We start from the raw sequence: 57671 nt of genomic DNA on the forward strand, positions 1-57671 counted from the left end.
TCGCTGTGGCCACGGAGCGCCGGCCCAAAGAGGCCGCCGGCCTGCGGTTGGGTCTGGCAGGACTGCGGCCCGGGGTACCAGCCGACTGGTTCGCCCTCAAGGCCGAGTTGGCCGGTTTGGCGGCTCCGGGAAGGGGGAGTGATGGTGGGCGCCGGGCTTAGCGGCCGTCGCGTTGCGCAGGTCATCCTCAACATGACCTATGGTGGTGGCGAGCGGCTGGTCCAGGAACTGGCTGTGGACCTCGAGGACGCCGGAGCCAGGTCCTTGGTCGTCTGCCTGGACTCGATCCAGGCCAATACCGCGCCGCTTGAGGCGCGCGGTATTGAAATTACCCTGGTCAAACGCCGGCAGATGGCCCTCGACGCCGTGGCCCTGGCTCGACTGACCGTGTTGCTGCGAAAGCGCGGGACGCAACTGGTGCATGCCCATGATTTGGCCAGTCTGGCCTATGCCGTGCCGGCCGGGCTTGTGTTGGGCATCCCCGTGCTTTTCACCGAGCACAGCCGCCACTATCTCGATGCGCGGCTGCGTCGCCGGCTGGAGAAGCGCCTGCTGTGCCTGGGGGTGCGCCGGCTGGTCGAGGTCTCTCCGGAACTGGCCGGGGCGTCGGTTGCGCGCGACGGTGTTTCCCCCCGGCGGGTGGCGGTCATCGAAAACGGCGTGGACCTGACGGCGTTTGCCGGCGGCGGGGGAGAACTGTTTCGCCGGGAGTGCGGCCTCAATGAGGGGCAACTCCTGGTCGGCATGGTCGGACGGCTGGAGGACATAAAGGGGCCGCAGGTGCTCCTCGAGGCGTTTGTCCGGGTGGCCGGGAACATGCCCCAGGCCCGGCTGGTTTTCGTCGGCGACGGCAGCTTGCGCCGGGAACTCGAGGCCAAGGCCGTGGCTCGGGGTCTTGGCGGGAAAGTGCGCTTCACCGGCGCGCGGCCGGATATTCCGCAGGTGATGGGCGGTTTGGATGTCCTGGTCCTGCCCTCACTTTCGGAAGGCCTGCCCTTTGCCCTGCTTGAGGGTATGGCGGCCGGCCGGGCCGTGGCCGCCTCGGCCGTGGGCCGCATTCCGGGTATCGTGCAGGATGGAGAAAGCGGGATGCTTCTGCCGGCCGGAGACGCCGGGGCTTTGGCGGGGGCCCTGGCCGGGCTGCTTGCCGATGCCGACCTGCGGCAGCGCCTTGGGCGGGCAGCCCGGCTGGTTGTGGCGGCCCGCTATGATCGGCGGCACATGCTCGATGCGTATCGGGAAATGTATGCCTCCGTCTTGTCTCGGGAAGGTCAGGGGAGGGAGGCCACATGGAAGTAGTAACAGCCCGTTTTCCCGAGCCGGACATCGAGGCCCTGGCCGCCAAAGGGCTCGCCTGGCTGGCCCGATGCCAGGTGTCAGAGCCCGGCTACGACCAGGGCGGCATCCGCGATCCCCTGGATGGCAAGGTCATCGGCGACCACTACGCCGCAACGCATTTTGCCTGGGCCTGCTCCCTACGCCACGCGGAAACCGGCGACTCGGACATGCTGCGGGCCGCCCGGTCGGCCTTGTCCTTCCATCAGCGTACGAGCCTGGACGAATATCCGCCAGGAAATTGGGATTACCACTGGGATTTCAACAATCTGGCTTTTGCGGAAAGTTGCCTGCTGCTTGCCGGGAGCGTCGATGCAGCCGAAACCGAGGCTTGGCGGGGCACACTGGAGGCCTGGAAAACCAATCCCCACTGGGCCGTCAACTGGGTGGCCATGCGAGCTGCCGCCCATTTCTTGCGCCATGACCTCCTGGCCCGGCCGGACGACCTGCCCCAGGCTGAAAAGTGGCTGGATTTCGTCCTCGGCGCGCAACTGCCTGACGGCGGCATCGAGGACGTGCGTAGCGCCAGCCTGCCCAGCCAATACCATGCCTACACCGCCTGCCTGCTGCATCGCCTGCTCGGGCGACGTCCGGCCGTAGGCCGGGCCATTGTGGCGGCGGCGCGCTGGCTTCTGGCCATCACCGCCCCGGACGGCGAAATGAACGCCCTGGGGCGCGGCCAGGGCCAGATCTTCGGCTACGCCTGCGCCATTTATTTGTTCCGGGTGGCGGCGACGCTGGACCCGGAAATGGCGCGGCATCACCGGTGGGCGGCCCAAGCCGTACTTGGCCGATTGGCACGCTTCCAGACGACCGAAGGCTGGTGGCCCCTGGTGCTCAACGGGCTGCCTGTCGCCCGCCGGGCCGGCTGGTACGACTATCATCATCTGACGGTGTACAATGCCTTCGCCGTTCTGTGGCTGTCCCTGGCCGCGCGTGTGGCCATGCCCGAGGGCGATAGCGCTGCGCCGCCGCCCGGAGATGTCTGGCTGCGGCAAAGCGGTATCCTGGCTGTGCGGCGCAGGCACTATTTCGCTCTGTTCGCGGCCGGACGGCAGGGCGCGGGGTATCGCACCGAGGCAGGCATCACCCCTCACGATATAACCTTTGGCGACGAGCCGTTTTTTCGCGGCCCCCTCGGCCCTGGCCCGGGCAAATACGGGAGCCGCGCCGCCGGCTTTGGCCAGGAAGCCCACTGTTTCGCCCCGCTTTGGCGAAAGCCGGGCGAGGCGTGGCAGGCTCCGGCCGGAGCCGAGGGAAGCCTGACCCCGGGGCGCGGTCCTGGGCACTGGCGGCTGGCCCTGGAAACGGGCGGGGCGCGATGGGAACGGGAACTGGTCTTCGGCGATCGGTTCATCCATGGCCGCGACCGGCTTGCACTGCCGCCCGGCATCGGTGATGCAGCCATGGCCGAGGTCCGGGGGCACAACATTCCATTGGCCGCGACCGGCCGGCTGGAGACGGGGCGCGGCTTTGTCCGCGATTCTGCCAGCGGGACCACCCTGTGCGTCTGGGGTGGCGAATCCCTGGCCCCGGCCGGGACCGTGGAAGCCGCCAGAGGCGACACCGTGATCCTGGCCGGGGCCGGCAGGCCCGGTCAGACCTGGGGTTGGCGGCTGCGCCAGGGGCCGGCCACAACCGGCGGGGGCGCGTTGCCCGGCATCGTCTGCCTCAGCGCCGATCCCTGGTCCGGGCTATGGAAGCGCAAGCAGCGCCTGCTCTTTGAACTCTCCCGGCTCGGCCACAGCCCGCGCACTCTCTACATCGAGCCGGGCGTGGTCATGACTGAGATCGTGGAACATCCGGGCCGCTTGCTCGGCTGCGGCGGGGAAAGGCAACGTCGTGCCCTCAAAGGCCGCGCCGTGAACCAGGGCCATGGCTTCAGTCTGGCCACGCCATTGCTTCCCTGGCCCGGACAGCGCACCTTTCCGGCCCTTGGCTTGGCCAATCGGCGGTCCTGGCTGCGGCAGCTGTCCCATTTCGTGGCCCGGGCCGGATTGGCCGATGGCTACGTGTTGTGGCTGTACCATCCCTCCCATTTGGATGCCCTGGACGTCCTGGGAGACCGGGCAGAGCTTATCGTCTACGACTGGACGGATGACTGGGCGGCGGCTTTGCCGCCGGAACGCGCTCAAGCGGAGCGAGTCGCCTTGGACGCCCGCCAGGAGGCGCTCCTTGGCCGTTGCGACCTCGTGTTCACCGTGTCCCGGGCCCTCCAGGATCGGGCCAGGGGGGCGTGCCCGGAAGCGGTTTTGCTGCCCAATGCCACCGACCCGGACGTGTTCCGGCCGCCAGCCCCGGAGGCCACGCCCCATCCCCTGGCCGCCGGCCGCCCCATGTTGGTCTATCTGTCGCAAATCACCGAACGTCTGGATGTGCAGCTTGTGGCCGCGGTCGCCGGGGCCAGACCCGGCTGGACCTTGGTGCTGGTCGGACCGGTGGTCTGTGATCCGTCCTGCCTTGACCCCTTGCGCGGTCTCAACAACGTCGTCTTGACCGGTGCCATGCCCTACGACGAGGCCGCTTCTCTGACCGCCCAAGCCGACGTCTGCCTGCTGCCCCACAAAACAGGCGCCCTCACCGGCACCCTGGATCCGATCAAGCTCTACGATTATTTGGCCACCGGCCGGCCCATTGTGGCCACCCGGGTGGCCATGCACCCCGATCTGGAGGCCCACGTCCGGCTGGCCGACACCCCCGGGGGCTTTATCGAGGCCGTCGAGGATGCCCTGGCCGAGGCTGAGGAAGCTGCGCAGTGCCGACGTCGGGCCGCCATGGCCCATACCTGGACCGCGCGAGCCACTGAGGCGGCGGCCGTGCTGCAACGCTTTTTTCCCCAGGACTGACACCATGCGCATCGCAGTTGACGCCAGGGTGCTCGGATACCCGGAGCTGCGCGGCATAGGTTCCTATCTGTGCGAACTGTTGGCGGCCTGGCCGGAGCCCGAGGACTGCTTTGTTCTCGTCAGCCAAACGCCGATTCCGGCAGACAGGCTGCAAGGTTCCGTTCGTCTGGAAAACGTCGTGGTCCCGGCGGTCGCCGGGTATCGACTGCGCCTGTGGGATTGGCGGGTCCTGCCCCGTGTGGTCCGGGGACTTGAACCGGACCTTTTCTGGGGCCCGGCCAATCAGGCCTGTCCCCTGCCGGGGCTGCCTCAGGCGACCACGGTGCACGACACCCTGCTGCAGGAGCAGGTACGCCACGGCAGCCTGGCCGACCGGCTGTTCCATGGCTGGGTCTCTCCGTGGTGGGTGCGCCGCCATGCCCGGCGGGTGGTCACGGTGAGCCGGTTTTCCAAGTCCCGGATCGAGGCTGTGTTCGGCTGCCAACCCGATCTGGTCCGGGTCATTCCCAACGGGGCGACGCTGCCTGCGCGCATGTTTCCGGACAAGGCCTCGGCCTTTGGCCATGCGCGCGCCCGGGGGCTGGCCCGGAGGCCCTACGTGTTGGCTCTTGGTGCCGAGAGTCCCTGGAAAAACACCGAAGGCACGATTCGGGCCTTTGCCCTGCTGGCCAAAGAAACGACGGAAGTCGATTTTCTGGTGGCCGGGGTTCAAGATCGGGCCAGGGCCGGCTTCGAGGCCCTTGGCCGGCAGCTTGGACTGGGTGAGCGGTTGCGGCTGCTGCCCTTTGTGGAAAAAACCGATCGGGACGCCTTATACCAGGGCGCGCGGGTCTTCGTGTATCCCTCCCTGTTCGAGGGGTTTGGGCTGCCACCCCTGGAGGCGATGGCTTTGGACACGCCGGTGGTGGCTTCGGACAGGGCGTCCATTCCCGAAGTGGCGGGCCAGGCGGCAAGCCTTGTCGATGCGGCTGATCCCGCCGCCTTGGCCCGGGGGATTCTTGCGGTGTTGCGTTCGCCTGAACTGGCCGACAGGCTTGTTGCGGCCGGGCGCGACAACGTCCGGCGCTTTGGTTGGGCCCAGTCCGCCAGAGCGCATCATGACCTGTTCAAGGAGTGTCTGGCGTGAAGCGTCGAGTCCTTGTGGTGGAAAACGGGGCTGGTTTCGGAGGCGCGCTCACCAGTCTGGCCAGCCTGCTGGCCGGCCTGGACCCGGCCGGCTGGGAAGTGCATTGCCTGACGTCGTATCCCCAGCAATGCATCAAGGCTGAAGGGGCCGTGGCCCGTATTGGCGTGTTGCCGAGGCTGCGGCGCTATGGCCCGGCCTCGGGCCTGGAACGGGCGCTGCATCGGTTTGCCGGTCGGTGCGCCGGGCCCATCGCATTCGCGGTGGACCAGGCCACCACAGGGCGGGTCTTTGCCGCCAGTGTGGCGGCCTATGCCGGGCGTGAGGCCATCGACCTGATTGTCGGCAACAATGGGCTGCTCATCAACGACGCCGTGCTCCTTGGGGCGCAAAAAGCCGGCAGACCCTGCCTGATCCATGTCCGGTCCCCGGAATATCCGGGCCGTCTGACCGCCTGGCTGGCCCGGAAAGCGGCCGGGGCGGTGGCCGTTTCCGATTATGTCGCCGGCTCGGTCCGGGCTGTGGGAATGCCGGAAGATCGGATCGCCGTCATTCCGGAAGGGCTTGACGCCTGGGCCTTTGCCGCCGGGGCCGACCCGATGGCTTTCCGGATTCGTCATGGCCTGCCGCCGGATCTGCCGCTGGTCGGTCTCGTGGCCTGCTTGGCCGGCTGGAAGGGCCACGAGACGTTTATCAAGGCATGTTCCCGGTTCATTGGCCGGGTTGAAGCCGGGGCTGTTGTGGTCGGCGGCGATCCCGATGGCTCGGGGATCCGGTTGGCGGCCTTGCGGGAGAGGGTGAGAGCGCTTGGGCTCGGGCAGCGGGTCTGGTGCCTGGGGCACGAACCGGACGTGGCCTCGGCCATGGCCGCATGCACGGTCGTCGTCCATGCCTCCACCAGCCCGGAGCCGTTTGGCCGGGTGCTGCTCGAAGCCATGGCTCTGGAAAAGCCACTAGTGGCGACGGATGCCGGAGGCCCGCGCGAAGTGGTGGAGCCGGAGGTGGACGGATTGCTGGTTCCACCGGGGGACGCGACAGCCTTGGCCCAGGCCGTGGTCCGTCTGCTTGGGGACGCGGGTCTACGCGAGCGACTTGGCCGGGCCGGACGGGCAAAGCTTCTGGGGCGCTACAGCCTCGAGGGCCATGTCGCTGCGGTGGCCGCCGCGTGGGAGCGCAGGATCAGCCAGAGAGAGCCCTGACCAAGAGGACGCCAATACAACAATCCGAGTCCCCCAGACCCCGGTTTCTTTGTGAGGCGTGTCTCTCTCAACAGAGGCCGCACGAGGCTGTTTCTTGCACCAGCATGGCCACCCGCCGGGCGTTGCCAAGCCATGTCAGATCCTTTGCCACGATGGTGCGCCGGGCATTTTGCCCCAAACGACCGAGCAGAGCCCTGTCATGGACGAGAGCCCGTACACGTTTTGCCATGGACGCCCAGTCGCCGGGGGGGAAGAGCAGCCCGTTTTCGCCGTCCGAAACCAGTTCCCGAATATTTGCCTGGTCCGGGGCCACCACCGCTTTGCCCGCGGCCAGATATTCGATGAGCTTCATGGGACAGGCATAGGCCGTTGCTGCCGGCTGCAAGGCAATATCGAGTCCGGCCAACAGGTGGAAAACGGACCGACGGTCCATGGAACCGGTGATGCTGACGGCATTTCCCAAGCGCCTGGAGGTGATGAGGGATTCCAGTGCAGGCCTGGCCGGACCGTCTCCCACAAGGACAAGCCGGACGCCGGCCGCGAACAGGCCGTCGTCATCAAGGGCAGCGATGGATTCAGCCAAGCCGTGCCAGCGGCGAAACCAACCAACGAATCCCAGGGTTACCGGGCGACGTTGTTGCTCCACGGGGCCACTTGAAACGTATTCATCGGCATTGACCCCATTGGGCATGACCGTAATGGTTTCCGGCCGAGCGCCGTTGGCCACCAGCATCTCCTTGAGCACCTGGGTGACTGTGATGTTTCGGCTGGCCTGACGGGTAATCCACGTCTCCGTGGCCTGGGCCAGACGGCGCAGGGCCAAACCGCCGAATTCCCGGCGTTCCAGGGCCAGAGGCGAGTTGATTTCCAAAACAAGGGGGGTGCGGGTGAGAAATGAGACAACAACGCCGCAAACGTTGAACAATGCGTAGCGCTCATAGATAAAGGCTGGCCGATGCCGGTGCACAGCCCGCCACAAACGGGCACAACCCCAGAAATTGTAGCCGATTTCCAGGAGTTCATAAACCGAGCGCGGCATCCTGGCGATAATACGGCTGAGCAGCCCCGTCCGTTGGACGCTTCCCGGCCGTTCGTTGGCATGGATGGACACTTTGACCACTTGATAGCCGAGGGTTTCAAAAGCCCGACACATCTCCGTCACATGGATACCCTGGGCATCTACGCCCTGGGTGCGGTGATGGTAGACAACGGTTGGCATCCCCCGTTACTGGACATCTTTCCCCATCTCCTTCCAGGCCCCAAGGGTATAGGTCCTCTGGCTGTTCTGTTCCTGGCACACCGGGATGCCAGGGGCATAGTGTTGCCCGGTCGCGGTCAGGGAGGGGATGACGTCCGCGTTGAGTTGCAGGGGAATGACCTTGGAGTCGGCAAAGGTGTTGCCGGTGAGTTTCAGGTCCAGGGCCTTTGGCAGGCCGAGGATGCCGCTCCAGGTATAGGAAACGAAATTGTTCTCGATAATGGCGGCATTGGGGGCATTGACTGTGATGCCCTGGCCGTAGATGCCCGTGAAGGTATTGTGGCGCACGACGGGATCGGTCACGCCGCCGACCAGGGTGATAGCGGCCCCTCCTTCCTTGACGGGAAAAGTACCGGTACGCTCGAGGTGGTTGTTGCTGACGGTTGGATTGACGATGGTTCCATTGATGTGGATGCCGTTGATGTGAGTGTCACGGATGGTATTGTCGGCAATAGTTGGCGTATTTCCTGATGCACTCATGTATATGCCATGCTCACGATACGAGCGTTCTATGGTGTTGTTTGAAATTTTCGTGTTGTTGCTTTTGTAGGACATGATTCCATAGTTTCCAACATCATGTATTGTGCAATTCTTTACTTCTATGGCGTCACAGGCGCCGATGGTGATGCCACGCTCGAATCCGGAGATCATAAAATTTTCTATAATTACGTTTTGTGATTTTTCTATGTTGATGCCGGATCCGCTGCTGAATGTATTGTTGTCCTTGTTGTAAGCCCCCTCAATGATCGCGCCCGGGGCGGCGGTCACTTTGATGGGGAGTTGGGCATCTCCATGGAGTCCTGTGAGGCGGATTGTGGTCGTGTAGTGTCCCGGAGCGATCACTATCATGGTTCCGGACGATACGGATCGTATTTTGGCTTGAATTGTTGTGGCGGTATCTTCTGGAAGGATTTCGATGTTTGTCGCTGCGAGCAGGTTTGTGGAAAGAGCAAAAAGAATAAAAGTGAACGCTATACTGCTGAATTTTTTTTGGGGCGTCATGGTTCCTGTTCCTTGTGTTTTGTCGACTTGATAATGGAGTTTGTTTGAAATGATAGGTATGTGGACTATATTTTTATAGCGTTGAGTATTGTTTTGTGTGTTTTCCCTGTTATTATTGACAGAATGAAGATGACAAGCCATGTCAAGATAAGCGATATGACATTATATCCAAGAAATGAATATAATATGCTATTTTTTATGAAAACAACCTGAAGCAGGTACATTGGGAGGGAGTATTGACCCATGAGAATGAGAAGTCTTCTGTTGAGGTGAAACGTATAAAATAGCGAGCAGATTGCTAAAGATATGGGGATTGACAGTATATCCATGGCAATGGTGTACGGATAGTTCCCTGTCCCATTCTTGAGAAGGATAAGGAATGGTATGGAGCAAAGAATAAGAATGTGTAGAGTTCTTTTTTGGCAGTATAGAAGTATGTCCTCAATATAGTCCCCGAGGATAATGCCTATGGCAAATGAAAAAGGAAATCTAGCCCATAGCTTTGTCATGTTGTACTGGTCTGCAAGCCCGGATAGGATTGCCCAGACTGAGACCGTTGCAATAAGTGTGTAGAATAAAGTGTCAAAGTAACTGTGTTGTGCTTTCATTATGATAATAAAAATACTGTACCATGTGAGGATGGCAACAATATACCATTCATGAAATCCCATAAGGACAAGCGGCGAAATATCCAGGCTGAATTGACCGCCCCATAATGGCGAAACAATATTGCGCATGTATATACATACTGCAGAGCCAATAGTAATTGTCAGGAACCTTCTTTTGAAAAAAGCAAAAAAACTATATTTTTTGAGTTTATATGATTTTGACAGGCCTATTCCAGAAATAAAAAAAAAGAGTGAAACGCCAGAGTAAAGCTCTCCTCCCAAAAAAAGATACCAAAATTCTTTTGAATGGTATATTCTCGAGTGGTGATAAAGAATCATAAACATCGCGAAACCTTTTATTGTGTTCGTGAATTCCATATTTGAAGTGATATTGTCTTGCTGTTTTTTTAACGGCAAAAATGATATAAACAATAAAGACCAAAATAAAAAGAATGAAAAGCTGGATGGGATGTTCATTTCAACTATATAAATGAAATTTGGCTTTGAAGTTAATTATTGTAGTTTTAATAGTATTGATTCGTCAGTTTCGTTTGAGGATTGATGCATAAAGATCCCTGTATCTGCGGGCAACATGAGACCATTGATGGGCGGCGGCAGACTCCACCAGAGCAGCATGGTCCAGTTGCTTGTCCAGAACCAGCCGGATGCCTGCCCTAAGGTCTGTTGCCTGGCCGCTTGGTACAACCACCCCCAGGGCTGGATCAGCCAGAGCCTCGGGGATGCCGCCTACGGCCGGGGCGACCACAGGCGTGCCGCAAGCCAGGGCCTCATGAATAACCGTGGGCCAACCTTCGGAATGGCTTGAAATGACGAGACAATCCGCTGCCTGGAAATAGATGGCCAAGTCTTCGTGCCGGACAGGGCCGGCAAAATGGACACGTTTCTGGATGCGCAACTGAGCGGCCATATGCTCCAGGGGGCGTCGCAGGCTGCCGTGCCCGACAAGGACCAGATTGATATCCGGCATTGCGGCCACGGCCTCGAGAAGCCGGTCGTATCCCTTGACTGGTTCCAACCGGCCGACGGCGGCCAACAACGGACCGTCCGTCCCAATGCCGAGATGACGTCTGGCGTGGTTTTTATCCCCCGGTTGAAAACGCGACAAATCCACACCGTTGGGAATCGTGTGGATACGGTCCGGGTCTACGCCCAGGGAGGCGACCTTGTCGGACAGGTCTTTTGAGACGGTCACCACCGCAACCGCTTGGCGCAGTGACCGTGCAATGATTGTTTTTCTGGTCGCGTTCTGGGTCAGAACATTGATGTCGGAGCCATGGCAAGTCACGACAAGGGGCAATCCGGCCTCACAGGCAAGCAAAGCCGCTGCGGCAGCATCCGGGTAGGCGAAGTGGGCATGCACAAGATCAGGCCGGTCTTGGAGGGCCCGGCGGAAAGCTGTCTTGCTGGCCAGGGCCATGAGATGTGCATCCAGTCCTTTACAAAATTTGGGGATTGTCCAGAAGCGGCAACGAAATATTGGAGAGTCGGATGCAATTGGCCGTCCGTTGGCAGTCGAAGGCGCGAACAGTCTGCGCCATCCGTTCTCCGGAACAACCGTGGCGACCGGGAGCAGATCGGCCAGATGCCTGACAAGTTCCTTGACGAAAATGCCATGGGTCGGAGCCCAGGAAGCTGGAAACAGCGAGGTGTAGACCAGGGCGCGCATGGATTTACTGGGGGTTGCGGACCAGACAGTTCAGGGCGGGAGAAGTCGCCGGGGATGTGGTGGCTCCCAGCAAGGACTGTTCGGCTATGACGGCGGTCATGGCAATATAAAGGAACAACAGTTCTGAGTATTCACGGCTAATAAACGTGCCGCCCACGCAATAGGCCAGTAGGCCGGTCAAAAGTACGCGGGAATGCATCTCTCCCCAGGTGTCTCCAGTGCGACGGAAGCGTCGCCAAGCCATGAAGGAATAGCCTATGGCTCCGGCGATCATGGCTGAAAATGCCGCAAGTCCCGTCATGCCGGCCTCGGCTCCCACCTGGAACCAAGTGCTGTGGGCAACGATGCCTTCGCTCAAGCCTTCGCGCCGGGCGAATTCATCCGCGAAATTACCCCAGCCGATTCCGGTGAAGGGATGTTCCTCCATGATCTGTTTGGCCACCTTCCAGTAGTATACCCGTTCTGCTCCGGTATACTCCTGGTCTTCGTCGGTGCCATTGTTCCAACTTGTCGTCACCTTGTCGGACATGCCGGCCAGGCTTTCGATTTTCCGCAGAAAGGTCCCGGGCATGTAAAAAGCCACGACGCAGGCCAGGGCAAGCGAGGCAAGCGCTGCTTTCCCCGGCTTGCGGTCCATGGCCAAAAAAATGATCCCGGGTATGGCGGTCGCTAGAAATCCCCCTCGGGAGGAAGTCATGGTCAGCGTGAGCAGGGCCCCGGCCGTAGCGAGGCCGTACGACAGGCGTGCGAACCAGCCATTGTTCCACTTGACGATGAGGGCCCTGTAGAAAAGCGGCAAGGCCATGGCCAGGGCTAGCGCCCAGTCGTTGGAGTCTCCAAGCCAGCCCGCCGTACCTGTGACAACGACCCATTGGCCTTTGGTTTGTGTCTGAATAATATTTTTCAGGATATTGTAAAAAAACTACCGGTTATTCCCCAGAAAAGAAAATCATAATCTCTGCGGGTATTGACAGCCAACACGGTTATAAACATCATGATGAATGTCTTGTTAAATTCTTCAGTGCGTTTTTCTGACAACAGAGATGACAATGAGTATAGATCAGAAATATTGGCAGTGAATATAAATATAAGTACAAGGAACATAATGAAATGAAATCGAAAATGAAGTTTACTAAAGTTGAGAAGGGATATAATGATGCACCAGATCGCCATAGTTTTGGCCACTGGAAGATCCATGAAAACTGGATAGCTGTTTTGAGGATTCATGATGACAGTCCCGAAATACATGACGATGGCTGCCACGGGTCTGGTCAGAGATAATAATCCCAAAACAATGTAGAACAATGAAAACAGGATCGTCATAAACCATGGTTGCTCAAGAGTAACGGCTCCTAGCAGGCTAAGAAGTGTGTTAAAACCCATGGTAATCCGTTCCTGATTTGCTTTTCGCTTAGGATCGGTACGGTATTGCGTCTGGTTTGTCGCCCATAAGAACCAGGGGAAGATGCGGGCAATTTTCCAGAACTGTTTTCATTGGGGCAAATTGCAGAATCTCAAACAGGCCACGAAGCCGCCCCTCAGTCTTGTCCAGGTTGAGGTAATGCCGAAAACGCGATTTGAGGCCGCCCGGGATGCGAGGTTGACCGGGATCGAGTTCCCAGGGGTGGAAGTATAACACGCCCGGCTGTTTCTCCCGCGTATTGATCCGGGAGAGGGCAAAGGCGATGAAGCGGCCGGGAAAAAGCCTCAGGTAGCCGCCTCCGGCAACCGGCACGGCCAAGGTACGTCCGAACAAACGAAAACGCAGGGTAGACAGGGGGAACTCCAGGATGTTGCCGCTGTCGCGAGCGATCTGGTGGGGATGTGGACAGGTACCGGGGAAGCCATAAAGATCATGAATAATGGGGAACAAGCTGGAATCGTAGGTGAATCCCGATTCGATGAGAATGTCCAGGGCCCACACGGTGCGGCGGGTGATGGAATAGCTTGGAGCTCGGTAGCCCATGACGGGAACCCCGGCGATGTCTTCAAGCAGGGCCTTGGCTTCGGTCACATCCTGCCGGAACTGGTCCGGGGTCTGGGTGTGGATACGCTGGTGACCCATGCCGTGGCAGGCCACTTCATGGCCAGCCGCGCAAATTTCGCGCACAAGAGTTGGGTGGCGACGGGCCACCCAGCCCAGGACGAAAAAAGTACCTTTCAAGCCATAAGCAGCGAAGAGTTCGAGTATCCGCCGGGTATTGGCCTCGACCCGGGTCTCCCGTTCGTCCCAGGATGCAGGGGAAATGCTGTTCTCAAAGGCGCTGACGTGGAAATAGTCTTCCACATCGACGGTCAAGGCATTTTGAATGGCTGGTGCTGCCATGGTGCTCAAAATGTTTTTTGTAGTCCAATGCCTACCATATTGGCGTGGTAGGTATTGGCGTTGTTGGTGGTGGAATTGGATACCTTGTGGCGAAACCACAATGACAAACTGTAGTCGGATGGCAGTTCGTAGTGCAGCTCAGAGGCTCCATAAATGCGATCCAAAGTCTGGATGCTTGTCGTATTGGTAATATATGAGCCACTTAATACAAAATTTAACCGTGGTGTAAGCGAGTAAAGTTCCTTTAAGCCAACGGTCAATTGCTTGCTCTGAAGCGTATCATTTCCTGAATAATCGACATATCCGGCATTCAAGGTTAATATTGAACGTTCAAAGGTTCGTTGCAGATTGGCCGTGATCGTGGTGCGATAGGTGTCCTGGATAGTTGACGGATTGTCGATGTAGCCTGCCTGGCTGTCGATGGTCAGGCTCGTGCGGCCAAAAACGTGGGCTAAGCCGGCGCTCCAGATGGGCTGGATTTCGTGGCTCTCTCCCTGAATAACGGAACGCATCACTCCGACCCGGCTATAGAGGTAGCAGTCTTCTGCGTAGGTGAAGCGAACGACGCCTGTAGCTGAAATGCGGGTCAGGTTCGTGTCTGCAGCTTCCTGCCGATATACCTTGGCGTCTCCACCAATATCCAGGAGTTGTGTGGCCGAGTGGAGCACGTCGAGGACGATCTGCTGCCCGTTCTTGTCGATACCGGTGCCGTCCCAGTAGGTGGTCTTCATGTAGTCGACATCGAGAGAGACCGGGGTCCGCTCCCAGGAAGCCGGCTGCAGGCCCAGTCCGACTTTGAGATTGTTCTGGTTCACCTGGTTGCTGGTGGAATCAGCTTCGGTGGCCGCCCCCAGGGTCGCGTCAGTAAAGACCATTTTATTGCTGTCTGAAACCTTGGCCAGCAGCAGGTTTTCGATGGCCTCCAGGCTGGCCTTGGCTTCCAGGGTGTTGAGAAACTCGTTTTGCCGGTTGCCGAAGGCGTACTGGCGCAGGCTGCCTGCATAGGCCACGGAGGCGGTTGTGCGGTTTCCGGCATAATCCAGTTTCAGGGTCGGTTTGAGGCTGGTGATCAGATCACTTTTGGCGTTGGCTGTATCGTTGACGTTGTCATTAAATTCCTCGCTCAGGGATATGGAGGCGCTCGTCTCCCAATCGACCGCCAAGGCCGGCAAAGGGCGAAACAGGACCACGGCCAAGGCCAGGAATCCGACAAGGGGGAGGATGCACGACAGGATCCAGGATACCCGGTGCATGCTGTCTGATTGTTGGTGGCGATGATGGAGGGGGCGCAAAGCCATGGGTGCCTCAAGACTTTCCGAAAAACTGGCGACGGAACCAGGACCTGCCAGATGTGTCGGGTTTGGCGGCTGCAGAAGGCTGTAGCATCGGTATCGCGAGGGCTTTGACCTGCATATCCAGGCTCGACACGACTTGGCCGAGTTGTTCCAGTCGGTTGTTCATGGTTTGGATCGTGGCGCGTAATTCATCGTCAACCCCTTGTCGCTTTTCAGGTGTTCCAGACTCGATATGGCGCAGGCGTTTGTTGAAATTGATCAGAATTCCATGAAGCTTATTTGTTGGATCCTGGGGTGTATTTGAATCTATGTTGCCAATGTTGTGTATAGCTGTCAACTGACTTGTTTCCCAATACTGGGCGTTGAATGATATGTCGTTTGCAATTTCGTGGATTGCCTCATGAGAAACACTTTTTACTTCATTGGCATACGCATCGAGTAAAATGAAATCGCAAAGAATATTGATTAGTCTCGGAATCCCTTTCGTATAGCTGTGAATTGCAGGAAAACAGTCTTCACTAAAATCGAGGGCTTCCCTGTTTCCTGCTGATTCGAGCCGGTGAAGAATGTAGTTTTTTGTCTCGTCATTAGCTAAAGGTTCAATTTTACAATTTATTTGAATTCGCTGGCGAAGCTGCAGTAGTTCGGGTGCTGCCAATGTCTGACGCAATTCCGGTTGTCCAACCAGGATAATATGCAACAGTTTGTCGTCTTTTGTCTCCAGATTGGAGAGCATTCGTATATCTTCCAGAATGGACGGTGACAGATTTTGTGCTTCATCAATAATCAGAACTACGGGTTTTCGTCTGGAATATTGGTCTATCAGGAAGTCGTGTAGTTCGCGTAGAAGGGCCGGTTTGTTTTTCTTGTCCGAGGTCATGCCGAGTTCTTCGTTGATCATGGCCAGGAGTTGTCGGTTTTCCATGCGAGTGTGAAAAATGTGGGCCAGGAGAGCTCCCTGCATATATTTGTCGATGAGCTCGCGGACGATGGTTGTCTTCCCTGTGCCGACTTGTCCAGTAAGCAGGATAAATCCAAGGCGCTCACGTATGCCGTAATGAAGATAGGTCAAGGCTTTTTTGTGCGACTGGCTGAGGTACAAAAAGTCAGGATTTGGAAGCAATTCAAAAGGCTTCCGGGAAAAATTAAAGTATTTTCTGTACAAAACTGTCCCTTTGCGTCTCAGTTTTTGTCGTATTCGTAATTGTAACCGTTCTGGTGGTTGTACTGAACAGTAGATCCATTGTAGGCTATGCCGATAATTTTGTTTTGAAGCAGCTTGAGGCATTCCTGGATAGACTCCAGGGTGCAAAGCTTTTCTCTGACGACCAGGATGGTTGCGTCTGCTTGATCGGCAAGGATTCTTGTCTCCGCAAAGCTCAGAATAGGTGGGGAATCAATCAGAATGATTCGGTCCGGGTAGCGGTGTTTAATTTCTTGAATCATCTGGCGCATGGTATTTGAAGAAAATAACTCACAAGGGGTTGTGATCTGCTTGCCGGCAGGAAGTATTACCAGATTGCCGACACCGGATCTGACCATGACGCGACTTAAGGGAAGGTTGTCAGTCAGGTAGTCCGATAATCCCGGTGCGACCTCGATGCCGAACGGCCGATGGCACGACGGTTTGCGGAGATCCGCATCGATGACGAGCACGGTGTGGTCGTGTTCCTGGGCCAGGCTGACGGCCAAGTTGAGCGTGACCAGCGATTTGCCTTCCCTGGGCCCAGCACTTGTGATCAATATGACATTGCCAAATGTTTCCCGACGTTTGATCTCTTTGAAAAGGGCCTCTTTGAGCTTTCGAAATTCCTCGGCTTCCGGGGAGTGCGGCCTTTTAATCACGACGAGGCGTTCGTCCGTAACCTGTTCCGGGTCCATATTGGCCGGCGGAGTGGAGGGCGTGTTGTCGTCCGCCCGCAAAGGAGGCGGAGGCGTGTCCGGCACGATGCGCCGCACGGCTTTTTCCAGAGCTTCTTCAATTCGTCCCATCAGTTTTCACCTTCGTATTCTGCTCCGTTGGCGCAGGTGCGCCAACCGACGGCTGTCGTCTTGCGTCACAGGGCAAGTAGAGAGAATATAGCATTTATCGGGCCAATTTAGAATGTCAGCCGGTGAGCTTGGTCAGCCAAGTGGAAACATGCAGCGCCCGGAGGCTTTCCAGGAAAAGGACTCCGAGAATGAGCGCGAAATAGGCCGTCCCGGCAATAATGACGAGGCGGTCCTTGTGTCTGAGGGCTTGCTTTTCATGTTCGGACACAATGAGGGGTATGACGGCCAGCACATGGGTATCAAAATTCTTGATATCAAGGGGGGATCGTAGAGTCGGGCTGAAACGGTCGACAAGGATGACGACACCGATGCCAGTGGCAATGCCCAAAAAGATGCCCATGATGATGATGGCCACTCTGTTGGGACTGACCGGAATTTCTGGGAGCAGGGCAGTGTCGATGACCCGGAAAGTGACGGACTTATCGGATAGTTCCATTTGCTTGGATATTTCCGATTGTCCATAGCGTGTCACCAACTGATCATAGATACGAGACTCTTCTTCTTTCTTGTTGATCAGTTCGGCCAAGGCCGATTTTACATGGGGCATTTCCTGAAACAATATTTTGTTTTCTTCAATAATTTTGACTTGTCGCTCTTCAAGTGTCTTGAGAGTGTTTATCTCGGCCTTCAACAATTGAATCTCGTCTTTTTCAGAGGTAAAATCTGAACCGGATTCACCTTTGCTGCGAGATGCCTGTGCGGCTTGCAGGGCCTTTTGTACTTTGGGGTGCTTGTCAGTATAGATACTTCGCAGGTGCCTGAGTTCGGCCTCGCTCCGGGAGTCGCCTTTTTTGCCGGGCGCTTTGGGGGCGGTCAAAATGGTCAGTTTGGCCTCAAGGTCAGCCCGGCGGATGGAGAGTTCTTCGAGTTTGTGCTCGGCTGCGCGGATTTCACCGCGAAGATAGGTCTCGTCGCTGCTGAGGATCAGGCCTTTTTCGCTTTTGAACGCATTTATGGTGGCATCAGCGCTGTCCAGACGTTTTTTGAAGGTCTCGATCTGGTTGGCCAGGAAGCTGGCGGCCTCGATGGATTCCAGTCGCTTGGAGGAAGTGTTTTGTTCGATGTAAGTCCTGGCTAATGCATTGGCGAAGTCTCGAGCGAACTTTGGATCATGGTCCCGAAACGTCAGCACAAGCAAGCCCTGTTTTTCATTCAGGCTGATAGTGATGCGCTTTTGAATGCTCTTGATGTAGTTTTCCTGGTCGGCGTCCGAGGAAAAAGCCAAGTCTTTGTCCAGGGTCTTGACGACATCGAGCAACAGTGAACGGCTGGTCAGGCTGCCTGTCAAATTCTTGATCTTGCTTTGCATGCTCGAGGTGATCGCTATTCCTTTAACCAGGTCCGTGATGATATTCTGCTCGATAAATATTGTAGTGCTTGCCTCGTACTTGGCCGGAATTAAATAGTTTACAACGGTAACAAGGCTCATTGTCAACAGCGCGACAACGGTAAACATCAGCTTTTGCGAGTTGATGAGTTTTTTGAAGTAATCGATTTGGGCAAGGATGTTGTTCATGGACATTCTCCGGCTAGAAAAAGCCTTCGTCGACGATGACGAGATCACCGCCCCGCAAGACAATATTCTGGGACAAATCACCGTCGCGAACGAGTCGCTTGCCTGCGACTTTAATGACCTCGTCCTGATTGTTCGTTCTCCGCACAACTTTGGTGTTGTTTGGGCTGGCAAATTTATTGAATCCACCAGCTTCAAGCAGTGCTTCGAGTATGGTCATTCCATCCCTGTAAGGAACCATCTTTGGCGTGGTAACAGCGCCAACGACGTACACACCCTTGGAGGATGATGAGGCCGGAATGACGATAGTGTCCCCCGTCTTGAGGGACACATCCTGCGAAGCATCGCCTGCATAGAGGGAGGTAAAATCCTTTTTTATATCCCGGCCGTCCCGAATTAGGGCGGCATTTGCCAGATCGGCGGCGGACATGTCCTCGATGCTCGTCAGCAGATGGAGCAAGGTTGTCTGCATGGACAGATCGAATGCGGTCGGTTTGACGCCTCCGCCGACAAGGAAGATTTTGGAGTTGGCGAACTGGGTCACCATTACGCTGACGCTGGGATTGCGGATCAGTTCACGGAGTTTTTTCGAGAGTTCTTCCTGTAACTGCTCCGGGGTCAGTCCGCGTGCCATTACTTCGCCGAAATTGCGAAGCGTTATCTTGCCGTCCGGCCTGACCAGGGCTTCGGTGAGGTAGTCGGGTTCGCCAAGGACGCTGATGGTGAGCTTGTCCCCGACCGTGATGGCATAATCCTTGGCCAGGACGGCTGACGGCAGAGTCGCGAGCAGCGTCAGGATCAGGACCAACTTGCGCATGATGTACTCCAGTCTCAATGTTTGTTCCCTGGACAGGCTTGGTTAGCGTCCGCCGCGTTGCAACAAAACGACAAGAACCGTTTTCAAAATTATTTTAATGTCTAATGAAATCGACAAATTTTTTATATAGTAAAGGTCGAATCTCAGTTTCTCGATGGCATCTTCTACCGATGCTCCGTAAGGATACGAGACCTGAGCCCATCCGGTTACTCCGGGTTTCACAAAGTGTCTCTCAGAGTAGTACGGAATTATCTTCTTAAGGTTTTTGACAAACTCAGGGCGCTCTGGGCGAGGGCCGACGAGGCTCATTTCTCCACGGAGCACGTTGATCAGCTGCGGTAATTCGTCGATTCTGCTCTTGCGAAGAAATGTGCCGATCCTGGTTACCCTGCTATCCTTTGTGGATGCCCACACTGCACCGGTCTTTTTTTCTGCATCCTGTCGCATTGTCCTGAATTTGTACAACACAAAATTTCTGTCACCTTTTCCGACGCGGACTTGTCTGAACAAAACGGGACCAGGAGAGTCAAGGGCAATGGCCAGAACAATCAGTGGTACGAAAGGAAGGATGACAAGAATGCCCGTCAACGCGCAGGTGAAGTCCATGAAACGCTTGGCGGCCAGCAGCAGTTTGGACAGTTGGAAACCATGGCAGAAAATGAACCAACTGGGAGTAATGTTTTCGATAAGCAGTTTGCCGGTGATCCGTTCATACAGGGTGGGTGCGTCGAGTACCTCGATGCCGCTCAGTTTGCAGTTGAGCATTTCCTGAAGCGGAAAGACCCCCCGTCGCTCGGCCAAGGATATGAGTACCTTGTTGGCCTTGAGGCTCAGGGCTGTCTGGCACAGGTCCATGGGGGTGGTGTTGGAACCGGTCTTTGCGTTGGTCGGGTAGTGTATTCTGCCGGCCACCCTGTAGGCGTGCTCGCCCGAAGCCACCAGGCGTTCCATGTCGTCGGCTAGCGCGCCGTTGCCCACAATGAGAACGCGACGGATAAGGTTGGGGATGGCATCATCCCGGTTGCGCCGGGTTTCTATGGCGAGCATCAGCAAGGCAAAAACCCCGATTGTGACCAGCATTGTCGAGCGCTCTTGGTCCAGTGGCCTGATCTCCGCGATGGTGACGAACAGGATAAATGACAGGGCAATTGAAATGAGCAGTTTTAAAATAATATTTCTCAGATGCATCTTGATTTGTGTTGAGGTGTATGTCAGGTGCATTAGTGTGTACGGTAGGCAAACGATCAAGATATATGTTGTCATGGTTTCGGAATAGAAATTTTGACTGAGTTCGGATTGTTTGTTTATTAAAAGGAATGCTGCGTGGAAAGACAGCAGAGCGATGACTGCATCGATGATTGATAACGACATGAGCGAATTCTTTCTCGGTAAGTGCAAAGTTTCTGTTGTCATTGTAGTTGGCCTCTTCGCTTTTAACGTCTATTGCTTGTCTGTCTTTGCCAGCTGCAAGTGCTTGGCGATGGCTTCATCGTCCGGGGATAATTGGAGTGCCCGCTTGAGTATGACCTGGGCATTGGCAACATGGTTGTTCTTCAATAAAGCGTATCCGAGCGTATCGAGGACGGCGGGTGCGTTGCGATCGAGGTTGTACGCAGCCCAGGCCAAGTCGAGTGCCTGGGGGGCCTGGCTAGGACGATCGGCATAGAGCAGGGCAAGATTGTTGAGGGCCGTCAGATTCTGACCCTGGTGACGCAGGGCGTTTTCGTAGTCAGCAATGGCCTTGTCATTTTCGCCGAGAGCCTGAAGAACAATGCCCCTGGAAACGTAGGCCAGAGCCTGGGGGGCTCCGGGCTTGAGAAGCGTGTCCAATTGTTCCAGCGCCTGTTGGTTTTTTCCCGCATTATGCAACTGCATGGCCAAAGCGATGCGCGCCTTGGCATTGGTCATATCGGCTTCGAGGCCGCGGCGTATGATTTCCTGAGCCGCGACCGCATCGCCCTTGGCTTCCAGCAGTCTGGCCATGGGCAGATAGTTTTCGGCGTTGTGGGGACCCTCTTCGATGCTCTTTTTGGCCAGTATCTCGGCTTCAGGCCAGGCCCCGGCTTTGAGCGCAGCCGTGAAGCTTTCCGAAAAGGCGCGTTTCTTGTCGAGCCGCTCCAAGTGTTGCAGTTCGGCCTGGGCCCTGGCCTTGTCGTTTGCTTGCAGCAGCAGACGGAATGTGAGGACGGAGGCGGGGACGGAGTCCTTGTGGACGGCTTGACAGACGGCGATGGCCTCCAGAGCCTGGGACGTCTGTCCGTTTCTGGAGTAAAAATCGGCCAGCAGGAGCATGGGCTTGAGCTGCTTGGTGGCGGCGGCCACGCGTAACTGCTCCTCGGCCTCGGCGTTCTTGCCGTGGCATTCCAGGGCTGAGGCCAGATTCAAACGGGCCGGAACATCGTCGGGATGGCGTTCGAGGAGGGTCCGGTACCAGTAGGCGGCTTTTTCCGGCCGACCTTCCTTGAAGTCGAGGGTGGCCAGATTGTAGTAGGTCATGCCCATATTCGGGGCCATCTCTCGCGCTTTTTGCAGCAATGCCTCGGTTTCGGCGAAACGTCCCTGCTGAAAGCGGAGCTTGGCCTGGGCGTTGTAGGCCAGAGCTTTCTGTTCGGGATTGGAATTGTCGAGGTCAAGGGATGCCTCTGCCTCGTCGAACCGGCCCTGCTGTTTGAGGAAGGTCGCCAGCATGACCCGCGCTTCCAGGGCGGTCTGGTCCAGGGCCACGGCTTGACGCAAGGTGGTTTCGGCCTCGGCGGTGCGGCCCTGCCTGGCCAGAATAATGCCTTTGCGCACCAGCGTGTCCTGGGTCGCTCCTTGTTTTTGTTCGAGAGCCGTAAAGACAGACAGGCTTTTGTCCAATGCGCCCTGGGACAGCATGGTGTCGCCGATGAGGCGCTGGGCCTGGGTGTCCTCGGGGTGGTGCTGGAGGAGTTTTTCGAGTTCGGCGATGGCTTCGTCCATACGGTTGAGGCGCAGATTGATGGTGGCCAACAGCCAACGGGCCTTGGCGTCGTCGGGACGCTGGTCCAGGACCAGACAGAGTTCGCTGATGGCCATTTCCGGGTTGCCATTGCCGAGATAGGCTTCCGCCATCAGGACGTTCGAGGCGGGATCCGGAGACTGCTTCAGGGCCATCTGAAAGCTGTTGATGGCCTGGGCGTATTCTCCCCGCCGCAGTTCCAGCAAACCGCGCAGGCGATACCCTTCAGGCCGTTTGGGGGCGGTGGCGATCAGTTTGGTGGCTGCCTCTTCGGCCGGTGCCGTCTCGTTGGCAGACAGCAGGCGGATGAGGGCATGCTGCGAGCGGGCCAGGATGTCCCTTGGGTGTTTGGCCATGATGGCTGCGTAGGTCGCGGCCGCGGCTTCCGGATTATCCCGGGCGATCTCAAGCCTGGCCAGAAGGAGCATGCCGGCGTGGTGGGCGGGATGGTGCTCAAAGAGTTGGTCGAGTTGTCGGCTGGCCTGTTCGAAGTCGTTTTCCCGCATGAGGATCTCGACAAGGGCGCATCTGGCGTCGGCCAAGCCCGGATTAAGCGCCAGGGAGCGTTCAAAAGCCTCGACGGCTTTTGCGGGCGCGTCTGCCTGGAGCTCGGTGAAACCGAGCCCTTCCCAGGCCGAGGCGCTGTCGGGGAAGGCGGCCAACTGGGCCTGGAACGCTTTTCGGGCCTCTGCCGGGGCCTGTTTGGCCAGTTTGGCCCGACCCAGGTAGACTTGCAGGTCGGCTGGAGCGCCGGAGCCGTTGGCGAGCTTTCGCAACTCGGTTTCCGCCTGCTCGGGTTTGCCGATATCCAGATAGGCCTTGGCCAGGGCGAAGCGGGTGCCGGGGTCGTCGGGAAACCGTTCCAGACAGGTTTTGTAGATAACGACCGCGCCTCTGGGATTGCCGTCCTGAAGGTGCTTGCCCGCCTCTGCCAGCAGCGCTTCGCGCGACTCCTGGCGGCAGGCAGCCAGGAGCAAGGCCAGGATGAGGGCCAGATTGCGCAAGAGGCGGCTCCCTGGCCGCGGCGGCGTCGTGGGAGCGGCTTGGGCGGCCTGACCGATGGCCGGGGTGGCGGCCGGAACCTCCCGGTTCCCGATTGGCCGTGTTGCCGGCTGCCGGATTTTTCCGCCACCAGGGAGCGCCGTTGCGTAGGTCATGGAAAGGGTACCTCGGCGAAAGCGGTTGAGGCTAGACGGCATTGGGAGTGATGCCGTGTTTGCGCATAAGTTCGTACAATGTCGGCCGGCTCACGCCGAGGGCCTCGGAAGCCTTGAGGATGTTGCCCTCGCATTGTTTGAGGGCGTCGATGACCATGCGGTTTTCGAGCCTCGACCGGGCTTCCCGCAGCGAGCCGGAGGGCTGCTCGCTGATGGGTTCGGCCGTGTCCGGATGGCCCTCGAAGCCGAGGTGGGCGGGCGTGATGCACGAATCCCCGGCCAGGATGATGGCCCGGCGCACCTTGTTGTCGAGTTCCCGGACGTTGCCCGGCCAGGAATGCTCCATGAGGCAGGCTTCCGCCTGGGGGGTCAACCCCTTCGTATCCTTGCCCATCCCGCCCCCGTGCAGGGCCAGGAAATGGCGGGCAAGCAGCAGGATGTCATTGCCGCGATGACGCAGTGCCGGGAGGGAGATGGTGACGACGCCGATGCGGTAGTAGAGGTCGTCGCGAAACTGCCCCCGCCGCATGGCTTCCTCGATATTGACATTGGTGGCGGTCAGGACCCTGACGTCCACCTCGATGAGTTTGCGGCCGCCCACCCGGTTAAAGCTCATCTCCTGGAGAAAGCGCAGCAGCTTGACCTGGAGGTTGAGCGGCATCTCGCCGATCTCGTCCAAAAACAGCGTGCCCTTGTCGGCATCCTCGACCTTGCCCCGGCAGGTGGAGTGGGCCCCGGTGAACGCGCCCCGCTCGTGGCCGAAGAATTCCGATTCCAGCAGGTTTTCCGGTATGGCCCCACAATTGACGCACACCAGCGCCCGTTCGCGTCGGCGGCTATACCTGTGCAGGGCCCGGGCCACGAGCTCCTTGCCGGTGCCGGATTCGCCGTTGATCAAGACCGGCACGTCCGAGGCGGCCACTTTGCTGATCATGGCAAAGACCCGGCGCATTCCCGGGCTTTCGCCGATCATGCCGTGCTCCGGCTGTTCCACGGTTTTGGCATCCGGGGCCGCCTCGCGCTCGATTCTGGCGAGGGCGAAGGCGCGCCGGATCATGACCTGGAGGTCGACCAGGTCAATGGGCTTGCGGAAGAAGTCGTAGGCTCCGATGTCCACGGCCAACCGGGCGTTTTTCTGTTCGTCGAATCCCGTGATGACAATGATCTTGGCATTCGGGTCGACGGCCACCATCTCGGACAGACAGGCCAGCCCCTGGGAGGCGTCCCCGGTGCAAGGCGGCAGACCGAGGTCGAGGGTGACGACACCTGGCGCGTGTTTCCGGAAGCGTTCCAGCCCCTCTTTGGCGTCCTTTGCAAAGTGGATGACGTAGCCCGCCTTGGACAGCGCCCATTTGAGCTGCTGGCGGATATCATCGTTGTCGTCGATGACGAGCAGGGTGTCAGCAGGCGCCATGGCTGTGGTGCAAACCGCCCTCGGGCAGCAGTACGGTAAAGGTTGATCCCCGGCCGGGGCTGCTTACGACCTCGATACGGCCATTGTGGGCCTCGACGATATGTCTGCTCTGGTACAGGCCGATGCCCAGACCGTTTTTCTTGGTGGTGGCAAAGGGGACGAAAAGGGATGATTGCAGGAAGTCCTCGGTCATGCCCAGGCCGCTGTCCCGCACTTTGACGTAGGGGTGCGGGCTGTTCCCGACCTCCACGGCCACGGCCTCGCCGCCGTTACAGGCCTCATGGGCGTTGCGCAGCAAGTTGACCAGGACCTTGCTCATTTCCTTACGATCGATCAGGGCCGATGCCGGCCCACCCGTGACGACGATCTGGGCTCCGGGCACGGCCTTGGCGGATTCCTGGACAAGTTCCAACAGGTTGACGTCCTCGCAGTGGAGGGATCCCTTGCTGGGCAGTTTCTTGAGCTGGGTTATGAGCTGCTTCATGCGGGCGACGGTATTGTCCAGGGATTTGACCATGTCCCGCTGGAATTCCGGTTCGCCGATGAAATATTTGGCATTTTCGACCATAAGCGAAAGGGTGTAGACGAGGTTTTTGAGGTCATGGAGCATGAAGGCCGAAATCTTGCCGATGATCTCCATTTCCTTGGCCAGCGCCAGTTCTTCGGCGAGATTGAGATTGTGCATGGCCAGGAAGGATTGGCGCGCCATGGCCTCCATGAGTTCGAAATCTTCCTCTTCGTAGCCTTCGTCCGTGTTGAAGGGACGCCCGAGAAGGATGAATCCGGCCAGAGTGTCGTTGCTCTGGAGCGGAATGGAGAAGCTGACCGGAAGCGGAAGCGATTGGCCGCGCAAATCCTTTACGGAAATCCGCGAATCCGTATCCGGGCAGAGAGGATCGCCCGGATGCACTGGTGTGGTTGGCACATCGATCTCCAGTCGGGCAACGGGATCGAAGAACTCGTTTGGGGGTCGGCGAAGATACAGCGCGGCGATGGAAAATCCGAATGTTTCGCAAAAACCCAACAACACAGCCTGATACAGAGCCGAAGATTTGTTGGCCGTGGCCAGTCGATGGGTGTGGCTCAACCATTGCTGGCGATAGTCATACTTGTCCTTATAGAAGTATTTGCGAAGGGTGACAGCTGCCTTGCGTCTGGCTGTCTCGGACAAGAGCAAGGCAGTCAGGAGGACTCCCCCGACCAGGGCCAAGATGACGTCGAGCTGGGAGAAGGCATGGGACTGGCGCAGCGCGACGTTTTGTCCCAGCACACCGATGGCCACGAAATAGATTCCGGAGAGCAACACGACCAGTGAGTTATAGGCCAAGCGTTGGGAAAAGACGACTTTGACCTGGCCAGGCCGGGTGATGAGGGAGAATCCCATGAGGGCCGTGCCGAGAAGCAGGCCGATTTCCCGGGTGGGCCTCAGGGAGAGGTCCAGGGTCAGATACAGGATGGCGGGAGTGGCCGAGAAAACCTGGGAGGTGGCCACGGCCATGCAGCCGAGCACGATGAACTTGATGCGCCATCGGTTGGCGTGGGTGGCCCGTACGAGGGTGGCTTCCAGGTTGTACAGGGCCAGGATCAGGGCGGCGATCATGCCGACTTGCAGGGAAAAGCCGGTCAGGGTGAGCGGGACGAGCCATGGCGTGCCGGGCTGGGGTTGGCGCAGCAAAGACGCAGCCGGCAGGGCCGCGGCAGTGAGAGGGAGCGCCAGCAGCAGGGCCAGGATGCCGACATGGGTCCAGGGCAGCCGGGCCGTGTCATAGGTCCGGGCGAAAACCAGGCTGAAGCCGACCAGGGCCAGACAAGCCGTGCCGGACAGCGTCAGGCTCAGTCGCGCCAGGGACTGGGCTTGCTCCGGCGCTCCGAGGATGGCCCAGTCCAGGGTCAGCGCCCCGGCAAAGGCGCACAGCGTGAGGACCAGGCTTATTTCGGCCAGCACGCTGCGCCTGGACAGCAGCAGCATGAGGCACAGGATTCCGGTCGCGACGAGGGTGATGACGAGAAGGGCTGTTTGCATGATCAGGCCCCTTTCGGTCGAAGGAATTCCGCAATGGCGTCGGAACCCGCGTTCAGGAAATCGGTGGCTGCGGCCACGGCGGCAGCCGGATTGTTCCGGGCAGGCAGGCTGATGCGGACAAAGGCAGCGCTGCGTTGCCCATGTCGCAGGGCATTGGCCACCTCCGCCACCTTGAGGCCTATTTCGCTGGACAGAATGCTGTCGCGCACCACGAACCAGTACAGAAAGAGCAGTTCCTCTTCGGCTTTGCCATAAAGGGCTTGGGCCACCTGTTCCTCTTTGCCGGCCAGTTTGACGGACCTTTGGCTGGTGGAGAGTTCGATCCATCCGCTGCCGGGCAGGCAATTTTTGGGGGAATGCACGGGGCCAGAGGCCTGGGCTGCGTCGTGGTAGCCTATATAGATGTCGATCCGCTCGCCGTTGGGGCCTTCGTAGCGGCGTGCCAGGTAGTCGGTGGGACGCAGGAAGGCAACGGTTTCGGGAGTGAAGTGTTCCTGGGCGATCATGCGCCAGTGCCCCAGTGTCGTCGGGAACTGGGAAAGCGGACGGGCCAAGGGAGCGGGGGTGTCGCGCCGCAGGCCGACGCAGGCGGCCGCCGACAGAAAAACCATGGCCAGGATCACGAAGCGTGACCAGGGGATCATGGGTAATGTTTCCTTATAAGATGATGCAGGCCGGCCAGCATGGCCACGGCCACGGCAAAGACCACAAGCCCGGCCGATTCGTGGAAAAACCCCTGGGCCGCCGCCGGGCCGTAGCTGTGCGCCAGCAGTCCGGTCGTCACCACGCGCACGATGTTGGCACTGATGGCGATGGGGAGGGCGGCAACGATCAAGATGGATCTGCCGACCGGAGATTTCATGAACATCAGTGAATAGGCCGTCGCCAGGGCAAGCAGGGATTCCAGCGAACGCAGGCCGCTGCAGGCTTCCACAACTTCAAGCGACAGGTTGGGCAAAAGGATAATGTTGCCTTCACGCAGTACAGGAACCTGCAAGATGCGCAGTATGGAGACCGAGACACTGCTGACCAGAAGTTTCAAGGGCATGGTGACGGCATTGATTACGATAGCCGGCAGCGGAATCATGAAGATAAGGTAGCAAAGTGGTGCAAGGAGCTTGCGCAATGCGTCGAGGCCAAGCCAGAACAGGATGCAGCCGGCCAGGGCAATGAGCAGGGAAACGCGCACGATATAGCGTTCTGAAGCCACGCCGCCGAGGAGCAGCATGATCATCGCCACAAGGGCCACCGCCAGTCCGACATTGGCCGGGGCGACCTGTGTCTCGGCTAGGCGCGCCTTTTGCATCCACATGAGATAGCAGGCCACCAGCGGCACGAAAAAACCGTGGGAGGCGTTGTCGTCGGTAAACCAGTCCATGACCATGGAACGGACTGGTGCCGCATAGGCAAAGCCCAGAGCCGCCGCCACGAGCAGGAACCCCGGCCATTGCTTTTTGAGCGCGTCGCCCAATGACAATGGAAGGGTTTGGCTATTGGCGGCCGGCTGCGGCATGACTCGTTGTCATCCTCGTTTTTATGCGATTGCAATGCATGGTATGCGTACGCAAGCCAGTTCAGACATTTTGCGACGGCCATGACGCTTTCTCTGGCACAGTGTTTGTGTCGCCTTTCTTTACATTAGACCCACCGAACAGGAATGGGGGGATCCCACAAACCGAGTAGGGATTTTCCCTAGTCTGATATTTTCTTTTGTGTTTCGGACAGTTGTTGGTCTCTTCTCGACATTTTTATCATGTTTAAATTGTTTGGCCCGATTTATGCTTTTAACGCATTGTGTTCCAGGCGTCAGATGCTGTGACTGAAAGGCTGGAAACGCTTGGCAGTGTGGCTCATAAACTGGAATAAAATCTGGATCAATTCTGTACAGAATGAAGAATAATGGGAGGAAGGGTAATGAAACGGTTGTTATTGCTGAGTATATCTTGCCTGCTACTGTTGGCTTCGTCTTTGCACGCGAGCATGATCACGGAGGATGAATCCACATTCGGTGACACTTTGGGCGATGCTTTCGTCATTAATACAGGCGATTTCTATTATGATTCTGATTTTACAAAAGAGACTTCTACGACCTGGGATACAGATATCCAAGGTAGTTACAGCGGGCGCAACTTTGATTATTTCCAGTTAGCCATAACCAGGGACACAAACGCATATTTTTCGCTCTCCAATAGTTCCCTGACTACGGCTCTCTGGAGAATGAAGTCTGATGGATCGTGGGAGAAGATCAACACCTACGGATTAAGCTTTGGATCGATGCTATCTACAGGCACGTATGTTCTTGGTATCGCCGGAAGCGGAGCCGGTGCGAACAATTCCGGGTTTAGCGGCGGCAGCAATAGCGGCGGGGCCTACAACCTCAACATCTCCCTGTCGCCTGTCGCCACCCCCGAGCCCTCGGCCTTCCTGCTGACGGGCCTGGGCCTGATCGGACTGTTCGGTGCCCGCAAGAAGTTCTCACGCAACCAGAAAGCCGCCTAATCGACTCGATTCGAAACCGCCCCGCGCTGCCGCGCGGGGCGGTTTTGTTTGGGGCCGACTGTAAGGTCTTCCGACAAGCGTGTCGGCAAAGTTTACATGAATCGACTGGACGGGAAGGTGATGCAGATGCCTAGTGCGACGCGCCCCCTGAAACGCTGTCTGGTGACCGGTTGCGCCGGAAACGTCGGCTCGAAGCTGACCCAGACCCTGTTGGACATGGGCCATGCCGTGGTCGGGGTGGATAGCTTCTTTTCCGGCCTGCCGGCAAACATGGAACCCTTCAAGGACCACGCCTTGTTTCGTTTCGAACGGCGTTCGATCACCGAACCGGAACTCATCGCCTCCCTCGGGGCCGTAAGCGGAAGGTTTGCGTGCGTGTTTCACTTGGCGGCCATCGTCAGCGTGCCCTGGTCCATGGAGCACCCCGAAGAGACCATGGCCGTCAATTGGGACGCAACCCGGGCCCTGCACCGGGAAGCCAGGGAACTTGGCATCCCCGCCTTTGTCTTTGCCGGTTCGGCCGCTGAATATGGCCGGCCTATTGCCGGGGCGGTGCAGGAGGATCAGGCCAGCGACCCCCAAAGTCCTTACGGCTGGTCAAAATATGTGTCCTCGCGGCATATCGAGGAATCGGGGTATGGCTGCTCCCTGCGCTTTTTCAATCTCTACGGACCGGCCCGCGGCAAGCCCGGCCCCTACGACGGGGTCGTGCGCCGATTCATGGCCCTGGCCTTGGACAACGCTCCTTTGACCATCCATGGGCAGGGACAACAGACCCGGGACTTTGTCTACGTCCACGACGCGGTGAAAGCCGTCGTGACGGCTTCGGGCCTGGGCAACGGCGGCGTGGGCCTGCAAGGGGTCTATAATGTCGGTACGGGGAGCTCTACGACCATCCGGGGGCTGGCTGACTTGACCATCGCCCTGAGTGGGGCTGATTGCGGCGTATGTCTGCAACCCAAGCGCGACGGTGATATCGAGCATTCCCTGGCCAATACGGACAAGTTTCATGCCGCGACGGGATTTCGCCCGTCCACACCCCTGTCCCAGGGACTCGGCCAGACGCTTGACTGGTTTCGCCAGCACCGCAGCGAAATCGCCTAGCCTCGCGTCTCTATGCAAATTATTGGCATCTGTTACGAGTAACGTCGTATTTCAGTCTATTGCCTTGCTTGTTGCATACACGAATTGCGTGGAGTCGATAGGAGGCAAGGTTGGATGAGAGAGCGTCGTCTTTGCGCTCTGGGCGAGGTGGGCGGAAGGCGCGGCGCGTTTGGGGGGGGGATTCGCCTCGGCGTTCCGGGTGGGCGGTGGCGCGGGCCAAATCTCGCGTCCTTAACGAAATACATCCGTATTTGTTAAGAGAATAAGGTGTTAAAGGTTATTGTTCACTTTAGTGTTGAGCCGTTTTGAGTGAACGCCAGGCTAGAGACGCCACTCCTCCAGGTCGAGCAGGCCGAGACGAGCGGCGCAGCGAACGATGTCGACGGTGTTGGCCAGACCGAGTTTCCGCATGATGTTGGCCCGGTGGTTGTCGACGGTTTTGGGGCTGATGTAGAGGCGTTCGGCAATGGCCCGGGCGGACAGCCCTTCGGCGAGCAGACGCATGATCTCCTGTTCCCGCTGGCTCAGTGTGCCATATTTGGCGTCGACCATGCTCTGGTTATGCTCGGCCTCGAGCAGTTTTTTCAAAACGTCCTGGGACATGGACGGATCGAGGTAGAATTCCCCGGCCAGGGCGCTCCGAATGCCTTCCACCAGGTTTTCGAGGGCGGATTCCTTGGTCACGTAACCGATGGCCCCGGCCTGAAAGGCCCGAACGACGTGTTCGGACTTGTGGTGCATGCTGACCATGAGCACGGGAAGGCGAGGGGCTTTTTTTGCGCAGTTCCGGCAGCAAGGCCAGTCCGCTCTTGTCAGGCAGGGAAATGTCGAGGATGACCAGGTCCGGTAAGACGGTCGCAACCAGTTGCAAGGCCTCGGCCGCTGTGCCTGCCTCGGCCGCAACCGACAGGTCCGGGGCATGCTGGATGAGGTGCTTGAGGCCCTCCCGGAACAAGGGGTGGTCGTCAACGAGAAGTATGCGCCACGTCATTGCAGTTGCCCCCCCCTCCGTACGGTATCTTTACCACCATGCTGGTCCCTGTCCCCGGGGTCGAATTGACGCGGACTTCTCCTCCCAGCAGTTTCGCCCTCTGGCGCATGCCCCACAACCCCAGTCCCTTTTCGCTTTTGGAAGCCGCCAGCATGCGTGCCACCTCAAAGCCCCTGCCGTTGTCCGCGACGTGCAGGATGACGTTGGGGTGGGAGGCGACGAGCCGGACCATGACCCTGGTGGCCATGGCATGCTTCTCGACGTTGCGCAGGGCTTCCTGGGCCAGGCGGTAGAGGTTGGTTTCGACCTCGAAACCCAGATGGATCCTGTCCAGACCGGCCGAGAGATAGTCTGTCTCGAAGCCGCATCGTTCCGTGTAATCGGTGCACAGCGCCGAGAGCGCCAGTGGCAGGCCCAACTGATCCAGGTCTGGAGGGCGCAGGGCATAGGTCATGTCCCTTACCGAGCGTATGGCCTTGTGCATGGCCCCGGTGAGATCCTCGCGCAAGGCGGCGATGCCTTGCCGGTCGGCAATATCCGGGTGCTGCAGGAACATCATGTTCAGTTCGAGCTTGACCGTCAAAAGGGCCTGCCCCACGACATCATGCAAGTCCTTGGCGATGCGTTGCCGTTCGACCTCATGAATGTGCAGGAGGTCGCGGTTGAAAAGGATGCATTGCTCGAGGTCCGTCATGGGCGAGTCGCCATCCTGGCGTTCGGGAGGCGCGGAGTGGTCGTCGGTCATGTGCGTGCCTGACTGCGTAGAGGTTGCCCAATATTTTTGCAGGTCCGGTTCTTGTCGTATCTGTTCCGTGCTCCATGGGTCCGCAAGGATCGGGCGGGATATAATGAAGCGGAAGTTGCGCTTGGTTGGCCGTGGAAGGCATGTTTGATTTGTAAAAATTGATATACTCAGGATTCATGGCGGGCATTATTGCCTTTTTACTCAGTATCCAGTTTTTGATGCTGCTTTGAATTCGTTTTTAAATATCGATTGCTATCGAAAGAGGGGAGCGGTGGCAAATCTCTTTTGTATTGGTGTCGGGAGTCTTGCATATTCTGATTGTTTTGTATAGGCCAAAGTAGTGTACGCTGGATTTTTTTGATGTCAATGGGTAATTAATGTTCTATATATGAATGATATAATTCGAATCGACTGGACTGGTCGAGTAGAGACAGTATGCGAACGCCAGGGGCAATAATGAATCTGATCGCCCAAGGACGTGCGAATGCTATTTGGTTGGTATGAAAAGAGGCTGTGAACAGGAGCCTTTGGCGCTACCGGTCAGTGAACTTGAAAATTGAGAGGGGTGCAGCTTTTTCTGCTCATGTGGATGTGGTCGAAAGAACTGCGGTTGGGCGCAGTGGCTTTCCCGTCTTCGGGAAGGTGCTGGCGAGTGCCTGTCTGGCCGTGGCATGCTGGAAGATGCCGGCGGTGTGGCTGCATCTGGCGCTGGTCGGGGACTGCGGTTTGGCCGTACGTTTTTTGTTGGTGCGGGACTATCCGGGGACAGGTCGACGCTCTGGCGTCGCTTCGGTGGTCATACACGCCGTGCCGGCTTTCTGTGACTGGGGCTGGCGAAACCTGTCGGTCATTTCTTGAATGGCATTGTACCTGGTTTGATGTGGCGGCTTGCCAACGTTGTGGAGGGGTTCGCGTGCTTTTCGCCGCCATGGCCTTGTTGCGGAAGTTGTTCAGGCTGGCAGATGCAGCCGGCCTTGATGAGTTCGGACAGCACCGCTTCCGCGGTTATGGGCTTGGGAACAAAGCCGGATACGCCGTGCTTCAAAAGTTCAGACGGCATGTTGCCAAGGTTGCCACTGACCATGAGTAACAGCAATGTTTCTGAATTGCTGTTGTAACGCAGTCTCTTGATTGTATTTTGTGTGTTTATAAAGAGCGGCCGTGTGGAAATGTTGCCGTCAATGAGAATGATTGAAAAAGGAATGTCCTGAGACATTTTTATGGCATCTGCGGAATTGTAGACTGAATGAACACGATAGCCCAGCTTTTTCATTTCGCGTGTCGCATAATAATTATTGAACATGTTGTCTTCAAGTATCAATGCTTCCATCGTATTCCCATGGCGCCCGAGAGGTGCCACCCTCACGTGATGTCATCGAGAGGCAATATTGCCATTGTCGATGATGCCCAGCATTTTGCTTGAAATGCGGCCATGAGGCGATAGGGAAAAACCATATTGGCAGTGGGGAATTCTCCTATTGAGCGGGCTGGGGGCCAATCACCGTGAGTTGGGGTGCGGGCGGGGGATTCCAACCGGTATGACGGTATTATCAGGGCTTGGCCCGTGGAACCAAAACCGGGGGGGACGCCGTACACTCTCCGTCGTGTTGGTCGCGTGGTCGGATTGGACTGCGCCTGGGGAGGAGCGCCGCCTGCGGCGATTCCCGGCTAGAGGCCGCGCAGCGGGATGGTCCGGTCGTCCTGGGTGAGCCAGCGCCCGGTCCGGTGGTCCCATGTCCGCACCACGATCTTGTCGTCGCACAGATAGAGGTTGTTGCTCCAGACCGTAGGCCGATTCATGTCCGCAGTGTGCACGTTGAGCACCCGGCCCAGGTACCAGTTGCGCGGCGCGTTAAAGTTCGGGTTCGTGGGCGGGGTATGGGTGTGGCCGCTCACCCAAAGGAGCACCTGGGGATTTGCCTCCAGAATGGACCGGATGCGGTCCACCGGTTGGGCCACGTAGTTCGGCCTGTCGGCGTGCCTGTTGTAGTGGTCCAGAGTGCCGGACAAGGGGGCGTGGAAAAAGACCAGGGTGGGCCGCGTACGGTTGGCCTGCAGGGTTTTCGTCAGCCAGGAGAGCTGGGCCGGGGACATTTCGGTCAGGAACTCGCCGTCCGTTTCATCCGGGGAGCAGAACACAAGCAGGTACTTGCCCATGTCTTTGGTGAAGGAGAGATCCTTCTGGCCAAATGTCTCCTGGTAGCGGGCGAGCTTGTTTCGCCTGAGGCCGGGCGAGGCCCGGCGCAGGCGGCCGTCTGGATCGGACGCATCTTCGTACATGAATTCATGGTTGCCGGCCACCAGGGCCTGGGGTTTGTGGATGGCTTCCACAAATTTCCGGGCTACAGCGTACTCTTCGGGGCTGCCGGAGCGGTGGACGATGTCGCCCACCACGGCCACGAGTTCAACATCCGGCCAGGAATTGATGTCGCGCACGGCAGCGAGCTTTTGGTCGGGCGGGGTGGGGCGTCCTGTGGCATCCGGCTGTGGAGGGGCTGCATAATGGGGGTCGGCCAGAACGACCAGACGTCGGCAGGAAGGCACAGGAGGGCCGGCCCAGACGAAGGGGGCCACGGCCAGGGCCAGAATGGTCCCCAGGGCGGCGCGGCGGGTGATTGGTGCCGCATGTGTGCCGATCCTGGGTTCGGTACTGCGGTGTGGGCCGGCGCCAGCGTCGTTCATGTTCAAATTCCCCATCAAAGAGCAGCCATTAACCGGAGATGGGTTACATCCGTTGGCTGTTGGTCCACTTGGCCAAGGCCCGTGGTGTTGAAGGCCTGATCCGTTGTATCACGCGAAGCATCCATAACGGTAACGCGCAGGGCCGAGGCATCCTGTTGGCAAGGGCAGGCAACAAGATGCCGAGCATCAAGGGCCAAGCGAGGAGACGATGCGCGGGTGTTGGCGGGGATGACACGATATGCCGTAAACCACGTCAACGCTTCGAGCATGGTTTCCCTCCAAAAGAACAGATATTTTCCCAATATGTTGAACTCGGACAAGCCTGTCAATGCGCTGCCGCCTGTGCCCGACTATTGACTGACCCTTTGGGGGCAACATAACATCCGCCTTATCATTTTCACTCGGTGGACAGCCTGGAGCGCGCATCGCTACTGGAAATGGGTGGTACCAGTATTTATGGATATGTAGAATTGATTGGAAACACCAAGGGGAGGAAAGACTGGTTGTCCTGTGATCTGTTCTTGTTTGCATTTCCTTGATATTTATTAGGGAGGTTGTACCTGCCGCATGAGCCGACAGGTTTTCTCGACGCTCCTGAGGCGGCCAGAATTGTTGTTGCAGCCAGACGCGCGCGAAATATCTGCTGGAGCCCAAGAGGGCCGTAATGACGGGCATGAACGCATCTTGCCCGCACTGATTCATGCTCCGGCCCTTGCATCATCCCTGCTGCGCTTCTTTCTTGTTACGCGGTCGCCTGCCCCAGGTTCCCGTTGACCCGTTCACGGCCTTCGGATATCAATTAATACTCGTTTTTATCATACTTTTTCCGGGCTGGAGGCTTTCGTGAAGCTGGCCGTAGCTGGAAAAGGCGGCGTGGGAAAGACGACGCTCGCCGCCTGGATAGGCGATTACCTGGCCCGCTGCGGCCGGGAAACCTGGCTGGTCGACGCGGACACGGCCCTCTCGCTCGGTTCGGCTCTTGGCTTGCCGCCCGAGAGCATTCCGCCTCCCCTCGTTCTGGACGAAAGCCTCATCCGGGAACGGGTCGGCAATGGGTTTATCAACCTGAGCCCTGAGGTGTCCGATCTTCCGGAACGCCTGCGGGTGTGCCTCGGAAACCTCAATCTTCTGGTGATGGGCTCGGTGGCAGGAGCCGGCGGCGGGTGCGCCTGCGAAGCCAATGCCTTGCTCAAGGCGCTTCTGGTCCATCTGCTTTTGGAACGAAGCCAATGCCTCATCGTCGACCTCGAAGCCGGCGTCGAACATCTGGGGCGGGGCACCGTGGCCGCTGTGGACGGTCTGATTATCGTTGCCGAGCCGAGTTGGCGAAGCCTTGCTGTGGCCGCCCAGATCGCCGGCATGGCGGCCGACCTGGGTCTGGTCCGTCAGGCCCTGGTCCTCAACCGGGCTCCGGAAGGGACGCTTCTGCCCGACATCCCCGGCCTTCCTCCCCTGGCAACGTCCATTCCGCTTCTCTCGAGCTTGTCTGAACGCCAACTCGCCTCTCCTTGTGTGTTGCACCTGTCCCAGCGCGACATCGTCGACCGGGGCTGTCGCGCCATCCTGAACGCCATGACCGACCAGGCGGCATCCGACGGGTGGTGCGCGCCTCAATCCCAACCGCTGAGGTGACCCATGCGCTACGTTGTCGTCGGTTTGCACGCAGCCGGTCGCAGCGCCTGCCAGTGGCTTCGCAAGGTCAGTCAATCCGCCGAGATCATCGGCGTGGACCCCTCACCCCTGCCCGTGTATTCCCGCCCGCTCATCAGCTACGTCCTGGCCGGGGAAATGGACCAGCCGGGCATGTATGTGGCCGATGACGGCTTCTGGAACCGCCTGGGCGTCTCGGTCCTTGCGGACAAGGCCGTCAGCCTCGATGCCGGTCGCGGTCTGCTCCTCCTGGAATCGGGCAGGGAACTGGCCTACGACCGACTGCTGCTGGCCTGCGGCGCGCGGCCCCGCCCGGTAGAGTCCGCCGGGAATGCGGCCGGCGAGGTTTGCTGCTTCAGGGGCAGGCGCGATCTGGACAGGGTTCTGGCCCGGGTTCGACCGGGCGGGATGGCTGCGGTCCTTGGCGGCGGGCTGGTCGGTTTCAAGCTCACGATGGGGCTCCTCAAGCGCGGCATGCAGGTGGCGCTGCTTGTGACCTCGCCCCGTCCGCTGTCGCTCAACGTCGATGCCCATGTGGGCGAGTGGGTGGGGGAGCGCCTTAAAAACACGCCGGGCGTGACCCTTTTGACCAGCACCTCGGTGGCGTCCATCGACAAGGGGACCGGCCGGCCGCTTCGGCTCACCCTGGACTCGGGCGCGACCCTGGATGTGGATCTGGTCGCGGCCGGCAAGGGGGTGCTGCCGAATACGCAGTGGCTGGCAGACAGCGGCCTGGAGTGCGATTACGGCGTGCTTGCGGACGCTTCCCTGCGGACGTCCGACGAGCGGGTGTATGTCGCGGGCGATTTGGCCCAGGCCCCGGATATCGTGCACGGCGATCGCCGCACCAATGCCATCTGGCCGGTTGCGGTGGAGCAGGGGCGGGTGGCCGCGCTCAATATGGCCGGCCTCAAGGCGGGCTACGCCGGGAGTCTGGCCATGAACGCCATTCCGGTCTTCGGCTCGCGCATGATCTCGGTCGGGCTGGTCAACCCCTCCCTGACCCGGGGCTGCGACTTTGTGGATGTCGGCACGCCACGCGGCTCCTATCTCAAGCTGGTCTTTCGCGAGGATCGTCTGGTCGGCGCGGTGGGACTGGACGCTCCCCCCCGGCTGGGGGAACTGGCCTTTGCCGTCAAACGCGGGCTTCGCCGCCGGGACATCCCGGCCGGCTGGCTGTCCAACGTCCAAAACGCCGCGCCCCTGGCCGCACCCGGCGGCGCTCTGGCCGGAAACGCTCGTTTCGGTTGAGTTGCGGCCGCCGCCCAGGCGGCCTGTCCGATCCGCAAGGAGGAACTATGCTCAAAAAAACCGTCATCGTCCGGCCCGAACTGTGTGTGGGCTGCATGCAGTGCATGGTCCGATGCGCGCAGGCTCATTCCCAGTCCAAATCACTGGCCTCGGCCATCCGTGAGGAAATCCTGGCCAAACCGCGCATTCATCTTGGCGTGGGGCCGGAAAAAAAACCCTTCCCCAACAAGTGCCGCCACTGCGAACCCGCCCCGTGTCAGGAAGCCTGCATGCCCTGGGCGATTCGCGACGATATCGCCGAGGGCCTTAAAATCGTGGACCCGACGCGGTGTATCGGTTGCGGCATGTGCGCCATGGCCTGCCCGTACTACGTCATCCGTTTCTATAAAGACGCAAACGCGCCGGAACGTCCGAGCGTGGCCGTCAAGTGCGACGGATGCCATGAGCGCGTTGCGGCAGGGGCGGTCCCGGCCTGTGTTGCGGCCTGCAAGACAGGGGCGCTCACGTTTGACGAGGTGAACCTGTATCTCAAGCAAGGCACGAACCGACTGGCCAACGCCGTTTACGGCGTCAAGGCCTGATCCCGCCGGAGGAACCATGGGCAAGAGAGATTTGAGCGAATACTCCATCTGCAAGGACGCCCAGGCAATGATCGCCAAGGCCCGGGAGGACGGGGTCGAGACCGTCTGGGATCGCCTGCGGGAACAAGAGCCCCACTGCGGCTTTTGTGAACTCGGCCTGTCGTGCCGCAACTGCATCATGGGTCCCTGTCGCATCGACCCCTTCGGCAACGGTCCGCAACGCGGGGTCTGCGGCGCCGACGCCGACGTCGTGGTGGCCCGCAACTTCGGCCGCATGGTGGCTGCGGGGGCGGCAGCCCATTCGGACCACGGCCGCGACCTGATTGAGACGTTGCTCGCTGTTGGCGAGGGAAAAACCGCCGACTACGGCATCCGCGACGAGGCCAAGCTGCGCCGCATAGCCGAGGAGGTCGGCCTGTCGGTTGCCGGCAAGGATGCCAAGGCTGTGGCGCTGGAACTGGCTGAACAGTTTTTTAACGACTTCGGCTGCCGGCGCGGTTCGATCTCCTTTATCGGCCGGGTTCCGGCCAAACGCCGCGAGCTCTGGGAGAAAGTGGGCATCACCCCGCGCGGCGTCGACCGGGACGTGGTCGAGATGCTGCACCGCACCCACATGGGCGTGGACAACGACGCGGTGAACCTGTGCCTGCACGCCGCCAGGCTCTCGCTGGCCGACGGTTGGGCCGGGTCCATGATTGCCACCGAAGTCTCGGACATACTGTTCGGGACGCCGACGCCCAGGATGTCCAAGGTCAATCTCGGCGTCCTCAAGGCCGATCAGGTCAACATCCTGGTCCACGGCCACAGCCCCATCGTCTCGGAGATGATCCTGGCCGCCGTGCATGATCCGGCCCTGCTGGCCAAGGCCAAGGCGGCCGGAGCCCGGGGCATCAATCTGGCCGGCCTGTGCTGCACCGGCAACGAACTCCTCATGCGCCAGGGCATCCCCATGGCCGGCAACCATCTCATGACCGAACTGGCCCTGGTCACCGGGGCGGTGGAAGTGGTGGTGGTTGACTACCAGTGCATCATGCCAAGCCTCGTGACCGTGGCCGGCTGCTATCACAGCCGCATCGTCACCACCTCGCCCAAGGCCAAGTTCACCGGGGCGACCCACATCGAGTTCGATGTGCAAAACGCCCGGCAAAAAGCCGTGGAAGTGGTGGAACTGGCCATCGAACGTTTCACGGTGCGCGATGCGGGCCGGGTGGAGATCCCGGTCGAACCGGTGGAGGTCATGACCGGCTTTTCCAACGAAGCCGTGCTCGCCGCCCTGGGCGGCACGGCCGCGCCACTGATCGATGCCATCAAGGCCGGCAAGATTCGCGGGGCTGTCGGCATTGTCGGCTGCAACAACCCGAAGGTGAAGCAGGACTTTCAAAATTCCAATCTGATCCGGGAGTGCATCAAGCGCGACCTGCTGGTCCTGGTCACCGGCTGCGTCACCGTGTCCGCCGGCAAGCAGGGCCTTTTAATGCCGGCCGCCGCCGATCTGGCCGGTCCGGGCCTGTCCGAAGTCTGCAAGGCCCTGGGGATACCGCCGGTCCTGCATGTGGGCAGTTGCGTGGACAACTCCAGAATCATGCAGTTGTGCGGCATGTTGGCTACCGCTCTTGGCGTGGACATTTCGGATCTGCCGGTGGCTGCGGCCGCGCCGGAATGGTATTCGGAAAAAGCCGCCACCATTGGCCTGTACGCGGTGGCCAGCGGCATTTTTACCGTCCTCGGGCTGGCTCCGCCGATTCTCGGCAGCAAGCTCGTCACCGATCTGGCCGTTTCGGGGCTGGAGGGTGTTGTGGGGGCGAGTTTTGCCGTGGAGGGCGACCCGGTCAAGGCTGCGGAGCTCATCGATGCCCGCATCCGCGCCAAGAGAACGGCCCTGGGCCTTACGCCCTAAGCGGCGGGAGCTCGCCCCGTCGCACCGATGGCCGGTTTCGGGCAGGGCTGTCTGCCCGCCTGGACACAGCGGCCCACAGGCAGTTCCCAGGCAAGAGGCCCCGCATCAGCGGGGTCTCTTGCTATCGGGTATTTCCAGAGGCACGTGTCGCCATCGGGGCAGGGAGCGGGGGCATGACGTGCTCTTCGCAGCGGCCCTGGCGCAGGGCCGCGATGAAGTCCTGGCGGCAGTGTACCGGCGTGTGGAGGCGGGTGGCCATCCGGCCCAGTTCGTCCAGGCTGTGGGCATCGCTGCCGCCCAGGCCGACGACCTTCCGGCGTCGGACCAGGGCAAGGGCCTGTTCGTTGGCCGCAGCCGGGTTGCGGCCGTTGACCGCCTCGACCAGCCGGCAGGCGTTGGATGTGAGAACACTCTCCACAACGGTCCGCCCCGGCCGAAAGGGATGGGCGGCAACGGCCGCGCCTGCACCCAGATCGACAAGCGCAAGCAGGTCTTGGGCAGCAAGGCCCGGGGGCAGATGCTCAAACGGCCCGAAAACGAGAAAGTCGCCCTGGGGCGTTGTGTATTCCATGCCCACAATCACGCACAGTCCATCAGCCTGCATCCCCTCGCGGACACGACTGCCCACAGCCATGGTCCCGTGATCCGTGATGCACACGCCGTCCAGGCCTCGACGCCGGGAGTGATTGAGGATATCAGAAAGTGCAAGATGGCTGCATGGAGAGATGTCGCTGTGCACGTGAATATCGAAGAGCATAACATGATTTTTAGAGGAAAGTCCGCGGTGTGACCAATACTGTTTTCCGATGCATCGTCCCGCGCCTGATAGGAATTGCCTATTTACACTGTAACTGTGCAGCATGGCAGGTCCTATGCCCAGCAAATGCATATTGATCGTGCTCGACGGCCTTGGCGACCGGAGTTACGAGGCCCTGGGGGGCAGGACGCCGCTTGAGGCCGCCCGGACGCCGACCCTGGACCGCATGGCCCGCGAAGGGGCCAACGGCCTGTTCCACGCCGGACTTCTCGGGCAGGCCCTGCCGAGCGAAAACGCCCATTTCGCCATGTTCGGCTTTCCTGCCGCGGAATTTCCAGGCCGAGGGGCCATTGAGGCCCTTGGCGCCGGCGTCGATCTCAAGCCCGGGCAGGTTGCGGTCCTGGCCCATTTCGTGTCGGCGGCAAATGACGCCGGGCGGCTGCGGGTGGTGCGGGACAAGGCCGGGCCGGCCGATGCCCAGGAGATTGCCGCCCTGCTTGAGGCGGTGAGCCTGTTTGAGGCCCAGGGCGTTGCCATCCGGCTGCACCACACCAACGGCCTCTTCGGCGTGCTGTCGCTTGCCGGCGAAGTTTCGCCGCACGTAACCGATTCCAATCCCATGCGTGACGGCGTCTTCGCCTCCAGCATTCTCCCCCTGGACGCGGCCGGCGCAGACCCGGAGGAACTGATCCGGGCCAGACGTACGGCCCAGGCCCTGACGCACTACCTCGGATGGGTGCACCGCCGGCTTGAAGCCCATCCGCTCAAGGTAAAGCGCTTGGAGCAAGGACTCCCGGTCATAAATGGCCTGGTGACCCAACGGGCCGGGCAGCTGAAACCCGTCATTGCCTTTAGCGAGCGCTTCGGCCTGCGCGGCGCATCCATTGCCTCGGGAGTCCTGTTCCATGGGTTGGCGCGGCTGCTGGGCCTGACGCCCATACCTGTGGCCGATACGGCCGATCCCGGCCGTGACCTTGCCGGGCGTTTGCTCCTGGCGCATCAGGCTTTGCAGGATTTCGACTTCATCCACGTCCATACCAAGGCTCCGGATGAGGCGGCCCATCGCAAGGACCCGCTGGGCAAAAAAGCGGTCATCGAGTTGCTGGATCAGGGGCTGGCCAAGGGGTTGGAGCCTTTCTGGGACGATCCGGAAGTGCTGCTCATCGTGACGGCGGACCACTCCACGCCAAGCGCCGGGCCGCTTATCCATTCGGGAGAGGCCGTGCCGCTTGTCATGCGCGGTCGGGGCCAGCGGATCGACGGCGTGGCCTGCTTCGACGAAGTCTCGGCCGCAGCCGGCTGTCTGGGGCAGGTCCGTGGCCCGGAACTCATGCTGCTGGTGCTAAACGGCCTGGAGCTGGCCAAGCTCCAGGGCGTGATGGACACCCCGGCAGACCGGCCGTACTGGCCCGGACCGTATGCGCCTTTTGTCCTGCCGCCGCCTGAACCTGAGGGGCCGGGTCCCCAAGGAGAGGCGCCATGAGCGAAAAAGTGGCCCAGGCCGTGATTCATGGCCGGTTTCAGGTGCTGCACAACGATCATCTCAAGTACCTGCTGGCGGGCAAGGCCCTGTGCGACCGGCTGGTGGTCGGCGTCACCAACCCCGACCCGAGCCACACCCGGCATGATCCGGCCGACCCGTTGCGCAGCCTGGAGAGCTCCAATCCGCTGACCTATTTCGAGCGGGCCCAACTGCTGCACGCGGTCCTGGCCGAGGCCGGCCTTGGGCCGGAGGAATTTTTCGTTGTGCCTTTTCCCATCAATCTGCCGGAACTGTATCGCCACTACGTTCCGATGGATGCGCTGTTTTTGTTGACCATTTACGACGAGTGGGGACGGCGCAAGCTCGGGCGGTTTCAAAGCCTGGGGCTGCGTACGCGCGTCCTGTGGGAGGTCCCGCCCGAGGACAAGGGCCTAAGCGCCACGGCCATTCGCCGCCGGATGGTTGCGGGCGAACCTTGGGAGGCTTTGGTCCCGCCGGCGGCGGCCCGGCTGCTGCGGGACTGGCGGGTGCCCGAGCGCCTGGCCGGGCAGGTCGGCGATGCCGTCAGGCTGTCGGGTTGAGCCGCCAGGCGGACTGGCCGCCGCCTTGGCACGCTTGTGGGTTGAGCCTTGCGCCGATGCCGCCGGGGCCGGCCGCGGAGGACCGTCCCCGGCGCAGCGCGTCAGGTCAGCGCCAGGACGTAAACCACTGATCCCGCAGGGCCTCCTCGGGCAGCAGCCAGACCGAGCGGTGGGCCGCGACCAGGGCGGCCGGGTCCTCGAGCAGGGCTGATTTTTCCGCCCGCGTCAGCCCCTGCGGCCCAAGGCGCACGGCCTTGTCCACAAGTTCCTGACGAACGGCCGCGTCTCCCCTGGAGGCCCGCGAGGGCCGGCCAAGCAGGCCAAGCCGGCGGCTGCAGGCCGCCGGATCGACCACGGCCAGGGCCACGCCGTGCTCCCGGGGGATGCCCAGCGGCCGGGAAGCCAGGGCGTTTCGTTCATGGAGGGCCGCCATCTCCGAGAGTTCGCGCGGCGTCTCCACTTCTTCAGGGATAAGCAGCAGCCCGAGGGTTTTGAGCCACCGCCCAAGGCCGGGCAGGCTGGTCACCACGGACAGGGGAATGGCCAGGAGCAACGGCCCGAAAATCGGGCACACCCACCAGAAGAACTCCCGGTTGTACAGATAGAGCGTGCCGGCCCACAGGGCGGCCAGCAGCGTGCCGCCAAGGTGGAAGCGCACCGCGTCGGACCAGGCCGTGGAGCGGTCGTCGCGCACTTGGCGCCCCCAGCCGGTCTCCCGGCCAAGCAGGGTGATGCTGACGAATTTGCTGTGAAAGAGCATCCGCACCGGAGCCAAAAGCGACGAGACGACCACCTCGATGACCATACTGGAAGCAAGTCTCCAGAATCCGCCGAAAAGCCGGCCGCGGCCTTTGACCAGGACCAGGAAGGCGGCAAACACCTTGGGCAGAAAGAGCAGCACGCCGGTGGTGGCCAACAGGCTTAAGGCCCACCATGGCTCCCAGATCGGCCACTCGGGAAAAAGCGTGCGCGTCGGTGGAAAATAGGTGGGCGGGGTCAGGGACTCGATGATGGCCTCGGCCGTGGACACGGCCAGAAACAGGAACCAGAGCAGGGCCGAGCCGTAGGCCATGACGCCGTTTAAAAAAAGGGCCCGGTGGACCGGAATGAAGCCGCGGGTGAAGACCAGCCGCAAGTGCTGCATGTTGCCCTTGCACCAGCGCCGGTCCCGGGCCAGTTCGGCCAGCAGGTTGGGCGGTGCTTCCTCGTAGCTCCCGGGCAGGTCATAGGCCAGCCAGACACTCCAGCCGGCCCGGCGCATGAGCGCGGTCTCGACGAAATCGTGGCTGGAAATCTCGCCGCCCAGGGGCGGCTTGCCGGACAGCCGGGGCAGGGCGCAGTGGCGCATGAAGGGCCGGATGCGGATCAGCGCATTGTGCCCCCAGAACTGGGCGTCGCCCAGAAGCCAGAAGCTGAGGCCGGCAGAGAACATGGGGCCGTAGAGGTGGCTGGCGAACTGCTGCAGTCTGGCCAGAAAGGTCTCGCGTCCGACAATGGCCGGGACCGACTGCAGGATGCCCACCTCCCGCCGGGCTTCCATGACGGCCACCATGCGGGCGATGGTTTCGCCGCTCATGACGCTGTCGGCGTCCATGACCAGCATATAGACGTAGTTGGCCCCGAAGCGGCGGCAAAAGTCCGCGATATTGCCGCTTTTCATCTTGGTGTTGACCCGGCGGCGGCGGTAGAAGATGCGGTCCTGCCCGTCCAGCCGCTCGCGCAGGCCGGCCCAGGCCGCCTCTTCTTCGGCCCAGGCTTCCGGGTCCCGGGTGTCGCTTAAGATGAAGAAGTCGTATTGGCCGATGTCGGCGTCGCGCGCAAGCGACCGGTAGACGGCTTCCATGCCGGCCGTGACCCGGTCCATATCCTCACCGTAGACCGGGAAGACAATGGCCGTGCGCGCATCCGGCCGGACCGGGGCATCCGACGGCTGGGGCCGGGTGATGGCAAAACGGTCAAAGCGCAGGAGCAGGGTGAAAAAACCGACCATGGCCGTCCAGAAGCCGACGGAGATCCAGGCAAAGAGCATGGCGAAAACCACCAGCAGGACTTTCTCCAGGGCCGTGCCGCCTTCGTGGGGCAGAACCGAGGCCATGCGCAGGACGGCAAAGGCTGTCGGCACAAAGATGAGCAAGGCCAGGACCAGACGGCGACGGCCGGCCACCGTGCTCCAGGTCTGCGCCCTGTTCTCCTTTGGAGCCGTGGAGGGTTTGGGAGGCTGTCCCTCTTCAGGCGGTGGCGTTCCCACGGCCTTGGCCACAGCCTTGCGCCAGACCCGAAGGCCCATGGATTCCGGGGCCATGGGCGTGCGCAACAGGGGCGGGGTGGGGCGCAGGCCGGGATCGGGGCGCGGGGTATCCAGGCGCGCCATCAGATCGGCCATGGCCTGCCGGGTGGCCAGGGCAGTATCGTTTTCCCCCGGTGGGAGCCGGCCGATGGTGTCGAGGGCCGTCTTGAGCCGCGTCGCCTCCGGCAGGGGCAACCGGCGCAAATAGGCCATAAGCCGCGCGCCAAGCCCATCGAGCCAGGGTTTTTCCCGGTCGGGCTTGGACTGGGAATCCGCAGCCCGGCTCATGATTTCCCCGGGGTTACAGCGTAGCTCCAGGTCTCGCTGACGCTTTTGTCGTCAAATTTCAAAAACGCCCGCAACTCGATGGGGCCGCGTTTTTCCGGCAGGATGCCCTGCAGGGTGGAGCCGCCCTCGAAACCAATGGCAAAAGTCAGGCGGTAGCCGCCGGTCACAGGATTTCGAAAGCACTGTTGCGACAGCAGGGTGGCTCCAGGACCGACGCTGACGACCGCTTCGGCCTTGGCGTCAGGCTTGAGGGCGGGCAGCTTGTCGCCCATGAAATCCACGACGAAAAACCGGCTGTTCTTGTCCGGCTGCGACGAGCGGGTGGCTGCGGTCCGCACTCCGGGCGGCAGGTCGGCCGGCGTTTTCAGCCAGCGCATCCGGTAATCAAAACGAAGCGCCGTTCCGGGCGCGACCGCCACCTTGGGGCTGAAATAGGCCACGACATTGTCATGGATTTCCTGCTCGGACGGGATCAGCACCATCTCCACCCGGCCCGGCCCCCAGTCGCCGCGGGGCTCGATCCAAAGGCTTGGGCGGTTTTCATAGCGCGCTTCGGTGTCCTGGTAGTCGGCAAACTCCGTGTCGCGCTGCAGCAGGCCAAACCCCTTGAGATTGTCCGCCTCGAAGCTGTTGACCAAAAGCGTGGCCGGATTCTGGGCCGGTCGCCACAGCCATTCGCCATTGGCGAAATGGACCAGCAGGCCGTCGGAGTCGTGGACCTCGGGACGCCAGTCCATGCGGCTTCCCGGCAGGGAGTTCTCGCCGTACAGGAACATGCTGGTCAGCGGCGCAATGCCGAGCTTTTTGATCGGGGTTCGCGGGTAGATGCGGGAGGTGACGTCCATGACGGTTTCCCGGCCCGGGACAATCGTGAAGGCGTAGGCCCCGGTCAGGCTGTCGCTGTCCAGGAGGGCGTAGATGGTCAGGCCCTTGGCGGCTTTGCCGGCAGCCGGCTTGACAATCCAGAATTCGCGAAACCAGGGAAATTCTTCACCTTCTGGCTCGGCGGTATTGATGGCCAGTCCCCGGGCCGACAGGCCGTAGGCCTGTCCCTTGGCCACGGCCCGAAAATAGGACGCTCCCAGGAACACGGTGAATTCATCGAGGTAGCTGGCCGTATTGATGGCACTATGGATGCGAAAGCCGGCAGCCCCGATTTCCGTGGGCAGTTGATCGGCCAGATCCTTGACCTGGCTGTAGTCGAACATGGCCTTGGTCACGGCCAGGGGTTCGACCTTGTCGCCGTCAATGACATGCAGTTTGACCGTGCGGTCGTACAAAAAACCCGGATGGAAAAATTGCAGCTCATACGGGGACTTCCCCTTCCCGAAAAAGGCGTTGTCCGGCCTGAAGCGGATTTTCCGCCAAGTGTCGTAATCAAGCTTGTGCAGCGCTTCCGGTATGGCGGGCGCAGGCTTGAAGGGAGTCGTGGCCAGTTCCTTGGCCGCCTGCTCGACATTTTCAAAGGTGAAGGGTTTTCCCGCAGCCAGGGCGGCCGCAGCCGGGAAAAGGGTCGACATCAAGAGGGTTGCGGCAACCAACGCCCCGACACTCTTGTAGAAATTAATAGGAAAAATACGTTTCACTGGGTCTGCTCCGCTCTTCATGACTGTTTGTGTCCTTTCTTCATGGCGCGCGTCCGGGATCTGCTTTCCCATGGCGCTCTTTGGGCAATACACGGCAGCCTGGCGGCCCACTTTCCGGGCCGGCCAGACAACCTGATCAATAGGGCGTCTGCGCGAGCATGACAACGAAAGTTTGTCTGAGCCCATAAACCGGTACTCCGGCCTTGCGGCAACGAGGGGCTACGGCGTTTTTGAGGGGTCTGGCCCGGCCCGGTGAGACAGCCCTGGCATCCCGGACAGGTTCGCGATAGGGTCGGCCAAAAGGATCAAGGAGAGGCTCATGATCACGCATATCGTTATGTGGACCCTCAAAGACACGGCCGAGGGCCGGGACAAGGCCGACAATGCGGCGGAAATGAAGGCCCGGCTCCTGGCGCTGCCGGCCAAACTGCCGCTCGTTTTGGACATGCGGGTGGCCGAAGGCCAGGATATTTTCGCTTCCGTGCCGGCCACGGACCTCGTGCTCTATACCACGTTTAAGACCAAGGAAGACCTCAACGCCTACGCCACCCACCCTTTGCACATGGAAGTGGTCGAATTCGTCAAGAAGGTGGTGGCCGAACGCCGGGTCGTGGATTTCGAGTCCTAGGTCCGGCCGGACCGTCCCGCGAGAGGCGCGTGGCGCAAGGACGGGCCGGGACCGCCCGGCGTGTCGCCGCGCTCCGGTCGGGGCAAGGCGGCCGGCCAGACAGAGAGGGGCCAGGGTCCGGCGTGACCCCTGGCCCTTTTGTTATGTCGCTGGCGCGACTTGCGGGCAGTCCGCGAGTCCCGGCCGCAAACATCCGGCACAGACCAAATGGGCGGCTGGAAGGCGGGATGGGGCACGTTTGCAACGCCCCGGGAGCCAGGGGCCGCCCGGCCGTCAGGCCGGGAAGAGATTGTTGATCTTGCAGGCGGCGCAGGCCGCACCAAAACCGTTGTCGATATTGACCACCGTCACCCCGCTGGCGCAGGAAGTGAGCATCCCGAGCAGGGCCGAGAGCCCGCCCAGGGAGGCGCCGTAGCCAATCGAGGTGGGCACAGCCACAATGGGCTGGGACACCAGCCCGCCGATGACGCTGGCCAGCGCCCCTTCCATGCCGGCCACCACGATGATCACCCGGGCCCGGCGAATGGCATCGAGCCGGTCCAGGAGCCGGTGGATGCCGGCCACGCCCACGTCGGACACGACAAAGGCCCGGCTGCCGAGCATCCGGCAGGTCACTCGCGCCTCCTCGGCTACGGGCAGGTCGGAGGTCCCGGCGGTGACAATGGCGATCTCCCCCTCCCGATACGTGATCTCGCCCTGGACAAGGGTCAGGGTGCGGCCAAGGGCGTCATAGTCGGCCTCGGGGCAGACCGACTGCACATGCCCGGCCATTTCCGGCGAAACGCGGGTGGCCAGGACGTTTGCGTGCTCACGCATGTGCAGGAATATTTCGCCCACCTGCTGCGGCGTCTTGCCCTCGCCGTAGATCACCTCGGGGAAGCCGTTTCGAAGCGAGCGATGCAGGTCGATGATGCTGTGGCCCAGGTCCAGGCTGGGAAAGTCGCGCAACCGCTCCATGCCCTGGTCCACGTCCAGGCTGCCGTCCCGGATGGCGGTCAGCAACTGCTTCAAGGTCTCTTGCGTGTCCATGCTCTTCTCTTTATCCGCGCCGAGGCGGCGTGTCCCTTAAAAAATACGGCGGTATTTTTTAAGAAATAATTTTGTATTTCAAGCGATTGTCTTGCTTGTCTGCGTCCACGGACTGCGTAGACGCAGACACTAGGAAGCGTGATCGTTTAAGCTGCCCATGCGGTAGCCGGCCAGATCCACGGCCACGTGGCGGTAGCCAAGCGCTGTGAGCCGGGCGTAAATGCCATGCTGCCGGTCGGCTTCAATCACGTCGGCCACCCGGTCGCGGGGAACTTCGATGCGGGCCACATCGCCGTGGCTTCGAAGCCGCACGGCCGCAAACCCGAGTTCACGCAGAAAGTCTTCGGCCTGGTCGATGCGCCGCAGTTCGGCGTCTTCGATGCGTGTGCCGTAGGGGATGCGCGAAAGCAGACAGGCCCCGGCCGGTTTGTCCCAGACAAGGCCGTGCCTCCTGGAAAGGTCCCGGATGTCCTGTTTGGTCAGGCCCTCGGCCAGCAGAGGGCTTATGACGCCAAGTTCGCCCAGGGCTTTGAGGCCCGGACGGTAGTCATCCAGGTCGTCAAGGTTGGTCCCGTCCAGGACACGGGCAATGTCCTCGGCCTGGGCCGTCGCCACGAGGCGCGTAAAGAGGTGGTGCTTGCAGCGGTAGCAGCGGTCCGGCGGATTGTCCCGGATCGTCTCGGGGAACGGGGCGTCCAGCAGCAGGTGGCGGACCTGCAGGGCCTGGGCCGTGGCCTTGGCGTCTTGCACGTCGGCCCGGGGCGTATAGGGTGCGACCACGGTGACGGCCAGGACCTTGTTTCCCAGGGCCTGCCGGGCGCTGTGGAGCAGGAAGGTGCTGTCCAGCCCGCCGGAAAACGCGACCACGGCGTGGCCCAGGGAGCCCAGGGCAGTAAGCAGGTTGCGGTATTTTTGGTCAGCGGTCAGGACTTGGGACATTGTGGGCTCCGCTCTTTCCCGCTCCTGGCGATGGAGGCGTAGACTTCGGTCAGGGGGATATCGTGGCGTCGGGCCAGCTCCCGGCAATCTTCCAGTTCCGGCTTGGAGCGCAGCACCTTCCCGTCTTTCAGGGCGTTTTTCATGGTCACGGTTCCAAGCGGGGTGTCCAGGCGCTCAAAGGCGACAGCCAGCACTGTCTTGTCAAGCGGGAAGCTTTTAATGCCAAGGGTGGTGGTGTGGCGGAAAAGCAGTTCCTTGAAGCGTTCCTCGTCGGCCACGGAACACAGGAGCGACAGGCAGGTGGCCGGGCGGTTTTTTTTCATCAGGATCGGGGTGAAATGCACGTCCATGGCCCCGTTCTCCATGAGGACATCCATGGCGACGCCGAGCATTTCGGCGGTCATGTCGTCGATGTTGCACTGGAGCAGGCGGGCCGGCAAAACCGAACCAGCGGTCCGGGGCGAGGCCGGGCGGGCCAGATGGACCCGCAGCACGTTGGGGATGGCTGTTTCCCGGTGGCCGATGCCGTAGCCGGTTTTTTCCGTCACCAGGGCCGGCGTGTCAGTGAAGGTGTCGACCAGCGCCGCCAGGATGGCCGCGCCGGTCGGCGTGGTGGTTTCCTGGGCCACTGCGCCGCGCGTGGTCGGGATGCCGTGCAGGATTTCCACCGTGGCCGGAGCAGGAACCGGGATGAGGCCATGGGCGCAGCGGACAAAGCCGCCGCCGAGTTCCACCGGAGAGGCCCACACCGCGTCCACGCCCAGCCGATGAAAGCAGATGGCCGCGCCCACGATGTCCACGATGGAGTCGGTGGCCCCGACTTCATGGAAATGGACCTCGTCTATGGTCTTGCCGTGGACCCGGGCTTCAGCCTCGGCCACCCGCCGGAAGATGTCCAGGCTGGTCTGCTTGACCGCCTCGGACAAGCTGCTCCCCCGGATGATCGCCTCGATGGCGGCGAGGTTTCGATGCGGTCCATGGCCGTTTCCGCCCGACTGGGCGTCGTGGTGGCCGTGCCCGTGGCTGTCGCTGGCGTGGGTATGGCCGTGGCCGTGCTCATGGCCGTGCCCGTGATCGTGTCCATGGCTGTGGTCGTGCGGCGCTGCTTCATGCCCGTGGCCCCCGGCCTGGGCGTGGTGGCCATGCTGTTCCTTGAGGATCACGTCCACCCGGGTGCCGTGGATGCCGTGGCGGGAATCGGTGGCCACCTGCAACTCGAATTCATGGTCCAGACCGAGTTTGGACAATTCAGCCCGCAGATATCCGGGATCGACCCCAAGCGCGATCATGGCGGCCAGATGCATGTCGCCGCTTATGCCGGCGAAACAGTCGTAATAGAGTATGTTCATCGCTTCATGCGCATAGGCGCTTGGTTGTAGCCCTTGCGGCGTGCCGGCCGGCACGCCGCAAGGGGCCGAAACGTTCTTAGGAGAGGCCTTTCTTGAAGTGCTCTCTGATTCCGTCCACTTGTTCCTGGAAGCCCGGACCCTCCATCTCGGCGGCGACTTTTGTCAGTATATCCGGAATGGGAATGTGCTGCGGGCACTTTTCCAGACACTCGCCACAGGCCACGCACTGTGAGGCGAATCCTGGCTCGTCATTGCCCGTTATGCCGCTCCCAAAGGCGGCATACATGAATTTTGCTTCCGCGATGTTTCCGAACATGTGCATTTTATTGTAGAAGTCAAAGCACTTGGGAATCTGGACGCCCATGGGGCAGGGCATGCAATAGCCGCAGCCCGTGCAACCGACCTGCATCAATTCCTTGTAGGTGCGCCCGGCCCGGTCCACCAGCTCCAATTCCGCATCGCTCAGGGAGTTGGCTGCGGCCTCGGCGGCAATGGCCAGATTCTGCTCGATGTGGGCTTCCTCGTTCATGCCCGACAGGACGACCGTGACTTCCGGGTGGTTCCAGATCCAGCGCAAGGCCCATTCCACGGGCGTGCGTTTGATCGTGGCCGCATTCCAGATATCGGCCACAGCCGGGGGCGCGGTGGGAAGGCCCAGGTTGCCGCCGCGAAGCGGTTCCATGACGATCACCCCCAGGCCCTTGGATGCGGCGTAGTTGAGGCCATTGGTGCCGGCCTGGAACTGCTGGTCCAGGTAATTGTACTGGATCTGGCAAAAATCCCAGGGATAGGCGTCGACAATGCGGGTGAAATCCTCGGCCAAGCCGTGGAAGGAGAAGCCGGCGTTGACGATGCGGCCATCGGCTTTTGCCTGATCGAGAAAATCCCCAATGCCAAGGGCCGCGACCCGGTCCCACGACGGTCCGTCAAGGGAATGGACCAGATAGTAGTCGATGTGGTCGGTACCCAGGCGTTGGAGTTGGGCATCGAGGTAGCGGTCCATATCCGCGCGGCTGTGTTGGAGCCAGGTGGGGAGTTTGGTGGCGACCTTGACCCGTTCCCGGTAGCCGTCTTTCAAGGCCCGGCCGAGCAGTGGTTCGCTTTGCCCGTTGACGTAGGGCCAGGCCGTGTCCATGTAGTTGACGCCGGCGTCAATGGCGCTGCGGATCTGGGCAATGGCTCGCGGCTCGTCGATTGTTCCTTCCGCCATGGGCAGGCGCATACAGCCGAAGCCAAGTATGGAGAGTTCGTCACCGGTTTTCGGCATTTTTCTGTACAGCATGCAGGGTCTCCTTGTCGTAACGAAATGGCGTGCAGCCGGTCCGCCCGCGGCTGGTCTGGCCGCAGGACCATGTGCTCAATACGTCAAGACAGTGGGGGGAGGAACGTCCATTCCTGCAAAAATATTGCCCGATCCTGGCGTGAATGAGAAGCGTTCGCTTTTGCCGCCGCCTGCCTGCCCGGACAGACTGGCGGCTTGGGCAGCCACTGGGCCTGGAACGGGAGCCGCCCGCCCGGGCAACAAACGGCCCAGGCCAGACAGTCGGACCGCTGCGGCAGGAACCGGAAGGCAGACGAGGGCCGGGGATGGGAGGCTTCAAACAAAAGCTGTCCAGGTATGGGGGGTGGTCTTTACATTTTGGCCGCGTGGTTCGCCACCGGGGCCGGGGCAGCACGGCCTTGTTGTGGTTCCATGGAAAACTGCCGTATTTTTTTAATATCCCGCAAGGGCGGTGCGCCAAAGAGGCGGCTGTATTCACGGTTGAATTGGGAATGGCTCTCATAGCCGACCTGAAAGGCGGCTGTGGCTGCATCAAGGTTGTCGGTCAGCATCATGCGTCGGGCTTCATGCAGCCGCAAGAGCTTTTGAAACTGCAAGGGGCTCTTGGTCGTCACGGCCCGGAAGTGGCGATGGAAAGACGAAGTGCTCATTTTGGCATAGGTTGCCAGATCGTCAATGCGCAGCGGCTGGGTATAGTTGTCCCGCAGCCAGTCGATGGCCTGGGCAATCTGGTTGCTCTGGGTGCCGGACGAGGCGATCTGCCGCAGCCGCGCCCCCTGGTCCCCAACCAGAAGGCGGTAGAGTATCTCGCGTTGAATCAGCGGCGCGAGGATGGCAATGTCTTGCGGCGTGTCGAGCAAATCGATCAGGCGGTGGAAGGCGTTTATAAGTGGCGCCGTGACTTCGCCCGTGGCCAGGGCGCGGCCCGATTGCTGCGCCTGGGGGAGCGGCACATTGCTGTCGGCCATCATCCGGGCGATGGTCGGCCGGTCAAGCTTGAGGCCCAGTCCCAGGTAGGGTCTTTCCCGGCTGGCCTCGCTGATTTGGGCCACGACCGGCAGCTCAACGGAACTGATAAGGAAATGGGCAGCATCATAGGTGTAGGTCTCTTTTCCCAGGACCACGCGCTTGGCTCCCTGGGCAATGAGGCACAGGCTTGGCTCGTGGACATAGTGCGTAAGGTCAGTCGGCGCGTCCCAGGCGTTGAGCGTCAGGCCGGGGATGGCCGTGACCAGACTGTTGTTTTTGCCGGCCCATCGGCCAATCCTCTCGGCCAGCGCCTCGCTTGCGCTCTGTAGGTCAGCGGATGTCAGGTCGTCTGAAGACTTGTCGGGGTGCATGAATAGCATTCCTGTCTTGGGAGTTTTCTCTTGGCCTCGGTTGATAGCGCGATGCGGCCTCTGGCAGGAGATACAATCCTCTCTGATTTTTGCCTGATTCTCTCACAAAACGCCAGTGTCAGCCAGAACCGTAGGGCCACCCGCTGGCAACCATCAGGACACGCCGAGAATCCAGCCCTCGAACGCGGCGATGGCCCGCTCTGTGTCCGTACGGTTTGGCTGGAAGAAGCTTGCCAGAGTGCCGTCCTGGTCGGCCTGCTGCAGCCAGGCCGCAGTGCAATAAGCGTCATGCTGGTCCTGGGTCCGGTCCTCCCGAGGCCAGAGGCCGCTCCAGAGCGACGGATAGACTTCGGCCACCACCGTCTTCCCCGCCGGAATGTCCCAGCCGTCAAAGGGCCACCAATGGACCCGTTCGCCGGCCTTGGTCCGGAGCGTGCGCAGCCAGGGCAGGCCGGCATGGGTCGAGTGGGCAACCGAACCGGGCACGCCGAAGTGAAAGACCGACTTGGCTCTGGGCGTGCGTCTCTCGACGGGTATGCCGAGCTGTTCGCCGCCTCCCCGGACCTTGGCCTCGCGCGTGCGTATCTCGGCACAACGCCGCCAAGTGGCATTGCCCTGGCGGGCCTCGTCGTTGTCGGCACCTCCCGGGCGTAAACTCTGGACATTGATCCCCGGCTGGTCGGTCGGCCAGTGGCGTTGGAAATCGTTTAGGAACTGCGACCAGTCAGGGGGCAGGTGGTATTGATCAAAGTAACAGAGGGGGAAGGAAAAACCGTGGTCGATGCCAACCAGGGTCGGGGTGCTTTCCTTCAGGCGGTCGAGGAGCCATTGGGCCAAGGTGCGCCTGGACCAGTGGCATTGCGGTAGAGCCGGCTCGGGCCGGATTTCCTGCGGTGGGGACGCTTCATTGGCCACATATGCCCGAATCCCCCGCAGACGGCTTTCGGGCGTGGCGGCTCCGGAATAATCAATGCCAATATACCGGCTGAACAGGGGGTGGGGCATGGGCAACCTCGCGCACGGGACGTTGGCCGGTCTGCTGCCGGTGGACCGTAACACGGTTGCAATCCTGCCTGGGCGCAGACAGCGGGTCAAGAAGCGGGACCGGCGGCCGCAGCAAGGTGGTTCCTGTCAGACTCAAACAGCAACGGTCATGGCCCCGACCTTTTTCCGTCTTTTCCTGCTCAACTTCCGCCCGTCGACTTGGCAGCATACCCGGTCAAATCAGACTCACCCCAGGTGGGATTCCAAAGGGCTCAGCCCTTTGGCCGCCGGAGGCCTCTTCGCCTCCTTTCTCTCACACTTCCCCGGCGACGGTGCTGGCCGGTGCTTGCCCGGGGTGCGGCAATTGGCTATGCCCGCCGGGTACCACGCTTTTGAGGTGAACCACATGTCCAAAACGACTCGGGCGACGCAGTTTCTGGCCAAGGCCGGGATCGCCTTTGAAACCATACAATACGACTACGAATCCGGGGCGGAGCGGATCGGTTTGCAGGCGGCGGCGGCCATCGGCGAAGCACCGTCCCGGGTGCTCAAGACGCTCATGGTGCTGGTGGACGGCAAACCGGCTTGCGCCGTGGTTCCGTCCGACGGCGAACTCTCCATGAAACGGGTGGCTGCGGCCTTTGGCGGCAAAGCGGCGGCCATGATGCCCCCGGCCGAGGCCGAGAAGGTCACCGGCTACCATGTCGGCGGCATCAGTCCCTTTGGCTCGCGCAAGAAAGTGGCGGTCGCCATCGAGGCGGCGGCCATGTCCGAAGCTTCGGTCATCATCAACGGCGGCCAGCGCGGGGTGATGGTGCGTCTGGCTCCGGCGGATGCCGTGCGGGTGTTGGGCGCCATGGTCGCGCCCCTTGTCGCCTGAGTCCATTTTGCGGCTAGCCAGGTGCCGGGGGTCAGAGCCTGTTCCCGGATGCGCATGGTACTTAAGGGGGCAGGCAGAGGCGCCGCAGCCGGATTTGGCTGCGGCGCCTCTGCCTGCCGTCGCGCTAGAAGGTGTATTTAAAACCGAAGGCGGCCTTCCAGGCGTCCCGGGCCTCGCTGGCCAAGCGGTGGCCCCAGACGCTTGTCTGAAAACCGCCGGGATGCGCCCATCCCGTTTCCAGGATGAGGGCCAGATTGTCGTAGAGCGCGTAGGTCGTGTCCCAGTTGACACCGACAAGCCATTCGTTGACCGTCAGATCCCGGCCCATGACAAACAGGGGATTGCTGCCCAGGGCCGCATTGGCGTCCCGGATGGCCCGGGGCGCATTGTTGCCGCGCACATAGGCGGCGGTCAGGCGCTGTTCCAGGCGCTCGATGAACTTGACCTTGGCCAGCGAGGCCCCAATCCCCCAGCCGCCGGCCGGGTTGACGTGCATATTGGAACTTTTGCCCAGTTCCTGGCCACCGTCGAACAGGAAGCTGTTGCCGGCGTTCCAGGCCTGGGTACTGCTCTTTGACTCGGCATGGCCGGGATAGTAGCAGGGCAGACGCTCCGAACCATTGGCCGTGGAGGCGTCTTCGCCAGTGGACCACCAGCCAAAGACCTGCGGCGTGACGGTGTCAAAGCCGGCATATTCCAGGCCCAGGTCCATGAACCAGCCCTGGCGCTGGTTTTTCTGATATTCATTGAGCCCCACATGGCCCCACAGCAGGTCGGCATACATCCGGAACGGGTCCAGGACCGTCACCGATACGGGCAGTCCGGCCCAGAGCACACCGATGAAATTGTCCTTCCAGCCTTGCGGCTGCCGGGTGAGCAGACCGGCGGAAATGAGTCCCTCGGCCCAGCCTCCGTCGGTTATGTAATAGGCCCCTTTGCCGCCGATGGAGTAATCGACGAAGGGCGTGGCCGTCATGCCCGGCAGGGTCACGGCCGCTCCCAGGAAATAGCCTTCCTGGTTGCGATAGATCTGGCGCAGGTCAGGCTCGAAGGTCCGGGCGCTGGCAATGGTGCGGGTGTAGGCCGTAATGAGGGTCAGGGTGTCGTCGATGACCGGCACGGCGACGACGAGGCTGGCGGCGTCGGCGTCAATGATCGGGCTGCCATTGAAAAAGGGACTTTGGGGGAGAGACGTCGGTTGCAGGCCGGCAGTTATCCGGATTTTGGTTTCGGGCCACAGGAACTGCAGATAGGCTTGGTAGACTTCCACGGAGACCGTGGGGTTGGCAGCGGTCAGGGTCCCATGGCCCCAGGTGTCCTCCACCTTGACCCCCAGGCGGAATTTGAGCGCCTCGCTGCTGATGAAATCCGAGCGCAAGCGGAACCGCTCCCAGATTTCGAAACGGTCCTCGGTCTCCGAACCGGCCTGTTGCCAGCTCGGGGCCTCGCTGGTCCAGTACGGCGCGTTCCATCCCGTGAAATTGCGGTTGGCGAAATAGTCGGCGTACACCCGGGCATCGCCGGTCATACGCACTTCCGCGGCGGCCAGGGCGTCCGCCGTGACGACAAGGCCAAGGGCAAGGGCCAGCCAACCAAACACCGGTCGTTTCATGTCCTCCTCCTTCCAAAGGTGTTGCGGTTTCGTCCGGACTCCGGGCTTTGGCGCATGGCTGGCGCACAGCCCGGCTGCACAGGGCGGCAGGGTTCGGACTCCTCGTCACAGGCGTAGCGTATGGGGCTGGCATGCCAGGAAGACTGGACCGGTCTTGGCGCGGCAAAGCGCATGGTCGGCACCCGCTGCAGGCGGAGCAGACTTTCGCGCCATCAAAGAAGAGCCCGTCGGGAAGCAGCAACGAGATGTGCTTCGGTTGGCACCATGGCAGTTCGCGAGCAATGCGTGGCGACGAGCTCTTCTTTGGTATCGCGTCTGGCCGGCAAAACAGGGTGCCGGCCGGAATTCTCCCGGGAGAGGGATCTCTCCCGGGAGAGGGGTTCGCCCGGACGGGCTACAGGGCTGCGGTGTAGATGTCGGCCACATCCTTGTCCGTGGCGCAACGCGGGTTGGTGAAGCGGCAGATGTCCTTCTGGGCGTTGGCGGTCATGGTCGGGATGTCTGCCGCCTTGACCTCCTTGCCGTAGCGCTTGCCCAGTTCGACCAGATTGGCCGGGATGCCGACGTCGGCGGAGAGCTGGCGAATGGCCTTCAGGGCCAATTCGGCGGCA

At 60.6% G+C, this 57671-nt stretch carries 47 protein-coding genes and 1 pseudogene (1 of these 48 running past the window's edge); 14 read left to right on the forward strand and 34 right to left on the reverse strand.

Features of this window, described 5'->3' with window-relative positions:
• Positions 1-141: 141 nt before the first annotated feature.
• Genes DVDV_RS05510 through DVDV_RS05525 form a run of 4 tightly spaced genes read left to right on the forward strand, consistent with a single transcriptional unit; the run spans position 142 to position 6503 of the window.
• Positions 142-1299, forward strand: a complete 1158-nt coding sequence (locus DVDV_RS05510; protein WP_075353713.1) for a glycosyltransferase — start codon at positions 142-144, stop codon at positions 1297-1299.
• A complete protein-coding gene (locus DVDV_RS05515; RefSeq protein WP_075353714.1) occupies positions 1290-4181 on the forward strand; it encodes a glycosyltransferase in 2892 nt (963 codons plus the stop codon). The genes DVDV_RS05510 and DVDV_RS05515 overlap by 10 nt, the downstream gene beginning before the upstream one ends.
• Positions 4182-4185: 4 nt before the next feature.
• The gene (locus DVDV_RS05520) at positions 4186-5307 is read left to right on the forward strand and encodes a glycosyltransferase family 1 protein (RefSeq protein ID WP_075353715.1); all 1122 of its coding nucleotides are present in this window, start codon (positions 4186-4188) and stop codon (positions 5305-5307) included.
• The gene (locus tag DVDV_RS05525) at positions 5304-6503 is read left to right on the forward strand and encodes a glycosyltransferase (RefSeq protein ID WP_075353716.1); all 1200 of its coding nucleotides are present in this window, start codon (positions 5304-5306) and stop codon (positions 6501-6503) included. Before DVDV_RS05520 ends, DVDV_RS05525 begins: the two co-directional genes overlap by 4 nt.
• A 67-nt stretch (positions 6504-6570) precedes the next feature.
• Here the strand turns inward: DVDV_RS05525 and DVDV_RS22150 are convergent, their stop codons facing one another.
• From DVDV_RS22150 to DVDV_RS05615, 18 genes are all read right to left on the reverse strand, one after another.
• Positions 6571-7722 (reverse strand): glycosyltransferase, encoded by a 1152-nt coding sequence (locus tag DVDV_RS22150; protein WP_075353717.1) that lies wholly within the window; start codon positions 7720-7722, stop codon positions 6571-6573.
• A gap of 6 nt (positions 7723-7728) precedes the next feature.
• On the reverse strand, positions 7729-8763 hold the full coding sequence (locus DVDV_RS22155; RefSeq protein ID WP_175577065.1) for a nitrous oxide reductase family maturation protein NosD: 1035 nt from the start codon (positions 8761-8763) through the stop codon (positions 7729-7731).
• A 65-nt stretch (positions 8764-8828) separates the two neighbouring features.
• Entirely contained in the window at positions 8829-9848 is a 1020-nt protein-coding gene (locus tag DVDV_RS05540) for an acyltransferase (protein WP_083634651.1), read from the reverse strand.
• 64 nt (positions 9849-9912) lie between these two features.
• A complete protein-coding gene (locus DVDV_RS05545; protein ID WP_075353720.1) occupies positions 9913-11058 on the reverse strand; it encodes a glycosyltransferase family 4 protein in 1146 nt (381 codons plus the stop codon).
• Positions 11059-11062: 4 nt separating this feature from the next.
• Positions 11063-11863, reverse strand: a complete 801-nt coding sequence (locus tag DVDV_RS05550; protein WP_075353721.1) for an O-antigen ligase — start codon at positions 11861-11863, stop codon at positions 11063-11065.
• A gap of 98 nt (positions 11864-11961) precedes the next feature.
• Positions 11962-12441, reverse strand: a complete 480-nt coding sequence (locus DVDV_RS05555; protein WP_075353722.1) for a DUF5935 domain-containing protein — start codon at positions 12439-12441, stop codon at positions 11962-11964.
• Positions 12442-12469: 28 nt separating this feature from the next.
• Entirely contained in the window at positions 12470-13384 is a 915-nt protein-coding gene (locus DVDV_RS05560; protein ID WP_083634652.1) for an XrtA system polysaccharide deacetylase, read from the reverse strand.
• A 5-nt stretch (positions 13385-13389) separates the two neighbouring features.
• The gene (locus tag DVDV_RS05565; protein WP_139311535.1) at positions 13390-14682 is read right to left on the reverse strand and encodes a hypothetical protein; all 1293 of its coding nucleotides are present in this window, start codon (positions 14680-14682) and stop codon (positions 13390-13392) included.
• Between the two features lie 7 nt (positions 14683-14689).
• A complete protein-coding gene (locus DVDV_RS05570; protein ID WP_075353724.1) occupies positions 14690-15844 on the reverse strand; it encodes an XrtA/PEP-CTERM system-associated ATPase in 1155 nt (384 codons plus the stop codon).
• A gap of 17 nt (positions 15845-15861) precedes the next feature.
• Complete coding sequence (locus tag DVDV_RS05575) at positions 15862-16671, reverse strand: XrtA-associated tyrosine autokinase (protein WP_075353725.1); 810 nt, start codon at positions 16669-16671, stop codon at positions 15862-15864.
• 115 nt (positions 16672-16786) lie between these two features.
• Positions 16787-18247 (reverse strand): XrtA system polysaccharide chain length determinant, encoded by a 1461-nt coding sequence (locus tag DVDV_RS05580; RefSeq protein WP_075353726.1) that lies wholly within the window; start codon positions 18245-18247, stop codon positions 16787-16789.
• A gap of 13 nt (positions 18248-18260) precedes the next feature.
• Positions 18261-19061 carry a polysaccharide biosynthesis/export family protein gene (locus DVDV_RS05585; RefSeq protein WP_075353727.1) on the reverse strand — a complete coding sequence of 267 codons (801 nt, stop codon included), beginning with the start codon at positions 19059-19061 and terminating at the stop codon, positions 18261-18263.
• A 42-nt stretch (positions 19062-19103) separates the two neighbouring features.
• Entirely contained in the window at positions 19104-20432 is a 1329-nt protein-coding gene (locus DVDV_RS05590) for a TIGR03013 family XrtA/PEP-CTERM system glycosyltransferase (RefSeq protein ID WP_075353728.1), read from the reverse strand.
• 69 nt (positions 20433-20501) lie between these two features.
• Complete coding sequence (gene prsT, locus DVDV_RS05595; RefSeq protein ID WP_075353729.1) at positions 20502-23045, reverse strand: XrtA/PEP-CTERM system TPR-repeat protein PrsT; 2544 nt, start codon at positions 23043-23045, stop codon at positions 20502-20504.
• Between the two features lie 184 nt (positions 23046-23229).
• Positions 23230-24612, reverse strand: a complete 1383-nt coding sequence (gene prsR / locus DVDV_RS05600; RefSeq protein WP_075353730.1) for a PEP-CTERM-box response regulator transcription factor — start codon at positions 24610-24612, stop codon at positions 23230-23232.
• On the reverse strand, positions 24599-26635 hold the full coding sequence (gene prsK, locus DVDV_RS05605) for an XrtA/PEP-CTERM system histidine kinase PrsK (protein WP_075353731.1): 2037 nt from the start codon (positions 26633-26635) through the stop codon (positions 24599-24601). The genes prsR and prsK overlap by 14 nt, the downstream gene beginning before the upstream one ends.
• 2 nt (positions 26636-26637) lie before the next feature.
• A complete protein-coding gene (locus tag DVDV_RS05610; RefSeq protein ID WP_075353732.1) occupies positions 26638-27279 on the reverse strand; it encodes an exosortase C-terminal domain/associated protein EpsI in 642 nt (213 codons plus the stop codon).
• Positions 27276-28148: an exosortase/archaeosortase family protein gene (locus tag DVDV_RS05615; protein WP_139311537.1), complete on the reverse strand. Its 873-nt coding sequence runs from the start codon at positions 28146-28148 to the stop codon at positions 27276-27278. The genes DVDV_RS05610 and DVDV_RS05615 overlap by 4 nt, the downstream gene beginning before the upstream one ends.
• Before the next feature lie 401 nt (positions 28149-28549).
• Between DVDV_RS05615 and DVDV_RS05620 the strand changes: the two genes are divergently transcribed.
• Together DVDV_RS05620 and DVDV_RS05625 are read left to right on the forward strand one after the other, a co-directional pair.
• A complete protein-coding gene (locus DVDV_RS05620; protein ID WP_075353733.1) occupies positions 28550-29134 on the forward strand; it encodes a PEP-CTERM sorting domain-containing protein in 585 nt (194 codons plus the stop codon).
• 126 nt (positions 29135-29260) lie between these two features.
• On the forward strand, positions 29261-30238 hold the full coding sequence (locus tag DVDV_RS05625; protein ID WP_075353756.1) for an NAD-dependent epimerase/dehydratase family protein: 978 nt from the start codon (positions 29261-29263) through the stop codon (positions 30236-30238).
• A gap of 321 nt (positions 30239-30559) precedes the next feature.
• Here DVDV_RS05625 and DVDV_RS23230 read toward each other — a convergent pair whose 3' ends face one another.
• The 5 genes and pseudogenes from DVDV_RS23230 to DVDV_RS05645 form a co-directional block, all read right to left on the reverse strand.
• The gene (locus DVDV_RS23230) at positions 30560-30988 is read right to left on the reverse strand and encodes a response regulator transcription factor (RefSeq protein WP_254845271.1); all 429 of its coding nucleotides are present in this window, start codon (positions 30986-30988) and stop codon (positions 30560-30562) included.
• 70 nt (positions 30989-31058) lie between these two features.
• Positions 31059-31229 (reverse strand): annotated as a pseudogene (locus tag DVDV_RS23235) (response regulator transcription factor); the annotation flags it as partial.
• On the reverse strand, positions 31204-31974 hold the full coding sequence (locus DVDV_RS05635) for a sensor histidine kinase (protein ID WP_075353734.1): 771 nt from the start codon (positions 31972-31974) through the stop codon (positions 31204-31206). The gene DVDV_RS05635 and the pseudogene DVDV_RS23235, both read right to left, overlap by 26 nt.
• A gap of 847 nt (positions 31975-32821) precedes the next feature.
• Positions 32822-33304, reverse strand: coding sequence for a response regulator (locus DVDV_RS05640; RefSeq protein WP_083634655.1), 483 nt, complete (start codon positions 33302-33304; stop codon positions 32822-32824).
• 338 nt (positions 33305-33642) lie between these two features.
• Positions 33643-34656 carry a metallophosphoesterase gene (locus DVDV_RS05645; RefSeq protein WP_175577066.1) on the reverse strand — a complete coding sequence of 338 codons (1014 nt, stop codon included), beginning with the start codon at positions 34654-34656 and terminating at the stop codon, positions 33643-33645.
• Positions 34657-35499: 843 nt separating this feature from the next.
• On the opposite strand from DVDV_RS05645, the gene DVDV_RS05655 reads away from it, so the two are divergent.
• From DVDV_RS05655 to cooS, 4 genes are read left to right on the forward strand one after another with little or no spacing between them, the layout of a single operon-like run.
• Positions 35500-36288, forward strand: a complete 789-nt coding sequence (locus tag DVDV_RS05655; RefSeq protein WP_075353737.1) for an ArsA-related P-loop ATPase — start codon at positions 35500-35502, stop codon at positions 36286-36288.
• A 3-nt stretch (positions 36289-36291) separates the two neighbouring features.
• Positions 36292-37557, forward strand: coding sequence for an NAD(P)/FAD-dependent oxidoreductase (locus DVDV_RS05660; protein WP_075353738.1), 1266 nt, complete (start codon positions 36292-36294; stop codon positions 37555-37557).
• A gap of 47 nt (positions 37558-37604) precedes the next feature.
• Complete coding sequence (locus DVDV_RS05665; protein ID WP_075353739.1) at positions 37605-38138, forward strand: 4Fe-4S dicluster domain-containing protein; 534 nt, start codon at positions 37605-37607, stop codon at positions 38136-38138.
• Positions 38139-38154: 16 nt separating this feature from the next.
• A complete protein-coding gene (gene cooS / locus DVDV_RS05670) occupies positions 38155-40035 on the forward strand; it encodes an anaerobic carbon-monoxide dehydrogenase catalytic subunit (protein WP_075353740.1) in 1881 nt (626 codons plus the stop codon).
• A 121-nt stretch (positions 40036-40156) separates the two neighbouring features.
• Here the strand turns inward: cooS and DVDV_RS05675 are convergent, their stop codons facing one another.
• Entirely contained in the window at positions 40157-40792 is a 636-nt protein-coding gene (locus DVDV_RS05675) for a PHP domain-containing protein (RefSeq protein ID WP_075353741.1), read from the reverse strand.
• A gap of 115 nt (positions 40793-40907) precedes the next feature.
• Here DVDV_RS05675 and DVDV_RS05680 point away from each other — a divergent pair, with 115 nt between their 5' ends.
• A complete protein-coding gene (locus tag DVDV_RS05680; protein WP_075353742.1) occupies positions 40908-42275 on the forward strand; it encodes an alkaline phosphatase family protein in 1368 nt (455 codons plus the stop codon).
• On the forward strand, positions 42272-42856 hold the full coding sequence (locus DVDV_RS05685) for a nicotinate-nucleotide adenylyltransferase (protein ID WP_075353743.1): 585 nt from the start codon (positions 42272-42274) through the stop codon (positions 42854-42856). Before DVDV_RS05680 ends, DVDV_RS05685 begins: the two co-directional genes overlap by 4 nt.
• A 106-nt stretch (positions 42857-42962) precedes the next feature.
• Here the strand turns inward: DVDV_RS05685 and mdoH are convergent, their stop codons facing one another.
• Positions 42963-45431, reverse strand: a complete 2469-nt coding sequence (mdoH, locus tag DVDV_RS05690; protein WP_175577067.1) for a glucans biosynthesis glucosyltransferase MdoH — start codon at positions 45429-45431, stop codon at positions 42963-42965.
• Entirely contained in the window at positions 45428-47017 is a 1590-nt protein-coding gene (locus tag DVDV_RS05695; RefSeq protein WP_254845270.1) for a glucan biosynthesis protein, read from the reverse strand. The genes mdoH and DVDV_RS05695 overlap by 4 nt, the downstream gene beginning before the upstream one ends.
• A gap of 319 nt (positions 47018-47336) precedes the next feature.
• On the opposite strand from DVDV_RS05695, the gene DVDV_RS05700 reads away from it, so the two are divergent.
• Positions 47337-47645 (forward strand): Dabb family protein, encoded by a 309-nt coding sequence (locus tag DVDV_RS05700; RefSeq protein WP_075353745.1) that lies wholly within the window; start codon positions 47337-47339, stop codon positions 47643-47645.
• A 273-nt stretch (positions 47646-47918) separates the two neighbouring features.
• On the opposite strand, the gene larB is transcribed toward DVDV_RS05700, so the two are convergent.
• The 6 genes from larB to DVDV_RS05730 all read right to left on the reverse strand — a co-directional run bounded on the left by larB (position 47919) and on the right by DVDV_RS05730 (position 54589).
• Positions 47919-48674 (reverse strand): nickel pincer cofactor biosynthesis protein LarB, encoded by a 756-nt coding sequence (gene larB / locus DVDV_RS05705; RefSeq protein ID WP_075353746.1) that lies wholly within the window; start codon positions 48672-48674, stop codon positions 47919-47921.
• 129 nt (positions 48675-48803) lie between these two features.
• A complete protein-coding gene (gene larE / locus DVDV_RS05710) occupies positions 48804-49613 on the reverse strand; it encodes an ATP-dependent sacrificial sulfur transferase LarE (RefSeq protein ID WP_075353747.1) in 810 nt (269 codons plus the stop codon).
• Positions 49598-50962 (reverse strand): nickel pincer cofactor biosynthesis protein LarC, encoded by a 1365-nt coding sequence (gene larC, locus DVDV_RS05715; RefSeq protein ID WP_075353748.1) that lies wholly within the window; start codon positions 50960-50962, stop codon positions 49598-49600. Before larC ends, larE begins: the two co-directional genes overlap by 16 nt.
• A 76-nt stretch (positions 50963-51038) precedes the next feature.
• The gene (locus tag DVDV_RS05720; protein ID WP_075353749.1) at positions 51039-52244 is read right to left on the reverse strand and encodes an aldo/keto reductase; all 1206 of its coding nucleotides are present in this window, start codon (positions 52242-52244) and stop codon (positions 51039-51041) included.
• A gap of 350 nt (positions 52245-52594) precedes the next feature.
• Entirely contained in the window at positions 52595-53584 is a 990-nt protein-coding gene (locus DVDV_RS05725) for an AraC family transcriptional regulator (RefSeq protein WP_083634658.1), read from the reverse strand.
• Positions 53585-53737: 153 nt separating this feature from the next.
• Positions 53738-54589 carry a hypothetical protein gene (locus DVDV_RS05730; protein ID WP_075353751.1) on the reverse strand — a complete coding sequence of 284 codons (852 nt, stop codon included), beginning with the start codon at positions 54587-54589 and terminating at the stop codon, positions 53738-53740.
• A 385-nt stretch (positions 54590-54974) separates the two neighbouring features.
• Between DVDV_RS05730 and ybaK the strand changes: the two genes are divergently transcribed.
• Positions 54975-55448, forward strand: coding sequence for a Cys-tRNA(Pro) deacylase (gene ybaK / locus DVDV_RS05735; RefSeq protein WP_075353759.1), 474 nt, complete (start codon positions 54975-54977; stop codon positions 55446-55448).
• A gap of 124 nt (positions 55449-55572) precedes the next feature.
• Here ybaK and DVDV_RS05740 read toward each other — a convergent pair whose 3' ends face one another.
• Both DVDV_RS05740 and DVDV_RS05745 read right to left on the reverse strand, forming a co-directional pair.
• Positions 55573-57060, reverse strand: coding sequence for an outer membrane homotrimeric porin (locus DVDV_RS05740; RefSeq protein WP_075353752.1), 1488 nt, complete (start codon positions 57058-57060; stop codon positions 55573-55575).
• 394 nt (positions 57061-57454) lie between these two features.
• Positions 57455-57671, reverse strand: partial view of an iron-containing alcohol dehydrogenase gene (locus DVDV_RS05745; RefSeq protein ID WP_075353753.1) — the 3' portion only. Its footprint extends 965 nt past the window's final position; 217 of the gene's 1182 nt are visible here — the last part of the coding sequence; its start codon lies off the right edge, out of view; the stop codon is at positions 57455-57457.

It is taken from the genome of Desulfovibrio sp. DV, from assembly GCF_001936595.1.
Classification (GTDB): Bacteria; Desulfobacterota; Desulfovibrionia; order Desulfovibrionales; family Desulfovibrionaceae; genus Solidesulfovibrio.

Coding starts and splice junctions, on each gene's coding strand:
- DVDV_RS05730 (WP_075353751.1), bottom strand. CDS start 54,589: ATGCCCCACCCCCTGTTCAGCCGGTATATTGGCATTGATTATTCCGGA.
- DVDV_RS23230 (WP_254845271.1), bottom strand. CDS start 30,988: ATGGTCAGCATGCACCACAAGTCCGAACACGTCGTTCGGGCCTTTCAG.
- prsK (WP_075353731.1), bottom strand. CDS start 26,635: ATGCAAACAGCCCTTCTCGTCATCACCCTCGTCGCGACCGGAATCCTG.
- DVDV_RS05580 (WP_075353726.1), bottom strand. CDS start 18,247: ATGAACAACATCCTTGCCCAAATCGATTACTTCAAAAAACTCATCAAC.
- DVDV_RS05510 (WP_075353713.1), top strand. CDS start 142: ATGGTGGGCGCCGGGCTTAGCGGCCGTCGCGTTGCGCAGGTCATCCTC.
- DVDV_RS05665 (WP_075353739.1), top strand. CDS start 37,605: ATGCTCAAAAAAACCGTCATCGTCCGGCCCGAACTGTGTGTGGGCTGC.
- larB (WP_075353746.1), bottom strand. CDS start 48,674: ATGGACACGCAAGAGACCTTGAAGCAGTTGCTGACCGCCATCCGGGAC.
- DVDV_RS05560 (WP_083634652.1), bottom strand. CDS start 13,384: ATGGCAGCACCAGCCATTCAAAATGCCTTGACCGTCGATGTGGAAGAC.
- DVDV_RS05720 (WP_075353749.1), bottom strand. CDS start 52,244: ATGCTGTACAGAAAAATGCCGAAAACCGGTGACGAACTCTCCATACTT.
- DVDV_RS05680 (WP_075353742.1), top strand. CDS start 40,908: ATGCCCAGCAAATGCATATTGATCGTGCTCGACGGCCTTGGCGACCGG.
- DVDV_RS05515 (WP_075353714.1), top strand. CDS start 1,290: ATGGAAGTAGTAACAGCCCGTTTTCCCGAGCCGGACATCGAGGCCCTG.
- DVDV_RS05520 (WP_075353715.1), top strand. CDS start 4,186: ATGCGCATCGCAGTTGACGCCAGGGTGCTCGGATACCCGGAGCTGCGC.
- ybaK (WP_075353759.1), top strand. CDS start 54,975: ATGTCCAAAACGACTCGGGCGACGCAGTTTCTGGCCAAGGCCGGGATC.
- DVDV_RS22155 (WP_175577065.1), bottom strand. CDS start 8,763: ATGACGCCCCAAAAAAAATTCAGCAGTATAGCGTTCACTTTTATTCTT.
- DVDV_RS05675 (WP_075353741.1), bottom strand. CDS start 40,792: ATGCTCTTCGATATTCACGTGCACAGCGACATCTCTCCATGCAGCCAT.
- mdoH (WP_175577067.1), bottom strand. CDS start 45,431: ATGAGCCGGGCTGCGGATTCCCAGTCCAAGCCCGACCGGGAAAAACCC.
- prsR (WP_075353730.1), bottom strand. CDS start 24,612: ATGGCGCCTGCTGACACCCTGCTCGTCATCGACGACAACGATGATATC.
- DVDV_RS05550 (WP_075353721.1), bottom strand. CDS start 11,863: ATGGCCTTGCCGCTTTTCTACAGGGCCCTCATCGTCAAGTGGAACAAT.
- cooS (WP_075353740.1), top strand. CDS start 38,155: ATGGGCAAGAGAGATTTGAGCGAATACTCCATCTGCAAGGACGCCCAG.
- DVDV_RS05545 (WP_075353720.1), bottom strand. CDS start 11,058: ATGCGCGCCCTGGTCTACACCTCGCTGTTTCCAGCTTCCTGGGCTCCG.
- DVDV_RS05640 (WP_083634655.1), bottom strand. CDS start 33,304: ATGGAAGCATTGATACTTGAAGACAACATGTTCAATAATTATTATGCG.
- DVDV_RS05610 (WP_075353732.1), bottom strand. CDS start 27,279: ATGATCCCCTGGTCACGCTTCGTGATCCTGGCCATGGTTTTTCTGTCG.
- DVDV_RS05615 (WP_139311537.1), bottom strand. CDS start 28,148: ATGCCGCAGCCGGCCGCCAATAGCCAAACCCTTCCATTGTCATTGGGC.
- DVDV_RS05585 (WP_075353727.1), bottom strand. CDS start 19,061: ATGCGCAAGTTGGTCCTGATCCTGACGCTGCTCGCGACTCTGCCGTCA.
- DVDV_RS05555 (WP_075353722.1), bottom strand. CDS start 12,441: ATGGGTTTTAACACACTTCTTAGCCTGCTAGGAGCCGTTACTCTTGAG.
- DVDV_RS05660 (WP_075353738.1), top strand. CDS start 36,292: ATGCGCTACGTTGTCGTCGGTTTGCACGCAGCCGGTCGCAGCGCCTGC.
- DVDV_RS05685 (WP_075353743.1), top strand. CDS start 42,272: ATGAGCGAAAAAGTGGCCCAGGCCGTGATTCATGGCCGGTTTCAGGTG.
- DVDV_RS05620 (WP_075353733.1), top strand. CDS start 28,550: ATGAAACGGTTGTTATTGCTGAGTATATCTTGCCTGCTACTGTTGGCT.
- DVDV_RS05700 (WP_075353745.1), top strand. CDS start 47,337: ATGATCACGCATATCGTTATGTGGACCCTCAAAGACACGGCCGAGGGC.
- DVDV_RS05740 (WP_075353752.1), bottom strand. CDS start 57,060: ATGAAACGACCGGTGTTTGGTTGGCTGGCCCTTGCCCTTGGCCTTGTC.
- DVDV_RS05590 (WP_075353728.1), bottom strand. CDS start 20,432: ATGTCGTTATCAATCATCGATGCAGTCATCGCTCTGCTGTCTTTCCAC.
- larC (WP_075353748.1), bottom strand. CDS start 50,962: ATGAACATACTCTATTACGACTGTTTCGCCGGCATAAGCGGCGACATG.
- DVDV_RS05575 (WP_075353725.1), bottom strand. CDS start 16,671: ATGGGACGAATTGAAGAAGCTCTGGAAAAAGCCGTGCGGCGCATCGTG.
- DVDV_RS05625 (WP_075353756.1), top strand. CDS start 29,261: ATGCCTAGTGCGACGCGCCCCCTGAAACGCTGTCTGGTGACCGGTTGC.
- DVDV_RS05645 (WP_175577066.1), bottom strand. CDS start 34,656: ATGAACGACGCTGGCGCCGGCCCACACCGCAGTACCGAACCCAGGATC.
- DVDV_RS05725 (WP_083634658.1), bottom strand. CDS start 53,584: ATGCACCCCGACAAGTCTTCAGACGACCTGACATCCGCTGACCTACAG.
- DVDV_RS05540 (WP_083634651.1), bottom strand. CDS start 9,848: ATGAACATCCCATCCAGCTTTTCATTCTTTTTATTTTGGTCTTTATTG.
- larE (WP_075353747.1), bottom strand. CDS start 49,613: ATGTCCCAAGTCCTGACCGCTGACCAAAAATACCGCAACCTGCTTACT.
- DVDV_RS05565 (WP_139311535.1), bottom strand. CDS start 14,682: ATGGCTTTGCGCCCCCTCCATCATCGCCACCAACAATCAGACAGCATG.
- DVDV_RS22150 (WP_075353717.1), bottom strand. CDS start 7,722: ATGCCAACCGTTGTCTACCATCACCGCACCCAGGGCGTAGATGCCCAG.
- DVDV_RS05635 (WP_075353734.1), bottom strand. CDS start 31,974: ATGACCGACGACCACTCCGCGCCTCCCGAACGCCAGGATGGCGACTCG.